Annotated in this window: 53 protein-coding genes; 31 read left to right on the top strand and 22 right to left on the bottom strand. The window is 60.5% G+C overall.

Translation table 11 applies throughout. From position 1 onward, the window contains the following. The first annotated feature begins 149 nt into the window (after window positions 1-149). On the top strand, window positions 150-1,037 hold the full coding sequence (locus ACFOZ5_RS02625; RefSeq protein WP_379885223.1) for an AEC family transporter: 888 nt from the start codon (window positions 150-152) through the stop codon (window positions 1,035-1,037). Between the two features lie 3 nt (window positions 1,038-1,040). Here ACFOZ5_RS02625 and ACFOZ5_RS02620 read toward each other — a convergent pair whose 3' ends face one another. Then, the gene (locus ACFOZ5_RS02620; RefSeq protein WP_379885221.1) at window positions 1,041-2,690 is read right to left on the bottom strand and encodes a methyl-accepting chemotaxis protein; all 1,650 of its coding nucleotides are present in this window, start codon (window positions 2,688-2,690) and stop codon (window positions 1,041-1,043) included. 136 nt (window positions 2,691-2,826) lie between these two features. Then, entirely contained in the window at window positions 2,827-4,707 is a 1,881-nt protein-coding gene (gene ftsH / locus ACFOZ5_RS02615) for an ATP-dependent zinc metalloprotease FtsH (protein ID WP_379885219.1), read from the bottom strand. Between the two features lie 199 nt (window positions 4,708-4,906). Between ftsH and ACFOZ5_RS02610 the strand changes: the two genes are divergently transcribed. Then, window positions 4,907-7,429 (top strand): acyl-CoA dehydrogenase, encoded by a 2,523-nt coding sequence (locus tag ACFOZ5_RS02610; protein WP_379885217.1) that lies wholly within the window; start codon window positions 4,907-4,909, stop codon window positions 7,427-7,429. A gap of 28 nt (window positions 7,430-7,457) precedes the next feature. On the opposite strand, the gene ACFOZ5_RS02605 is transcribed toward ACFOZ5_RS02610, so the two are convergent. From ACFOZ5_RS02605 to ACFOZ5_RS02595, 3 genes are all read right to left on the bottom strand, one after another. Continuing rightward, on the bottom strand, window positions 7,458-8,132 hold the full coding sequence (locus ACFOZ5_RS02605; protein WP_379885215.1) for a histidine phosphatase family protein: 675 nt from the start codon (window positions 8,130-8,132) through the stop codon (window positions 7,458-7,460). A gap of 83 nt (window positions 8,133-8,215) precedes the next feature. After that, window positions 8,216-8,842 (bottom strand): exopolysaccharide biosynthesis protein, encoded by a 627-nt coding sequence (locus ACFOZ5_RS02600; RefSeq protein WP_379885213.1) that lies wholly within the window; start codon window positions 8,840-8,842, stop codon window positions 8,216-8,218. Continuing rightward, complete coding sequence (locus ACFOZ5_RS02595) at window positions 8,839-9,783, bottom strand: LysR substrate-binding domain-containing protein (RefSeq protein WP_379885211.1); 945 nt, start codon at window positions 9,781-9,783, stop codon at window positions 8,839-8,841. Before ACFOZ5_RS02595 ends, ACFOZ5_RS02600 begins: the two co-directional genes overlap by 4 nt. 101 nt (window positions 9,784-9,884) lie before the next feature. On the opposite strand from ACFOZ5_RS02595, the gene ACFOZ5_RS02590 reads away from it, so the two are divergent. After that, window positions 9,885-10,772: a DMT family transporter gene (locus ACFOZ5_RS02590; protein WP_379885209.1), complete on the top strand. Its 888-nt coding sequence runs from the start codon at window positions 9,885-9,887 to the stop codon at window positions 10,770-10,772. A 30-nt stretch (window positions 10,773-10,802) separates the two neighbouring features. Here the strand turns inward: ACFOZ5_RS02590 and ACFOZ5_RS02585 are convergent, their stop codons facing one another. Then, window positions 10,803-11,486, bottom strand: a complete 684-nt coding sequence (locus tag ACFOZ5_RS02585; protein ID WP_379885207.1) for a hypothetical protein — start codon at window positions 11,484-11,486, stop codon at window positions 10,803-10,805. Window positions 11,487-11,786: 300 nt separating this feature from the next. Here ACFOZ5_RS02585 and bamI point away from each other — a divergent pair, with 300 nt between their 5' ends. The 3 genes from bamI (at window position 11,787) to ACFOZ5_RS02570 (ending at window position 15,637) form a co-directional block, all read left to right on the top strand. Beyond that, complete coding sequence (gene bamI / locus ACFOZ5_RS02580; RefSeq protein ID WP_379885205.1) at window positions 11,787-12,527, top strand: biofilm-associated metzincin protease inhibitor BamI; 741 nt, start codon at window positions 11,787-11,789, stop codon at window positions 12,525-12,527. A gap of 113 nt (window positions 12,528-12,640) precedes the next feature. Continuing rightward, window positions 12,641-14,563 carry a biofilm-associated metzincin protease Mep72 gene (locus ACFOZ5_RS02575; RefSeq protein WP_379885203.1) on the top strand — a complete coding sequence of 641 codons (1,923 nt, stop codon included), beginning with the start codon at window positions 12,641-12,643 and terminating at the stop codon, window positions 14,561-14,563. 204 nt (window positions 14,564-14,767) lie between these two features. After that, window positions 14,768-15,637, top strand: a complete 870-nt coding sequence (locus tag ACFOZ5_RS02570) for an alpha/beta fold hydrolase (RefSeq protein WP_379885201.1) — start codon at window positions 14,768-14,770, stop codon at window positions 15,635-15,637. Here the strand turns inward: ACFOZ5_RS02570 and ACFOZ5_RS02565 are convergent. Further along, on the bottom strand, window positions 15,634-16,254 hold the full coding sequence (locus tag ACFOZ5_RS02565) for a TetR/AcrR family transcriptional regulator (RefSeq protein WP_379885199.1): 621 nt from the start codon (window positions 16,252-16,254) through the stop codon (window positions 15,634-15,636). The two genes, ACFOZ5_RS02570 and ACFOZ5_RS02565, sit on opposite strands and share 4 nt — an antisense overlap. A gap of 241 nt (window positions 16,255-16,495) precedes the next feature. On the opposite strand from ACFOZ5_RS02565, the gene ACFOZ5_RS02560 reads away from it, so the two are divergent. From ACFOZ5_RS02560 to ACFOZ5_RS02535, 6 genes are all read left to right on the top strand, one after another. Continuing rightward, window positions 16,496-18,589, top strand: coding sequence for a 3-hydroxyacyl-CoA dehydrogenase NAD-binding domain-containing protein (locus tag ACFOZ5_RS02560; protein WP_379885197.1), 2,094 nt, complete (start codon window positions 16,496-16,498; stop codon window positions 18,587-18,589). 71 nt (window positions 18,590-18,660) lie between these two features. Continuing rightward, window positions 18,661-19,839 (top strand): acetyl-CoA C-acyltransferase, encoded by a 1,179-nt coding sequence (locus tag ACFOZ5_RS02555; RefSeq protein WP_379885195.1) that lies wholly within the window; start codon window positions 18,661-18,663, stop codon window positions 19,837-19,839. Window positions 19,840-19,949: 110 nt separating this feature from the next. Next, entirely contained in the window at window positions 19,950-21,137 is a 1,188-nt protein-coding gene (locus tag ACFOZ5_RS02550; protein ID WP_379885193.1) for an acyl-CoA dehydrogenase family protein, read from the top strand. A 10-nt stretch (window positions 21,138-21,147) separates the two neighbouring features. Next, window positions 21,148-22,296 carry an acyl-CoA dehydrogenase family protein gene (locus tag ACFOZ5_RS02545; RefSeq protein ID WP_379885191.1) on the top strand — a complete coding sequence of 383 codons (1,149 nt, stop codon included), beginning with the start codon at window positions 21,148-21,150 and terminating at the stop codon, window positions 22,294-22,296. Between the two features lie 61 nt (window positions 22,297-22,357). Continuing rightward, a complete protein-coding gene (locus ACFOZ5_RS02540) occupies window positions 22,358-23,131 on the top strand; it encodes an SDR family oxidoreductase (protein ID WP_379885189.1) in 774 nt (257 codons plus the stop codon). A 332-nt stretch (window positions 23,132-23,463) separates the two neighbouring features. Continuing rightward, window positions 23,464-23,841: a hypothetical protein gene (locus ACFOZ5_RS02535; RefSeq protein WP_379885187.1), complete on the top strand. Its 378-nt coding sequence runs from the start codon at window positions 23,464-23,466 to the stop codon at window positions 23,839-23,841. 105 nt (window positions 23,842-23,946) lie between these two features. Here ACFOZ5_RS02535 and ACFOZ5_RS02530 read toward each other — a convergent pair whose 3' ends face one another. Together ACFOZ5_RS02530 and ACFOZ5_RS02525 are read right to left on the bottom strand one after the other, a co-directional pair. After that, window positions 23,947-24,918 carry a transposase gene (locus ACFOZ5_RS02530; RefSeq protein WP_379885185.1) on the bottom strand — a complete coding sequence of 324 codons (972 nt, stop codon included), beginning with the start codon at window positions 24,916-24,918 and terminating at the stop codon, window positions 23,947-23,949. 284 nt (window positions 24,919-25,202) lie between these two features. Next, window positions 25,203-26,330: a zinc-binding dehydrogenase gene (locus tag ACFOZ5_RS02525; protein ID WP_379885183.1), complete on the bottom strand. Its 1,128-nt coding sequence runs from the start codon at window positions 26,328-26,330 to the stop codon at window positions 25,203-25,205. A 260-nt stretch (window positions 26,331-26,590) separates the two neighbouring features. Here ACFOZ5_RS02525 and ACFOZ5_RS02520 point away from each other — a divergent pair, with 260 nt between their 5' ends. The 4 genes from ACFOZ5_RS02520 (at window position 26,591) to ACFOZ5_RS02505 (ending at window position 29,614) form a co-directional block, all read left to right on the top strand. Continuing rightward, window positions 26,591-27,331, top strand: a complete 741-nt coding sequence (locus ACFOZ5_RS02520) for a polar amino acid ABC transporter substrate-binding protein (RefSeq protein ID WP_379885181.1) — start codon at window positions 26,591-26,593, stop codon at window positions 27,329-27,331. Window positions 27,332-27,737: 406 nt separating this feature from the next. After that, window positions 27,738-28,127, top strand: coding sequence for a VOC family protein (locus ACFOZ5_RS02515; RefSeq protein WP_379885179.1), 390 nt, complete (start codon window positions 27,738-27,740; stop codon window positions 28,125-28,127). A gap of 123 nt (window positions 28,128-28,250) precedes the next feature. Continuing rightward, window positions 28,251-28,580 (top strand): DUF6624 domain-containing protein, encoded by a 330-nt coding sequence (locus ACFOZ5_RS02510; RefSeq protein ID WP_379885177.1) that lies wholly within the window; start codon window positions 28,251-28,253, stop codon window positions 28,578-28,580. A gap of 122 nt (window positions 28,581-28,702) precedes the next feature. After that, window positions 28,703-29,614 (top strand): haloalkane dehalogenase, encoded by a 912-nt coding sequence (locus tag ACFOZ5_RS02505; protein ID WP_379885175.1) that lies wholly within the window; start codon window positions 28,703-28,705, stop codon window positions 29,612-29,614. Here ACFOZ5_RS02505 and ACFOZ5_RS02500 read toward each other — a convergent pair. Continuing rightward, window positions 29,599-29,829, bottom strand: a complete 231-nt coding sequence (locus tag ACFOZ5_RS02500) for a hypothetical protein (protein WP_379885173.1) — start codon at window positions 29,827-29,829, stop codon at window positions 29,599-29,601. The genes ACFOZ5_RS02505 and ACFOZ5_RS02500 overlap by 16 nt on opposite strands. A gap of 35 nt (window positions 29,830-29,864) precedes the next feature. Then, on the bottom strand, window positions 29,865-30,311 hold the full coding sequence (locus ACFOZ5_RS02495) for a DUF4124 domain-containing protein (RefSeq protein ID WP_379885171.1): 447 nt from the start codon (window positions 30,309-30,311) through the stop codon (window positions 29,865-29,867). Between the two features lie 236 nt (window positions 30,312-30,547). Between ACFOZ5_RS02495 and ACFOZ5_RS02490 the strand changes: the two genes are divergently transcribed. Both ACFOZ5_RS02490 and ACFOZ5_RS02485 read left to right on the top strand, forming a co-directional pair. Further along, a complete protein-coding gene (locus ACFOZ5_RS02490) occupies window positions 30,548-31,801 on the top strand; it encodes an esterase/lipase family protein (RefSeq protein ID WP_379885169.1) in 1,254 nt (417 codons plus the stop codon). A gap of 38 nt (window positions 31,802-31,839) precedes the next feature. Next, window positions 31,840-32,205: an MmcQ/YjbR family DNA-binding protein gene (locus ACFOZ5_RS02485; protein WP_379885167.1), complete on the top strand. Its 366-nt coding sequence runs from the start codon at window positions 31,840-31,842 to the stop codon at window positions 32,203-32,205. Window positions 32,206-32,278: 73 nt separating this feature from the next. Here the strand turns inward: ACFOZ5_RS02485 and ACFOZ5_RS02480 are convergent, their stop codons facing one another. The 5 genes from ACFOZ5_RS02480 to ACFOZ5_RS02460 form a co-directional block, all read right to left on the bottom strand. Continuing rightward, complete coding sequence (locus tag ACFOZ5_RS02480; protein ID WP_379885165.1) at window positions 32,279-33,088, bottom strand: transglutaminase-like domain-containing protein; 810 nt, start codon at window positions 33,086-33,088, stop codon at window positions 32,279-32,281. A 168-nt stretch (window positions 33,089-33,256) separates the two neighbouring features. Further along, a complete protein-coding gene (locus ACFOZ5_RS02475; protein WP_379885163.1) occupies window positions 33,257-33,862 on the bottom strand; it encodes a sigma-70 family RNA polymerase sigma factor in 606 nt (201 codons plus the stop codon). Next, window positions 33,834-34,301, bottom strand: a complete 468-nt coding sequence (locus ACFOZ5_RS02470; RefSeq protein ID WP_379885161.1) for an ArsI/CadI family heavy metal resistance metalloenzyme — start codon at window positions 34,299-34,301, stop codon at window positions 33,834-33,836. The genes ACFOZ5_RS02475 and ACFOZ5_RS02470 overlap by 29 nt, the downstream gene beginning before the upstream one ends. Window positions 34,302-34,398: 97 nt before the next feature. Further along, a complete protein-coding gene (locus ACFOZ5_RS02465) occupies window positions 34,399-34,836 on the bottom strand; it encodes a nucleoside deaminase (RefSeq protein ID WP_379885159.1) in 438 nt (145 codons plus the stop codon). A 49-nt stretch (window positions 34,837-34,885) separates the two neighbouring features. Continuing rightward, a complete protein-coding gene (locus ACFOZ5_RS02460; protein ID WP_379885157.1) occupies window positions 34,886-36,559 on the bottom strand; it encodes a sensor domain-containing diguanylate cyclase in 1,674 nt (557 codons plus the stop codon). Window positions 36,560-36,791: 232 nt separating this feature from the next. Between ACFOZ5_RS02460 and ACFOZ5_RS02455 the strand changes: the two genes are divergently transcribed. Then, on the top strand, window positions 36,792-37,460 hold the full coding sequence (locus tag ACFOZ5_RS02455) for a DNA-3-methyladenine glycosylase I (RefSeq protein WP_379885156.1): 669 nt from the start codon (window positions 36,792-36,794) through the stop codon (window positions 37,458-37,460). A 36-nt stretch (window positions 37,461-37,496) separates the two neighbouring features. Here the strand turns inward: ACFOZ5_RS02455 and ACFOZ5_RS02450 are convergent, their stop codons facing one another. Next, complete coding sequence (locus ACFOZ5_RS02450; RefSeq protein WP_379885155.1) at window positions 37,497-37,832, bottom strand: hypothetical protein; 336 nt, start codon at window positions 37,830-37,832, stop codon at window positions 37,497-37,499. A gap of 181 nt (window positions 37,833-38,013) precedes the next feature. Between ACFOZ5_RS02450 and ACFOZ5_RS02445 the strand changes: the two genes are divergently transcribed. The 5 genes from ACFOZ5_RS02445 (at window position 38,014) to ACFOZ5_RS02425 (ending at window position 42,536) form a co-directional block, all read left to right on the top strand. Beyond that, window positions 38,014-38,652 (top strand): HD domain-containing protein, encoded by a 639-nt coding sequence (locus ACFOZ5_RS02445; RefSeq protein WP_379885154.1) that lies wholly within the window; start codon window positions 38,014-38,016, stop codon window positions 38,650-38,652. Window positions 38,653-38,793: 141 nt separating this feature from the next. Continuing rightward, a complete protein-coding gene (locus tag ACFOZ5_RS02440) occupies window positions 38,794-39,690 on the top strand; it encodes a phosphate/phosphite/phosphonate ABC transporter substrate-binding protein (protein WP_379885153.1) in 897 nt (298 codons plus the stop codon). A gap of 20 nt (window positions 39,691-39,710) precedes the next feature. After that, a complete protein-coding gene (locus ACFOZ5_RS02435; RefSeq protein ID WP_379885152.1) occupies window positions 39,711-40,511 on the top strand; it encodes a phosphonate ABC transporter ATP-binding protein in 801 nt (266 codons plus the stop codon). Continuing rightward, entirely contained in the window at window positions 40,504-41,319 is an 816-nt protein-coding gene (gene phnE, locus ACFOZ5_RS02430) for a phosphonate ABC transporter, permease protein PhnE (protein WP_379885151.1), read from the top strand. The genes ACFOZ5_RS02435 and phnE overlap by 8 nt, the downstream gene beginning before the upstream one ends. 35 nt (window positions 41,320-41,354) lie before the next feature. Continuing rightward, window positions 41,355-42,536, top strand: coding sequence for an alpha-D-ribose 1-methylphosphonate 5-triphosphate diphosphatase (locus tag ACFOZ5_RS02425; RefSeq protein WP_379885150.1), 1,182 nt, complete (start codon window positions 41,355-41,357; stop codon window positions 42,534-42,536). On the opposite strand, the gene ACFOZ5_RS02420 is transcribed toward ACFOZ5_RS02425, so the two are convergent. Further along, window positions 42,533-43,300 carry a helix-turn-helix domain-containing protein gene (locus ACFOZ5_RS02420; RefSeq protein ID WP_379885149.1) on the bottom strand — a complete coding sequence of 256 codons (768 nt, stop codon included), beginning with the start codon at window positions 43,298-43,300 and terminating at the stop codon, window positions 42,533-42,535. The two genes, ACFOZ5_RS02425 and ACFOZ5_RS02420, sit on opposite strands and share 4 nt — an antisense overlap. A 160-nt stretch (window positions 43,301-43,460) precedes the next feature. On the opposite strand from ACFOZ5_RS02420, the gene ACFOZ5_RS02415 reads away from it, so the two are divergent. Together ACFOZ5_RS02415 and ACFOZ5_RS02410 are read left to right on the top strand one after the other, a co-directional pair. Next, on the top strand, window positions 43,461-43,730 hold the full coding sequence (locus ACFOZ5_RS02415; protein WP_379885147.1) for a YiaA/YiaB family inner membrane protein: 270 nt from the start codon (window positions 43,461-43,463) through the stop codon (window positions 43,728-43,730). Window positions 43,731-43,734: 4 nt separating this feature from the next. Next, window positions 43,735-44,442 carry a PspA/IM30 family protein gene (locus tag ACFOZ5_RS02410; protein WP_379885145.1) on the top strand — a complete coding sequence of 236 codons (708 nt, stop codon included), beginning with the start codon at window positions 43,735-43,737 and terminating at the stop codon, window positions 44,440-44,442. 50 nt (window positions 44,443-44,492) lie between these two features. On the opposite strand, the gene ACFOZ5_RS02405 is transcribed toward ACFOZ5_RS02410, so the two are convergent. Next, window positions 44,493-44,774 (bottom strand): YebG family protein, encoded by a 282-nt coding sequence (locus ACFOZ5_RS02405; protein ID WP_379885144.1) that lies wholly within the window; start codon window positions 44,772-44,774, stop codon window positions 44,493-44,495. 208 nt (window positions 44,775-44,982) lie between these two features. Here ACFOZ5_RS02405 and ACFOZ5_RS02400 point away from each other — a divergent pair, with 208 nt between their 5' ends. The 4 genes from ACFOZ5_RS02400 (at window position 44,983) to ACFOZ5_RS02385 (ending at window position 49,096) form a co-directional block, all read left to right on the top strand. Continuing rightward, complete coding sequence (locus tag ACFOZ5_RS02400) at window positions 44,983-46,032, top strand: AraC family transcriptional regulator (protein WP_379885143.1); 1,050 nt, start codon at window positions 44,983-44,985, stop codon at window positions 46,030-46,032. Window positions 46,033-46,068: 36 nt separating this feature from the next. Further along, window positions 46,069-47,382, top strand: a complete 1,314-nt coding sequence (locus ACFOZ5_RS02395) for an amidohydrolase (RefSeq protein WP_379885141.1) — start codon at window positions 46,069-46,071, stop codon at window positions 47,380-47,382. 343 nt (window positions 47,383-47,725) lie between these two features. Beyond that, a complete protein-coding gene (locus tag ACFOZ5_RS02390; protein ID WP_379885140.1) occupies window positions 47,726-48,427 on the top strand; it encodes a hypothetical protein in 702 nt (233 codons plus the stop codon). 60 nt (window positions 48,428-48,487) lie between these two features. Continuing rightward, window positions 48,488-49,096, top strand: coding sequence for an MSMEG_1061 family FMN-dependent PPOX-type flavoprotein (locus ACFOZ5_RS02385; RefSeq protein WP_379885138.1), 609 nt, complete (start codon window positions 48,488-48,490; stop codon window positions 49,094-49,096). Between the two features lie 20 nt (window positions 49,097-49,116). Here the strand turns inward: ACFOZ5_RS02385 and ACFOZ5_RS02380 are convergent, their stop codons facing one another. Then, window positions 49,117-49,530, bottom strand: a complete 414-nt coding sequence (locus tag ACFOZ5_RS02380; RefSeq protein WP_379885136.1) for a GFA family protein — start codon at window positions 49,528-49,530, stop codon at window positions 49,117-49,119. 201 nt (window positions 49,531-49,731) lie between these two features. Here ACFOZ5_RS02380 and ACFOZ5_RS02375 point away from each other — a divergent pair, with 201 nt between their 5' ends. Further along, entirely contained in the window at window positions 49,732-51,441 is a 1,710-nt protein-coding gene (locus tag ACFOZ5_RS02375) for a methyl-accepting chemotaxis protein (protein ID WP_379885135.1), read from the top strand. 123 nt (window positions 51,442-51,564) lie between these two features. On the opposite strand, the gene ACFOZ5_RS02370 is transcribed toward ACFOZ5_RS02375, so the two are convergent. Both ACFOZ5_RS02370 and ACFOZ5_RS02365 read right to left on the bottom strand, forming a co-directional pair. Next, a complete protein-coding gene (locus ACFOZ5_RS02370) occupies window positions 51,565-52,557 on the bottom strand; it encodes a hypothetical protein (RefSeq protein ID WP_379885133.1) in 993 nt (330 codons plus the stop codon). Between the two features lie 3 nt (window positions 52,558-52,560). Further along, window positions 52,561-56,520: a hypothetical protein gene (locus ACFOZ5_RS02365; RefSeq protein ID WP_379885132.1), complete on the bottom strand. Its 3,960-nt coding sequence runs from the start codon at window positions 56,518-56,520 to the stop codon at window positions 52,561-52,563. Window positions 56,521-56,566 lie beyond the last annotated feature (46 nt).

Here is a 56,566-nt window from a genome sequence, read left to right as displayed (position 1 = left end):
TCTTGTCCCTGATGATACTGACGACATTGGATTTCAGACCTGTGGGAAGCCGGAACCCGGGGCGACCCGCCCGTGACCGCCCGGGGGCAAATGATTACACTTGCAGTCCTACCGTTTACCCTGCTTGCCAGTCAAGGCACGGAGTTTTCATGATAGGCCAGATCCTGTCGACATTATTACCGGTCTTCCTCATTGCCGGATGTGGCGCCCTGTATGGTCGCTACCGCTCGACCGACATCCAGAGCATGAACGCCGTCAACATGGAGCTGTTCGTGCCCATGCTGGTGTTCGCGGTACTGGCTGACCAGCAGGCCCCGCTGGGGGACTACGCCTGGCTGGCAACAGCGGCGGTGGTGATTGTGCTCGGCTCGGGCCTGCTGCTGTGGCCGGTGGCAAAGATTCTGGGGCTGAACCTGAAGACCTTCCTGCCGCCCATGATGTTCTGCAACTCCGGCAATATGGGTATTCCACTGATCGTGCTGGCCTTTGGCGAGGCGGCACTGCCCGCCGCCATCGTGCTGTTTATCGTGGAAATGCTGCTGCACTTTTCGATAGGCCTTTACATGCTGGACCCGCACACCTCGCTGCTGAAACGGCTGCGGGTGCCGGTGGTGCTGGCCACCATCGCCGGGCTGGCGGTCAATATCGGTGGGGTTGCGCTGCCCGGCTGGCTGATGGAAGCCCTCAACATGCTCGGTGGCATCTGTATCCCATTGATGCTGTTCACCCTGGGCATCCGCATGCTGGATGTGGACTTCAGTGACTGGAAGCTGGGCATGATCGGTGCGATTGCCTGTCCCGCCAGCGGTCTGCTCCTGGCCTGGCCGATGATCGCACTGATGGAACTGCCGGGGCTCCAGGTGGCCAGCCTGTGGGTGTTCGCCGCCCTGCCACCGGCGGTGCTCAATTACATGGTGGCGGAGCAGTACCGCCAGGAACCCCACAAGGTGGCCTCGCTGGTGCTGATCAGCAACCTGGCCAGCCTTGTGGTCATGCCGGTGGTGCTGGGCCTGGTGTTCAGCGCCGGCTATGTCTGAAAATCAGGCTCCCGAGCGGGTACGGAAGAACGACACCTCGCCCCGCAACTGATCCGCCAGGGTGTCCAGCTCCCGGCTGGAAGCAGCCACCTGCTCCGAACCGGCCGCGGTTTCCACGGTGGCATCGTGGATACGGCTGATATTGCGGTTAACCTCTTCCGCCACGGAACTCTGTTCTTCGGCCGCGCTGGCGATCTGGGCGTTCATGTCGTTGATGGCGCCCACTTCGTGACGGATCCGGGCCAGTGCATCGCGAGCCTCCCCGGTCTGCACAACCGTCTCCCGGGCCCGTTCACGGCTGGTTTCCATGGCCGTTACCGCCTGGCCAGCGCCAGTCTGCAGTTTGCCAATCATCTCCTGGATCTCACGGGTGGAATCCTGGGTACGGGTGGCCAGCGAGCGCACTTCGTCCGCCACCACCGCAAAGCCACGGCCATGGGTGCCGGCCCGGGCGGCCTCGATGGCGGCGTTCAGGGCCAGCAGGTTGGTCTGTTCGGCAATGCCATTGATCACTTCGATGATGGTTTCAATGTTGGCGCTGTCCTGGCTTACCTGCTTGACGGTGTCAGTGGCCCCTTCCAGGGTATCCGCCAGGTTGCCGATGGCGGTGGCGGTGTCGCCGACCACCCGGTTGCCATTCTCCACCTCTTCATCGGCGGTGCGGGTTGCTGAGGCGGCGTTGGCGGCAAAACCGGCCACCTCGTTGACCGTGGCCGCCATCTGGTTGACGGCAGCCGCCATCTGCTGGGCCTCCTCGGATTGAAGGCGGATCTGCTCACGGTTGTTATCCGCGGTGCCCAGCAGCTCCGAGGAAGCCTCCGCCAATTGCGTGGAGGCCTGCCGGACGCGGGTCATGGTGGCGCCCAGGCGCCCGGTGGTTTCCTTCAGAACCCCCATCACGCTGTTCGGATAACGGGTCTGTATATCCTGGTCCAGCTGGCCATCAGCCATGGCACGAATGGCCTCCGCCACGGTCTCAGGCTCCGCTCCCAGGGTCGATTTCAGGTTACGGATAATCAGCACGACCACCACAACACCAGCCAGAATGGCGAAACCGGTGACAAGAAAGATCAGGGTCTGGAAATTGGAGGCGGCATCCTGGACCCGGTCGATATCGGCAGACACGATGGCCTCCTGGTGATCAATAAAGGCATTCACTCGCTTGAGCCATTCCGTATAGGCCGGCGATACCTCTTCCAGCAGGAAGGTGCGGGCCGCTTCCGGGCCCTGATCGCGACGGAGGTCAATCAGTCGTTCGGTCAGCGCCAGGGTATCGCGCTCGATCTGCTGGATGTCCGCCAGCAGCCTGGCCTCACGATCCGTGGCGCCCAGCTCGTCGAACAGTCTGTCCATGGCCACGGCGGAATCCTGGTAGAAGGCGTCCAGGCGCTGCACATCCCGAAGGTGACCCTCCAGAGCCCTGTCGTTCCGAACCAGCACCGCATCCCGGATGGCAATGGCGCGATCGTGGACACTGCCACGAAAGTTGATGGCATGGCGCTGCTTGACCGCAGCCCCTTCCCGCACCTCGTGCAGGGTGCGATCCATGAACCCCACCCGGAAATTGCCCACCAGACTGATCAGTACCATGAGAGACAACAGAAACCCGAAACCGAGGCCAAGCTTCCCCGCAACCGTCAGCCGATGAAACATCCAAACACCCCACTACAACAAAGAATTGATCGAGTCCATGTGTTCTCATAAACACGCAAACCGGATCATTCTTAAGGCTGGGCAACAGGTTCTTTTTACAATCGTTTGCATTGTTACGTTTCAGGGGACAGCACCATCAGCTGTCCGACGAGTGCTCCTGTCCCAGAAGTTTCTGCAGCGCGTCACCACTGAGCACCTCTGCCGCCAGTAGCTGTACGGCGCCGCTCTCCAGTGTCTGGCGGTGGGATCTGAGTAGGTCAGTGGCCTCATTGAACGCCTGATCGATCAGCTCCCGTATGGCCTGATCGATGGCTTCAGCGGTGGCTTCGCTGTACTGGCGACTGGTGTCCAGCCACCGCTGCTGCAGATGGGTCTGAGCCGCTTTCTCGTAGGTAACCTGGCCCAGTGCCGGGACCATGCCGAAGCGGGTGACCATATCACGGGCGATATCGGTGGCCTTTTCCAGATCGTCGGCGGCGCCGGTGGAGGTGGCCCTGAACACCAGACACTCCGCCGCCCGGCCTCCGAGCAATACCGTCATGCGGTTGCGGAGCTCCTGTTCGGTCAGCAGGAACCGGTCTTCGGTGGGCCGTTGCAGGGTATAACCGAGGGCACTGATGCCCCGGGGGATGATGGAAACCTTCTGTACCGGATCCACCCCCTCCAGCGACATGGCCACCAGCGCATGGCCCAGTTCGTGGTAGGCCACGGTCCTGCGCTCCTTTTCACTGAGGATACGGTTCTTTTTTTCCAGCCCGGCAATGATGCGCTCAATGGCAGCATTGAAGTCCTCAAGGGTCACCACATCGGCATTGCGACGGGTGGCCAGCAGGGCGGCCTCGTTGACCAGGTTGGCCAGGTCGGCACCGGTGAATCCGGGCGTGAGCGCAGCAATGTGGTCCAGATCGGTGGCGGTATCCAGCTTGATCTTGCGGATATGGACTTTCAGGATCTGGGCACGGCCGGTACGGTCTGGGCGGTCCACCAGCACCTGCCGGTCAAAACGCCCGGCCCGCAACAGCGCCTGGTCCAGGATTTCCGGTCTGTTGGTGGCCGCCAGCAGGATCAGGCCGCTTGAGGGGTCAAAGCCATCCAGCTCAACCAGCAACTGGTTGAGGGTCTGCTCCTTCTCGTCATTGGCCATCATGGGGTTGGCCCCCCGCGCCCGGCCCAGGGCATCCAGTTCATCAATAAAGATGATCGCCGGCGCCATGCCACGGGCCTGGTTGAACAGGTCCCGCACCCGGGCGGCCCCCACGCCCACGAACATCTCCACGAACTCGGACCCGCTGATCGACAGGAACGGCACCCCGGCCTGACCTGCCACGGCCCTCGCCATCAGTGTCTTGCCGGTACCCGGCGGCCCCACCAGCAGCACGCCCTTGGGGATATGGGCGCCAAGGCGGCTGTATTTGTCCGGGTCCCTGAGGAAGTCGACGACCTCCTGCAACTCACCCTTGGCCTCGTCCACGCCGGCCACATCGTCAAAGGTCACCCTGGTGTCCTTTTCCATGTACACCTTGGCCTTGCTCTTGCCAATGGACATCATGCTGCCGCTGCCGCCGCCCATGCCACCCATGCGTCGCAGCAGGAAGCTCCAGAGCAGCACCAGCAGGGCCAGCGGCAACAGCCAGGACATCAGCGAGGTGAACCAGGTGTTTTCCTGCACCCCGGTGAAGTCTACGCCGGCCTCTTCCAGCACCTGCACCAGGTCCGGGTCCTCCACCCGCACGGCCCGGACAGGAACGCGGTCGCCCTCGGAGGTGCGCAACCGGCTCAGCTCCTCCGATGACAGATAGGGCGCCAGTTGATCCCGCCGCACCGATGCCCTGACCTGTTCTGTGGCCACGGTGACATCCTGTAGCTCCCCCGCCAGGGCCAGCGCCCGGAACTCGCTGTAACGGATGGTCTGCGGCTGGGAGGAAAGCCAGTCCGGGAGCAGGAACAGAAGCAGCAGCACGGCCACGAAATACCAGATGGAAAACTGGGTACGTTTATCGGGAGCGGGGGTTGGCATTGATCAGGTATCCTTTGACGACGGGTCCTTTGGAAAGCGATGCCAGTATAGCCCCTGAACCGAAAGCCACCGGCTGATGTGGATCAAGATGACCGGCCGAGGCCCGGATCCTGCCGCTGCCACACTTGCAACCACACGCTCTTTGGCCGATGGTAAACGAAGTTATCCCCGATTCCATTCCCGATATGGAGGTCTACCCATGAGTGTTCTGCTTCTTGTGATCAGTGCCCTGGTGCTGGTCTACCTGGGACTTGGCGGCACCGTTGCCACGGTGGTGCTGGTGGCGGCGACCCTGGCGGGCATGGCCCAGGACAACTGGCACATCCTCAGCATCCTGTTCGGGGGCGGCCTGCTGGCCCTCGCACTGATCATCCTCCACGCCCGGGACCTGCGCCGGGACAAGCTGAGCAAACCCCTGCTTGGCTGGGTGCGGGGCCAGTTGCCAACACTCTCGGATACTGAGCAGGAAGCGCTCAAATCCGGATCGGTAGACTGGGACGGTGAACTGTTTTCCGGCCAGCCGGAATGGTCAAAACTGCTGGATGCCCGGCCCGCCCACCTGTCCAGTGAGGAACAGGCGTTCCTGGACGGCCCGGTGGAAAAGCTCTGCGCCATGCTGGATGACTGGAAGATCACCCACGAAGACTACGACCTGCCCAACAAGGTGTGGAAGTTCATCCGCGAGAACGGCTTCTTCGGCCTGATGATTCCGAAGGACCAGGGCGGCAAGGGCTTCTCCCACACGGCCCACTCGGAGATCGTGATGAAGATCTCCACCCGCAGTGTGTCAGCCGCCGTCACCGTCATGGTACCCAATTCCCTGGGCCCGGGCGAGTTGCTCATGGAATACGGCACCGACGACCAGAAGCAGCACTACCTGCCCAGGCTTGCCAGTGGCGAGGAAATCCCCTGCTTTGCGCTGACCTCACCGGTGGCCGGTTCCGACGCCGGCGCGATACCGGACAAGGGTATCGTCTGCAAGGGTCAGTGGAATGGCAAGGAAGTGCTGGGTCTGAAGGTGACCTGGAACAAGCGCTACATCACCCTGGCACCGGTGGCCACACTGATCGGCCTGGCCATCAAGGTCTACGACCCCGACAAGCTGCTCGGCGGCAATGACAATGTGGGGGTCACCTGCGTCATGATCCCCCGGGACACCGAAGGCGTTCATGCCGGCGCCCGCCACCTGCCCATGAATACGGTGTTCATGAACGGTCCCACCTGGGGCAACGATGTCTTCATCCCCATGGAGCAGGTCATTGGCGGCCAGGACATGCTCGGCAAGGGCTGGACCATGCTGCTGGAATGCCTGTCCATCGGCAGGTCCATCTCGCTGCCCGCCCTGGGCACCGGCGCTGGCAAGCTGGCCGCCCTCGCCACCGGCTCCTACTCGCTGGTGCGGGAACAGTTCGGCCGGTCCATCAGCCAGTTCGAGGGGGTTCAGGAAGCCCTCGAACCCATTGCCGGCTACACCTACATGATGGATGCGACCCGCCTGCTGACCGCGGGCATGCTGGACCGTGGCGTACGGCCCGCTGTGCCATCCGCCGTGCTCAAGTACCGCAACACCGACCTGATGCGGGAAGTGATCAACAATGCCATGGACGTGGTCGCCGGCCGTGGTGTCATTACCGGGCCCCGCAACTTCCTGGCCCGGGCGTACCAGGCCGTGCCCATCGGCATCACTGTCGAAGGCGCCAATATACTTACCCGCAGCCTGATGGTCTTCGGACAGGGCGCCATCCGTTGTCACCCGTTCATCGTGGACGAGATCGAGGCCGCGGGCATGGAGGACGAGCGTGAGGCCGTGCGCAAGTTTGATGGCATCTTCTATCGTCACATTGCCCATACCACCCGCAACGCCCTGCGGTCGATGGTACTGGGCCTCACCTGGGGGGTGGCCGAGCCGGTACCCAGGGAGGGCAACATCCAGAAGCACTACCGGCAACTGGCCCGCTTCTCCTCGGCCTTCGCCCTGCTGACAGACGTTACCCTGCTGACCGTCGGCGGCGGTCTCAAGGCCCGCCAGCGGCTTTCCGGCCGCATGGCGGACTGTCTGGTGCACCTGTACTACGCCAGCGCGGTGATCAAGCAATGGCATGAGGAGGGCTATCCGGACGACCAGCGCCCGATGGTGGAGTGGGCCCTGCAAACCTCCCTGCGGGACCTGCAGGCGTCCATGCGTGAGGCGATTATCAACTTCCCGGTGCCGCTGCTGCGCTGGCCGCTGCGGATACTGGTGTTCCCGCTGGGCGCTACCGGCCTGAACGGCCCCGACGACCGGCTGGGCACGGAAGTGGCCGCCAGCATCGTGAAGGACACGCCACTGCGCAAACGCATCAGCCGCGGCTGCTACGTGAACGACAAGCCGGACGACGCCCTGGGCCGGGTGATCAACGCCTACCAGCTGGCCAACGAGACCCACGATGCGCGCGCCCGCCTGCATGAGGCGCTGCGTAACCGGGATCCGGAAGAGCTCGGTGGTATCGACATGCTGCTGGGCCACCAGCGCAAGGAGTTGGTGGACTGGGCCCTGGAGCAGGGCGTGGTGCAGAAGGAGGAATCCGACAAACTGCTGGAGGCGCTGACCGCCCAATACGATGTTATCCGGGTGGATGCCTTCGACGCCGAGGGGCTGAAGGCGCTATCCCGTTGCGCCAAGGGCAAACGCAAGGTGGTGGAGCGCCCGCCCCGGGACGAGCAACCGGACTCACAGGAGTGAGTCCGGGAGCCCCTGCTCCCACTTACCGCTAAACGTGGGTCAGGGCGTGGCGACGCCCCGGCCTTTCCAGGTGCGGGGCGTTGTTGAAGTTCAGCACCCGGCGGGCACTGCGGCCCACGATGACTTCGCAGAATGCGGTGTTACGGAACTGGAAGTTGAAGTGGATGGCACCCCGCTGGGGGCCTTCGATCAGCTTGGTAAGGGCCGAGCCGATAACCCCGCCAGAGGTCACCACCAGTACGGCATCGTCCCGGCCGGCACCCTCGCAGGCGTGATTGATGGCGTCGTCGATACGATTGCCGAAATCACCCCAGGTCTCGGTGACATCCGTCAGGCGATCATCGATCCAGGCTTCATAGGCGGAACGGAAGGTGCGCCAGTAGTCCTTGAAGTCCCGTTTCTGGTGCAGGTGCTGATCTCCGTGACCAGTGAAGGCGCGGTACATCATCTCACCATCGTATTCATTCAGCCCGGGGTGCGTAGAGACTTCCGCGCCGGCACTGGCCATGCCTTCCAGCACGCCTTTGGCGGTATCCTGCTGACGTTGCAGGTTGCCAGCCACTACCCGGTGGAAATCCAGCTCCCGTTCGGCGAAATATTCCCCCAGCCAACGGGCCTGCTGCCAGCCAAGCTCGGAAAGTTTGTCGTAATTTGCCTCGCCAAAAGAGGCCTGCCCATGTCGGACGATAAAGAGTTTTGCCATGGAATACTTACTACCTGTCTGTGACTGCAAAAGCCACATCCTGCCTCAGCCACCGCCGGTTGGCCAGTCACGAGTGTCCCGTCTCAGAAATTACTGGCCAGCTGCCAGCCGATAAATCCCAGGGTCCCCCCGCTGAACACCAGTGCCAGCACGGCCACCACGCCGTCCCGGGCGATCATGGCCAGGCCGAAGGTCATCAGCGCCAGGCCGCCGCCATTGGCGCTGAAGGGCACGAACTCCATCAGCGGCAGGGCCAGGGCGACCACCAGGCACGCCAGCGCCAGCAGCAGGTTGCCGCCCCCGGTCATCAGCCAGGTCAGCCGGGGCGCGGTAAAGCGGTCCAGAAAGCGGGCCGGTTTACGCAACAACGCCAGCCCCTTATGCAGTTTATCCCGCGGCACCTGGCGCTGGCTCAGCCAGCCAGGCAGCCAGATATAGTTCCGGCGGAACAACCGCTGGCCGACGGTGAGAATGACCAGCATACCCATGAGGGTGGGCACACCCGGCAGGTCACCGACCAGAGGCGCCAGCACGACCAGCCCGGCCAGCACCGCCACCGGGCCGAAACTGCGTGTGCCCGCCGCGTCAAGAATCTCTCGCACCGTTACCTGGCGGCCATCACCATCGGTTTTCCTGATCCGCTCCAGCAGGCCCTCCAGGCTGTCATGGTTCTGCCTGTCAGCGGTCTCGGATGGCGTTGATCGGCTCATTCAGGCTCCTTTCGATGGCTGGTGTTACCGGCTTCGTCATCCAGCAGGCCACTATCAATGGCCCGGGCCAGCAACCAGTTGCGCAGCGATCGCAACCCGGGCTCATGGCGACGGCTGGTCTTGCTGGCGAAATAGAAGTTGTCGCCGGTCACCACACTGTGCAGTGGCAGGCGAACAAAGTCCCCGGCATCGTCCCGGTTGCTGAGCATGTAGTCATTGGTCAGGGCAATGCCCTGATGGTAACGGGCGGCCTCCAGTGCCAACAGCATATGGCTGAAATGCTGCACCTGTGTGGCAGGCGGCACCTGACGGCCGACTTCGGCAAACCAGGCTTCCCAGTCACCACAGGTACGATTATAGATGCTGAAAGTGGACAGCAAGGGGTGGTGGGTTACGTCTTCGTGAGTGAGATCACCCGCCGCCATCTCCTGCCAGTACTGACGGCTGCAGACCGGAAACAGCCGCTCCCGGTACAGGAGGTCGTAACTGAACGCCGGCGAATCCGTATTGATGGTAATAAAGCTGTCCGCCACCCGTCCCGACAGGACCGGGTGTTCGCCGGTCATTTCCAGCACCAGCTGAATCTCGGGATGCTGCCGGTGCAGGTCAGGCAGCCGGGGCACCAGCCAGCGCACCGCAAAGGAGCTGAACACCGCCAGTCGCAGGCTACTGTCCTGTCGTCCCAACAACTGTCCGGTGGCCCGGTCAATCTGGAACAGGGCTGAGGAGATGCCCTCCAGATAGTCCTGCCCTTCCCGCGTCAGCGCCAGGGTCCGGCCCTGGCGCTGGAACAGGGGCTCTCCCAGGAAGGTTTCCAGTTGCTTGATCTGGTGGCTCACCGCGCTCTGGCTGACATTCAACTCGTCAGCCGCGCGGGAGAAGCTGTTGAGACGGGCGACCGCCTCGAAAACCGGCAGAGACTTCAACGGGGGCAGTTTCATTATCGAATAATCTCATATCACGACAACAAATATCATTTTATCGGATACTCACAGCTTCCTATACTCCCGGCTCCAGTCATCGGCTCAGAGGGGGCGCAATCATGTCAGGCAAAACCGTCAACAGCGCCATCCTGCTGCTGGTCATTGGCAACGCCATGGCCCTTGTGTCCGATGTCTTCATCAAGCTGATGGAACCTCAGGCGCCGGTGTTCCAGTTTGCCTTCCTGCGCAGCCTGATTACCGTTGCCCTGCTGATGCCCCTGCTGAAAAGAGCCGAATTCCGCCGCCTGTTTGAAGGGGTGGTGGTACACGCGGTCCGGTCCCATGTGCTGCTGGCGGGCCTGCTGTGCATGGTGGTGGCGCTGACCACCCTGCCACTGGCAACCGCCAACGCCGTATTCTATGCCGCACCGGTGCTGGTGATGGTGCTGTCGGTCGTACTGTTTGGGGAGCGGCTCTCGCCGCTGAGTATACTGGCGGTAATCAGCGGGTTTGCCGGGGTACTGGTCATCCTGCGGCCGGTCGCCCTCGACCTGTCGTCGCTGTCGGCGCTGGGCACGGCATTCTGCCTGGCCGTAGCGGCCCTGATGGTGCGCAAGCTGCCCAAACGGCAGTCCACGCTGCACAAGCTGTTCCTCAACTCATTGCTGGTACTTCCGGCCAGCCTGGCCCTGGCCATCTGGGAGGGGGCACCCTGGCGCTGGGAAATTGTCGGCAGCGCGGTGGGGTCGGCGGTGTTCATCCTGGGCTACAACGCCAGCGTACTGAAGGCCTACCACCACGTGGACGCCAACCAGGTCACCAGCGCCGAGTACACCGGGCTTATCTGGGCCATCGGCATCGGCTGGCTGATGTTCGGTGAGGTGCCGGACCTGTGGTTTGTCACCGGCAGCCTGATGATTGTGGTACCCCTGGTGCTGATCGGCCTGAACCAGCGCCGCAAATATCGGTTGCTGCGCCGGGCCCCGCCAGTCCGGGGAGCGGGGTAACCCGCTCACTTAGCCGGGGGGCACGGGCGATCAATGATAGGCGTCCTGCATTTCCTTCCAGTCCTTGACCACCAGGGTGTCACCCGCCAGCTGGAAATGCTCGTCGGGCAGGTCATCGCCCTGCTCCAGCTCAGCCAGGGTATAGAGCTGCCCCCGCAGGATGCCCGGGGCCCCGAGTGACTTCGCCAGGGCGAGTTCCGATGCCAGGGGCTGGGCGGCCATCGCCTGGCCGGACATCTGCGCCATGCGGATTTCGGCCCCGTACACCGCCTCGGTGACGGTCGCAATGGTTTCATCGTCCGTCAGCACCAGCTCCCAGCTGTTATTACCAACCTCCACCTGATAGACCTGACCGGTAATACCCTTGACCGTCTCTTCCCGGCCGGTATTGGTGGCGGTTAACGCCTCCAGATCAGCCTCCGCCGCGGGGGGCGCATCGTCCCGGGCCAGAAATTCGTCCATATTCATGGCAAAACGTTTCTTTCCATCCGGCGACTTCATGATCACAAAGCGGCTGCCGCCGGTGGTCAGATACCAGTTGGGCTGGGCGTCAGTACCAATGCGCAGGTGATCGGCATCGCGGTATGTCACCGGCTGCTGCCCGGAACCATTCCGGTCAAGGGTGATTCGGGTATCCGCCAGCAATGGCGCTGCCAGCATGGCAGTGAGCAGGCCGGCAACGGCCTTGTGTAACAGGGGGTAGGATACGGTCATGACGGGACTCCTTTCGTCTCGCTGTTCCCTTTGGGAGTGCGGCCGGGTCGGCGCACGTGGTCCGGCTGGCTGTCGAACACCCCCATTGGCGGGAGGACACCAGAGACAGAACCGCAATCTGACCGGGGCAGTCTAAAAAAACACCACCCAATTGCAAACGACTGAATTATCTACAGATCGGTAACTTTGAACGGGGTCCCACTTTCGGACATTTAACAGTTTTTCACTTATTAACGCCGAAACTTTACCGGCACTATAGGACGTCCAGAAGGAACAAATCCACTCGCAGGAGGCGTCCCCATGTCCAGGGCCCTGGCCTTTGTAACAGGTATCGCAGTCATCATTGTGGTGTTGCTGCTCCTGTTTTATCCCGACTCCGACCCGCAAACCGGAACAACCCCAGACTCAGGCACTGAAACCGGCTCATCCGCCGGCGACCGTGAACGTTCTGCCCCCACGGGTGGCGACGCTGCCGATACCAGCCAGAATCCGCAGGCAAGAGACGACAACCCGGCGGACCAGGTGTCCCGCTGGCCAGACTCCGATGCTACCTCGGCCCTGCCCGCCAGGCCGAGCAACCCGGCCCGCAATGCCCGCCCGGTTGTGTCCCTGTGGCAAGCCGGCAGTAACCCCACCAAGACCGAAGTGGATGGCTTCCCCGCCACGCGCCTCAAGGCCGATCCGGACGACCTGGCCAGCCTGCACGTGGGCCAGCAGCTGGCCCTGGAGGTGCCGGACCTGGGCCGCACATTAAACGCACGGCTCACCACGACCAGCAACCAGCTCAACAATATCCAGGTATTCCGCGGGCCGGTCACCGGGGGTCATGAGAAAGACAATGTCATCGTCACCCGGGGCGAAACCTCCACCTACGTGGTCATGAGCACCACCGAAGGGGTCTTTTCAGCGGTCATCAACAACCGCACCGGCGACACCGTGCTGACCAGTGAAAAAGACGTTCAGGACAACCTGGCGGGAGAACAGGATGCCATCCCGGTACCGGGCATCGACCAGACTCCGCCTGGCACTCCATCCGGTTAACGATTCAGCAGTAAGGCAGCCGTATACCAGAGCTGCCGGCAGTACCCAAATAGACATACCGGCGACCAAGGAGTACCCGCCGAAAAATTCACCCTAAATCAGGGACTGACGTTATGAAACAATCCATTCAATGGCTCGCCGGGCTTTCCCTTGCCATGGGAAGCACCGTGAGTCTGGCGGCCAATCAGGTTGATGTACTGGTCTATTACAACGATGAAGCGGCCGGCACCAGCTCCGGTGAAGATATCAATGCCCGCATTGTTTCCTTTGTGGAGCACGCCAACCAGGCCTACCGCAACAGTGATATTGATATCCAGCTCCGGCTGGTGGGCACCGAACGGGTGCAGGGCAATTACGGCGGCGTCGATGGCAACGTTCTTGGCCAATTCCGGTCCGATAGCACCGTGGCCCGTCAGCGCCGTGAGTACGGCGCCGATCTGGTTGCCCTGATCAGCACATCGCAACGCACTGCCGGTGGCTATATTTGCGGTGTTGGCTACCAGCCCGGTGGATCCGAAAACGCCGGAACCTTCTATTCCAACGCCTCCGCCTATGGTTACAGCATGTCTGGCGTGAACTGTGGCTACAACACCTTTGTGCACGAGCTCGGCCACAACATGTCGCTGGGCCATTCCGACGCCCAGAATTCATTCGGTTCCGTATTTCCGTGGGGCCGGGGGCACGGGGTATCCGGCCTGTTCAGCACCATCATGGCCTACCCCCAGTCCTATGGCACCCGCAATCACCTGGCACAGTTCGCCAGCCCGAATCAGATTCGCTGCGAGGGCCAGCCCTGCGGTGTTGATGCCAACCGCAGCAACGGCGCGGATGCGGTTACCGCCGTCAATCGTCTCGCCGCCCAGGTAGCGGACTTCATGCCCACCGCCGTCATCGATGACGGCGACCCTGACGAAGAAGATCCGGACAACGGCGGCAACCCCGACGACGGTGGCAATCCGGACGATGGCGGTGATTCCGGCGGCGACAATGGCTCCGGTGACGGCGGCGGATCCGATGGTGGCTCCGGCGACGGTGACGATGGCGGCACCGACCCGGACCTGCCGGTATGCGACAAGCCGGAGCTGGCCGAAAACAATCTGATCAACAGCCCGGACTTCAACGACCTGTCGCCCTGGAGCAGCTTCAACAATGCGGCCACGTTGACCACCGCAAGCATTACCACCAGCTGTGGCCGCGACAACCTGCTGCTGGCGACCGAGCGCACGGAATACTACGGTGGGCCGGTACAGACCATCGAAGGTGGCCTTGAAGCCGGTGCCCAGTACCGGGTAACCGCCAAGGTGGCCCTGGCCGGAACCGACGGCCGCGATGCGGTACGCGCCAGCCTCGAGCTGACCGACAGCGAAGGCACGCGCTACCAGAACCTGCCGGAGCTGTCCGTTACCGCCAATGAGCTGAGCGACTACGACGAGACCTTTACCGTATCCAGCGAAGGCAACATCAGCCAGGCCCGCCTGGTGATCGCAGGCCCTGCCGAAGGCGTGGACTTCGTGGCCGACGAGATCCGCCTGATGAAGGTTTCCGATGCACCTGACGATGGTGGCGATGGTGACACCGACAATGGCGGCAACACCATCGTACTGGAGGAAGGCTTCGAAGAGGGCGGTACCGGCTGGTCCGGTTTCATGGGCAGCTGGGTCTTCCGTACCCGCACCGCCAGCGAAGGCAACTTTGGCCTGGCCTCCCTGTTCCGCATGAGCACCTATTCAGGCCCCATGATGGAAGCCACCGGCCTGATCGAAGCCGGCAAGACCTACAACGCTTCTGTCGACATCATGCTGAGCAATCGCCGCATGGCTACCGACAGCGCCCAGCTCTGGGCCTGGTATGTGGATGATGAGGGTGCGCACTGGCAACAGCTGAGCGAAGGCCAGATGGCGACCAATAGCTGGTCTTCCATCCAGAGCCAGTTCAGCATTCAGCCCTCCGGCGCCATCAGCCAGTTGAGGCTGCATATCATGGGTGCGGATACATCCAGCCGCATCGTTATCGACAACTTCAAACTCGGTCTGTAACCGGTCTCGGTGTCCCGCGTAAACGGGACACCACTCAGTGACCTCTTGAGCACCCGCCGCCCCTCCGGCCGGGTGCTCTTTTTTTCTATCCTGCACCACCTTCTTTTTCAACGAACTGACTGGACAAGCGATGGCGCACCTGCCTAGGATCGAGTTTCGTTATGCAACCTGATTCCCCAAAACCAACAACGAGGCAGGAGCCCCATGTTTCTCAGCGACCCCAAAACCTTGTCCACCCCACGCGGCACGTTTACCTGGCGGGAAGGCGGAAGCGCCAGCGGCGCCCCGGTGGTCATGATCCACGGCTGGCCTGAAAGCTCCTACTGCTGGGAGCACGTGGGTCGTCACCTGAAGGACGGTCTGCGTGTTATTGCCCCCGACCTGCGGGGCCTGGGCGACAGCGAACGCACAGAGGGCCAGAACCACTATGCCAAGCAGGCGCTGGCACAGGATGTGATCAGCATGCTGGATGAACTTGGCATCAACGAATTCCAGCTGATTGGCCATGACTGGGGCGGCATTGTGGCCCAGGAAGTGGCGCTGGCGGTGCCGGACCGGGTCAGCCGCATGATCATCATGAACATCGCCATCATCAACAATCTGAAAGGCAACATGGAGGTGATCCAGAAGGTGCGTTCCGAGAGTACCAAATCCTACTGGTACCAGCACTTCCAGCAGGAACCGGGCCTGGCAGAAGGCATGATCCCGGGCAAGGAAGACGTCTGGATAGGTTACTTCGTGACCGGGGCCGTAAACCCGATCCCCGAGGACTCGGTTGCCGAATATGTCCGCATGTACTCGATCCCCGGCACCCCGGCGGCCGGCGCCAACTACTATCGTGCGTTCTCGGACGATGCCAAACGCTGGGCAGGACTGGCCGGCCACAAGTGGACCATGCCGTCGCTGTACATATACGGCAACAAGGACAAGGTGATCCTGCCGGAATACCTGAACTATATTGAAGACTGCTTTGATTCCATCAGGGTGGAACAGGTGGATGCGGGGCATTTCCTGCAGGAAGAGAAACCTGAGGAAGTGGCCGGGCATATGAACGAATTCCTGAAAACGGCCTAGTCCGGCCGCTGCCCCAAAGCCACCCGGGCAACAAGCTGCTCAATACGCTCCACCGCCGCTTCGTTGCCCTTGCGTCCGGCCTGCACCACCTGGGAGCCGACCGTGGCCATGTACATCAGCGTGGCCAGGTCTTCCACCTGGTCTTCCGTAACCCCCAGGTTGCGGAACAGCAGCTTGTTCTGCTCCACCCTCGCCTGGTCCACCTCGTCGACGATCCGGGCGGCATGCTCATTGCGGCGGGCATAGTCCCGCACCGCCAGTTCCACCTGCAGCCGACGGATGTTACGGGCCGCGTCGGTCAGCAGCAGCTGCAGGATCTGGTGCAACTCCTGCTCGGGGTTCTCGCCCTTCGGGCGCATGTAGTCCAGCTCGACAAAGCGACGGTCCCGCCAGCGGTCAAGAAAGCTGACCACCAGGTCCTCGTGGTCCCGGAAGTGCCAGTAGAAGCTGCCCCGGGTCACCCCCAGGCGCTTGGCCAGAGTGAGCACCCGCAGGTTGCTGAAGCCACCAGCTGCCACTTCACCGGCAGCCGCATCCAGCCAGTCATCCCGGGTCAGCTGGGCTTTCGCGGTGGCGGCTTTTGACGGGCTCGGGGCGTTACCGGACGTTTTCGGCATAGATCGGAGTCAGACCTCAGAAACGATTCAAGATAGAACAAACACAGTGAAATCAACGCATCAGAAAGATGAAAACCTACCTGTAACCACAGGATCGTTGACCTTCACAGCGCACATACATTACTGTACGGAACTCCCAGACACCAGTGTATGGACCAGATTCGCGCGTTTCATCACGTGCACCGGCGGCCCCCACGCCTTACCCCCGGGCTGCCACAGAGCGACCCACAAAGGAGCCAGCATGAGCACAGCACACTACGACAGCAACGGTAACGTCGCCGTTATCCGCCTGGACAACCCGCCGGTGAACGGCCTCAGCCTGGAACTGCGCCAGGGTATTGTCGAAGGTATCAAGAAGGCCGAGCAGGACGATGCCATCGAAGCCATCGTCATTACCGGGTCTGACAGGGCCTTCTCCGGCGGTGCCGACATTACCGAATTCGGTACCCCGAAGGTCATGCAGGAGCCGATCCTCACCACCGCCATCCACTATGTGGAAACCGCCAAGAAACCGGTTATCGCCGCCATCAGCGGTAACTGCATGGGCGGCGGCCTGGAGCTGGCGCTGGGCTGTCACTACCGTGTGTCTACGCCGGACGCCCAGATGGCACTGCCGGAAGTCAAACTGGGCATCCTGCCCGGCGCCGGCGGCACCCAGCGCCTGCCCCGGGTGATCGGTGTCGAGCATGCCCTGAACATGATTGTTTCCGGCACCCCGGTACCGGCCAAGCAGTTCCAGGGCACGCCGCTGCTGGACGAGGTGGTGGACGGTGACCTGATGGAAGCCGCCCTAGCCTTCGCCCGCAAGGTGGTGGCCGACAAGATGCCGCTGAAGAAGGTTCGCGACCTGAAGGTGAAGCACCCGAACCCGGAAGGCTTCTTCATGTTCGCCCGCAACACCATCGGCGCCATGGCCAAGAACTACCCGGCCCCGCTGAAGTGCCTGGAAGCCGTGGAAGCCTCCGTCAAGAAGCCCTTCGACGAGGGCATGAAGGTCGAGCGCGACGGCATCAAGCAGCTGATGCAGACCCCCGAGTCCGCCGCGCTGCGCCACGCTTTCTTCGCCGAGCGCAAGACCAGCAAGATCTCCGACGTACCGTCTGACACCCCCACCCGCGACATCAATAAAGTGGGCGTGATCGGTGCCGGCACCATGGGTACCGGTATCTCCATCAACTTCCTCAACGCCGGCATCCCGGTGACCATCGTCGAGATGAAGCAGGAAGGTCTGGACCGTGGCGTGGAAGCGGTTCGCAAGGTCTATGAAGGCCAGGTCAAGAAAGGCCGCATGACCGAAGAAAAGGCCAAGGCGAAGATGGACCTGCTGACCCCGTCCCTGAGCTATGACGACCTGAAGGACGTGGACCTGGTGATCGAGGCCGTGTTCGAGGAAATGGGCGTCAAGGAGCAAGTGTTCACCAAACTGGACGAGATCTGCAAGCCCGGTGCCATCCTGGCGTCCAACACCTCCACCCTGGACGTAAACAAGATCGCCGGCTTTACCAAGCGCCCGGAAGACGTCATCGGACTGCACTTCTTCAGCCCCGCCAACATCATGAAGCTGCTGGAAGTGATCCGTGGCGACAAGACCGCCAAGGACGTCCTGGCCACCGCCATGAAGCTGGCCAAGACCATCCGCAAGACCGCCGTGGTCTCCGGCGTGTGCGATGGCTTCATCGGCAACCGCATGATCAACCAGTACTCCCGCGAGGCCCTGACCATGCTGGAGGAAGGCGCCAGTGTGCAGCAGATCGACAAGGCCATCGAGAAGTTCGGCTTTGCCATGGGTCCGCTGCGCATGGCTGACCTGGCCGGCGGCGACATCGGCTGGGCCATCCGCAAGCGCCTGTACGCGGAAAACCCGGGCATGAAGAAGAACCTGATCGCCGACCGCCTGTGTGAAATGGGTCGCTTCGGTCAGAAGACCGGTGCCGGCTTCTACAAGTACGAGCCAGGCAACCGCAAGGCCCTGCACGATCCTGAAGTGGACAAGGTCGTGGACGAGTGCCGTGCCGAGATGGGCATCACCCCGCGTAAGATCAGCAACGACGAAATCGTCAAACGCTGCGTTTATGCCCTGGTCAACGAGGGTGCCCGCATTCTCGAGGAAGGCATCGCCCAGCGCGCCTCCGACATCGACATGGTGTACCTGACCGGCTACGGCTTCCCGGTCTTCCGTGGCGGCCCCATGCACTACGCCGAGCAGGTGGGCCTGGCCAACGTGGTACGCGACATGGAGGCCTTCGACGCCAACCCCAATACCCAGAAAGGCTTCTGGGAACCGGCCGACCTGCTGGCCAAGCGCGCCGCAGAAGGCAAAGGGTTTGACCAGTAACGCGAGCGTCCCAGGTACCAACGAATTGATCGCCGGGGCCCGCGAGGACCTCGGCACACAGGAGAAAGATTATGAATGATGTTGTCATCGTATCCACCGCCCGCACCCCGCTGGCCAAGTCCTGGCGCGGCGGCCTGAACATGACCCACGGCGCCACCCTGGCTGGCCACGCCATCCAGCATGCCGTTGAGCGCTCCAAGGTCGACCCGGCCGAGATCGAAGACGTGCTGATGGGCTGTGCCCTGCCGGAAGGCTCCACCGGTAACGACGTGGCCCGCATGGGTGCCATCCGCGCCGGCCTGCCGGTCTCCGTCGGCGGCGCCACTATCAACCGGTTCTGCTCCTCCGGCCTGCAGGCCATTGCCATGGCAGCCCAGCACATTGCTGTTGACCGGGTGCCGGTGATGGTTGCCGGCGGTGTCGAGTCCATCTCCACCGTGCAGGCCACCGTCAACCAGAACTACTTTGCCGAGCCCTGGCTGATGCAGAACAAGCCAGAGTTGTACTGGTCCATGCTGCAGACCGCCGAGACCGTGGCCCAGCGCTACAACATCAAGAAAGAGGACATGGACGAGTACGGCGTGCGCAGCCAGACCCTGGCCGCCAAGGGCCGTGAGGAAGGCAAGTTCGACGACGAGATCGTGCCCATCACCACCACCGCCGGCGTGGCAGACAAGGCCACCGGCCAGCTGATGAGCAAGGAAGTCACCGTGTCCCAGGACGAAGGCATCCGCCCGGACACCAACCTGGAAGGCGTCAGCAAGATCAGCTCCGCCATGCCTGGCGGCGTGGTCACCGCCGGCAACGCCAGCCAGTTCTCCGACGGCGCCTCTGCCTGCGTCCTGATGGACGGCAAGCTGGCCGAACAGCGTGGCGTACAGCCCCTGGGCATCTTCCGCGGCTTCGCGGTCGCTGGCTGTGAGCCGGACGAAATGGGCATCGGCCCGGTCTACGCCGTACCCAAGCTGCTCAAGCGCGCCGGCCTGACCGTGGACGACATCGGCCTGTGGGAACTCAACGAAGCGTTCGCCGTCCAGGTACTTTACTGCCAGCGCGAACTGGGCATTCCCCTGGACCGTCTGAACGTCAACGGCGGCGCCATCGCCGTGGGTCACCCCTACGGCACCACCGGCTCACGTCTGGTGGGTCATGCCCTGATCGAAGGCAAGCGTCGTGGCGTAAAATACGTGGTCGTCACCATGTGTGTCGGCACCGGCATGGGTGCGGCAGGCCTGTTTGAAGTAGCCTGATCCACGCATCCGTATAGACGATTACGATTCCGAACCCGGACCCCCGAACAGAGTTCAGGGGCCCGTTCGTAACTCTTGTTTTACGAAAACAGCGAAAGCGAGAACAAGCCATGGACCTGAATTACACCCCGGAACAGGAAGCCTTCCGCCAGGAAGTGCGCCAGTTCCTGAAAGACAAGCTGCCCGCCGATATCCAGGAGCGGGTACAGAAACGACTGCGGCCGACCAAGGACATGGTCCAGCGCTGGCAGCAGATCCTCCACGCCCAGGGCTGGGGCGGTTCCACCTGGCCGAAGGAATTCGGCGGCCCGGGCTGGAACGAAGTGGAGCAACTGATTTTCGAGGAAGAATGCGCCCTCGCCGGTGCCCCGCGCCAGCTGGACTTTGGCCTGCGCATGGTGGCCCCGGTGATCATGAAGTTCGGCAACCAGGAACAGAAAGACCGCCACCTGCCGGGTATCCTCGACGGCTCCGTCTGGTGGTCCCAGGGCTATTCCGAGCCCGGCGCCGGTTCCGACCTGGCCTCCCTGCGCACCACCGCCGAGCGTGATGGCGACTACTACATCGTCAACGGCCAGAAGACCTGGACCACCCTGGGTCAGCACGGCGACTGGATCTTCTGCCTGGTACGCACCAACAAGGAAGTGAAGTCCCAGGAGGGCATCTCCTTCCTGCTGATCGACATGAAGAGCCCGGGCATCGACGTCAAGCCGATCATTATGCTGGACGGCGAGCACGAGATTAACGATGTCTTCTTTGACAACGTCAAGGTGCCGGTGGAGAACCGCATCGGCGAGGAAGACAAGGGCTGGACCTACGCCAAGTACCTGCTCGGCCACGAGCGCACCGGCCTGGCCAACGTCGGCCAGTGGAAAGCCATGATGCGCCGCATGAAGGAAATCGCCCGCCAGGAACAGGACGACGGCAAGCCGATCATCGAGAACGCCCGCTTCCGCGACCGCCTGGCCCAGTTGGACGCCGAGCTGCGCGCCCTGGAAATCACCGTACTGCGGACCCTGACCAACGCCTCCGGCCCCGGCGCCGAGGCCTCCACCCTGAAGATCCGTGGCACCGAAATCGGCCAGCGGATGTTCGAGCTGGCCATGGAAGCCACCGGTCAGGACGCCATCACCCACATCCCCGAGGCCCTGGAGCCGGACTACACCGGCCCTCTGGTAGGCAGCCTGAACGCCGTACCGGGTGCCGGTGACTACTTCAACATGCGCAAACTGTCCATCTTCGGTGGATCCAACGAGATCCAGCGCAACATCATTTCCAAACTGGTGCTGGGGCTTTAAGGAGCGGATCATGAATTTTGAACTGACAGAAGAGCAGCAAATGCTGCAGGACTCGCTGCGCCGCTTCCTGGCCAACGAGTACACCTTTGACAAGCGCCGCGATATCCTCGCGTCCGGCAAAGGCACCAACGAAACCATCTGGAGCGCGCTGGCGGAAATGGGCCTGCTGGCCTTCACCTTCCCCGAGGATTATGACGGCCTGGGCGGCAACGGCATCGACACCATGATCGTGATGGAGTCCTTCGGCCGCGCCCTGGTGACCGAGCCCTACCTGGCCACCGTGGTACTGGCCGGTGGCCTGGTACGCGACGCGGGTTCCGACGCCCAGAAGCAGGCCATCCTGCCGGCGATTGCCAGCGGCGAGAAGCTGATGGCCCTGGCCGCCTACGAGAACGGCGCCCGCTATAACCTGGCCAACGTCAAAACCAAAGCAGAGGCCAGCGGCAGCGACTACCTGCTCAACGGTGCCAAGACCGCCGTCATCCACGGTGGCCAGGCCAAGCAGCTGATCGTCTCCGCCCGCACCAGCGGTGATACCCGTGATGAAAACGGCATCACCCTGTTCCTGGTGGGCGCGGACGCCAGCGGCGTGACCATCAACGACTTCGCCACCCACGACGGTTTCCGTACCGCCGAAGTGAGCCTGAAGGACGTGAAGGTCTCCGCCGACGCCATCGTGGGCGAGCTGGACAAGGGCTTCCCGGCCCTGGAGAAAGCCATCGACCAGGGCACGGCCGCCGTCTGCGCGGAAGCCGTGGGCACCATGGATGCCATGGTAGAGACCACCCTGGAGTACACCCAGACCCGCAAGCAGTTCGGTGTGCCCATCGCCAAGTTCCAGGTGCTGCAGCACAAGATGGCCGACATGTTCATCCACGCCCAGCAGGGCCGTTCCATGGCCATCCTGGCGTCAGACCAGGCCGACTCCGACGACCGTGACGCCCGCCGCGAGGCCATCTCCCAGGCCAAGCTGCTGATCGGCCAGGGTGCCCGGGAAGTGGGCCAGATCGGTGTCCAGCTGCACGGCGGCATGGGTGTGACCGACGAAATGTGGGCGGCCCACCTGTTCAAGCGGCTGACCCTGATCAACCTGCTGTTCGGTGATGCGGACTATCACCTGGGCCAGGTCAGCGACAACCTGCTCGACAAGACAGCGTAAAACCCATAACGGTGCCCGGCCTATATGCAGGCCGGGCAACCAATAACAAAAGGATCCCCCAATGAGCGTTAAGCAACTCTTCGATCTGACCGGCAAGGTCGCCCTCGTTACCGGCGGCTCCCGTGGTCTGGGCCTGCAGATGGCCGAGTCCCTGGGCGAGCTGGGCGCCAAAGTCATCATCAGCGCCCGCAAGCAGCACGAACTGGACGAAGCGGAAAAGCACCTGAAAGGCATGGGCATCGAGGTGAAAACCATCACCGCCGACATGTCCAACCGTGAAGCCATCTCCTCTTTCGTGGATGAGGCTGTCGCGGCTTTCGGTGATATCGACATCCTGATCAACAACGCCGGCGCCACCTGGGGTGCCCCGGCGGAAGACTACCCCGACGAAGCCTGGGACAAGGTGATGAACCTGAACGTCGACGCCATGTTCTTCCTCACCCGGGAAGTGGGCAAGCGCTGCATGATCCCCCGCAAGTCCGGCAAGGTCATCAACATCGCCTCCATCGCCGGCCTGTCCGGCAACCCGGAGGACATGAAGACCATCGCCTACAACACCTCCAAGGGCGCCAACGTCAACTTCACCCGCGCCCTGGCAGCGGAATGGGGCCACTACAACATCAACGTGAACTCCATCTGCCCCGGCTTCTTCCCCTCCAAGATGTCCCAGGGCCTGCTGGACGCCATGGGCGAGAAGATGCTTGAGCGCATCCCCCTGAACCGCTTCGGCGGCGAGGAAGACATGAAAGGCCTGGCTGCGCTGCTGGCCAGTGAAGCCGGTCGTCATATTACTGGGCAGAATATTGCTGTGGATGGGGGTACTACCGCCTCGTAAGAAAACCCCTTCTCGGTTGCACTGGGCACCAGTGCTAGTCCTTGGCCCGGCTGCCTTTGGTGGTTCGGGCTTTTTTGTATCTGCACTGCTGGTTCGCCGGGATTGTACAGGGCGGAGTTCAGCGAACGCACTCGCAAAGTCCGGCGGTATTCTGCCTTCGCCGGCTGAGCCTTTTTAATCGTCAAGTCATAAATACGTCAACTTTTTTTACAGATTCGGATGCGCGTTTCGTTTGCTTGGTTAACAATCAATTAGTTGTCAAAGGTGGCATGAAAAGTGATTTACTCCCGTCCGTAAAACTGTCAGGTCGATTCTGGTAGGGAGGATTCACTATGGGCATTTTGAAAGAGAAAGGGTTTGATCTTGAGATCGTCAAAGGCGATGTGGTCAGTAGTTCTCTCAGGGTTGAGACCAATGTGTCAGGAAAGATTCATGTTAGCGGGTCTGACAGTACCCAGGTTAACGGAACAACTTATGGTGTCGGAACGACCTCAGGGGGTGGCGAAATTAAAACCGAACATGTGCGGATACAAGACCTGTATCTGAAAATTGGTGAGAATAAAGAGCGTTGGCGAAGACTGGGAAGAGCGTTGGCGAAGACTGGGACGGCGAAGACTGGGACAGACACCCTCAAAAGAAGCCTGGTAATTCTGGCGCTGTACCAGGCACCAGCGGCTCTAAAGAGGTCCATCGGCGGCGCTTACCGGTAGTCAGTAACGATTTCCTATAATTTTGGGGTATTTTGGCAAAATCTGACCGAGCAGAGTCCCCGGGGCAAGGTCCGTACGTTAGTGATTAGAGTGTTCTGGGGAGGGTCAGGCCGCCGATCGTCGTCGGTCCAGGTGAGCTCTGCGGTTGTCCTGATAGCGGGCTTCGAATTCCGTGGCTTCCGCAAGCCATTCGTCGACGGACAACTCTAGCCGGCTGAGGATTGGTGGCAGGTGTTCGGGGATACTGCCCCGCTTACCCGGCTTTACGATGCGTCCGGTGTAGTCCACCAGTTCCAGGTAGTCGTTGAGGCTGAACAGTATGCCCCGTTGCGGCTCGTTCCTGACGGCTTCCTCGAAGTTGAGCAACGGTTTCAGTGGCACAGGAAACTGCCTCAGGAACAGCTGCTCGGTCTGCGCCTGGATGGCCTCGGACAGATTGAAGATCGGAGCAAGCCGCTCCTTGATGCTGGTGTGATCGGAGGTTTCCGGTGTGTCAGCCATGTCGGCCCGCAGGGGGTTGAGATCCACGTAGGCCATGCAACTCAGTACGGCCTGCTCTGACAGCAAGGCCTGTGATTTGAAACGGGACTCCCAGAAATGGCCGGTACAGTCGTCTTCGCGGTTGGCCTCTTTGGCAATAGACTCGTTCAGGCATTTCATGAACCAGCTCAGATCCGCCAGCCTGTTGCGATAGACCGCCACCGTTCGATCTACATACCGGTGCTCTGCCTCATGCAGCGCTTCACCAGCAAGAAACCGTTGCACGATGGGCGGCCCCTTGAAGAGGCTGGTCCAGCGTGCCAATACTTCCCTATCGCTCCACTGTTTCGCCTGCTCTGGACAGAGCTTCACCACCAGGTGGTAGTGGTTGGACATGACGGCGTAGGCGCAAAGGTCGATCGCAAACAGCGAGGACAGTAACCGAATTCGTTCCTCGATCCACTGGCGCCGATGCTCGTAGCTTACGCCGGTATCAGAGTCGAACCCGCACAGGTAGGTGCGCCGCACGCAGCGGGAAACGACGTGGTAGTAGGGTGTGTCATCAACAGAGATAAGTTGTTCCCTGGGGCGAGTCATGCCAGTCCTTCAGCGAGTCGCGGATATAGATATGGCTGTATAAAACCACAGCAAACGGAGCCCCACAAGCGTCGATTTTAGCTGCACGTAGCGAACGTCTCTGAATGGTGATGCCGAGACAAAAAATCAGGACGATTGGAGGAGTGGCTGACTGATGAAGTGACTGAAGTGGTGAGGTGACTGTCCTCAAGTCCTTCAAGTCCTCTCAAGTCGCTCTTTATCCAGGCGCTGGAGTCAATCCGACTCCAGCGCCCCAGGATGGCCTTGCGGCCAGACGCTAAACGTTAGCTCTGTGGCTTGATCAGGTACTTCTCTCCGGTCGCCATTTTGCCGTAAGCCGAGATGGCATCCAGTTGTAACGCGCCGGCCAGGGATACGTCATGCGTGTAGTGACTGGCGAACGTGGTTTTGATCTCGGCGGCTACACGTTTGCGCATGGCGATGTTGGTTTCCGTACCCAGTTTTCCCAACGCATTGAACAACAGAAAGCCGTTCACACCCCAGGCAAAACCAAAATTGCGGTTCAGTGTGATGGGGCCGCGATCAAGACCGCCATAGATATAAACCTGCTTGTAGATGTCAGATCCATACACGCTGTACTCAGTCATGTTGCGGGAAACGGCGGCTTCCATGCAGGTGAGGATATTACTCGCAAGGCGACCGCCCCCGATGGGGTCGAAAGCAATGGTGGCGCCGGTGTCGATCAGTGCCTGGGTCAGGTCTGACATAAAGCTGTCTTTACTGGAGTTGACCACGTACTTGGCACCCTGGTCACGCAGCAGTGCTTCCTGTTCCTGCTTGCGGACGATATTGACCAGGTCGATGCCATCGGCGATGCAGATGCGGTTGAGCATTTGCCCGAGGTTAGAGGCGGCGGCAGCGTGAACGATCGCCTTGTGGCCCTCAGCGCGCATGGTTTCCACCATGGCCAATGCCGTCAGCGGATTCACAAAGCTTGAAGCACCTTCCACGGCCGTCGTGCCCGGTTCCAGTTCCAGGCAGCTTTGAGCATTGGCACAGAGGTATTTGCGGTAGCTACCGCCGCCAATGAACGCCACGGTTTTGCCCATCAGGCTTTGCGCTGCGTCGGATGACCCAGCAGCAACAACGGTACCGGCGCCTTCATTGCCCACGGGTATGGGCTTGCCAACACGCTTTTTAACGGCGCCCATGAACTTGGCAGGAACATCGGCGCTGATGACCGGGCGATCGGCGCTACCGGTTTGGCTGGCCGTCGTCATATCAGCGGCGCTGAACATCACCCCCAGATCAGACGGGTTGATCGGGGCGGCTTCGACGCGGATGACCACCTGGTTCTCGCCCGGCTGCGGGATCTCAATCTCGCGCAGGGCAAGTTCCAGTTTGTTGTCTTCGCTAATGGTGGAAGTCAGTTCGATGTTGTTATCTGACACTTTTTTCTCCTGCAAAGGTTAAGGGGTATGGTATGTCGCTATCGCAGCGATCAAGGGGTTAGAGTAGCTGACTTATTCGATCAGTTCCCCCAAGAACTGCCACCTATCGTGCGCGAAAGTGATGAGATGACTGTCCCAAGTCGCTATGCTGTTCCCTCAAACGGTTCACACAGACTTGTTTACAGGCTCTTTGTTAACTGGCCAAAGCAACGTCGGCCAAGCGACGGCTTACCCCGATCGATCACTGGGAGGAGCACCCAATGAGAGTAGGCTTGCTGATCGTCGCAGCATTCTGGTTCCTTCCAGTGTCGTCCCAAACGCTTCAGATTATGGGGTCAGACGAGGGTTTTCTGCCATTTTATTATGGCGACAATCTTAACAAGGGCATTCTGGTCGAGGTGATCAATGAGTTCACCGTCGAGGCCGGTATCGTAGCCGGTTTCAGCCCGATGCCGCGCAAACGCCAGGCCTGGGCCCTGGAAGAAGGACGCGCCAACGCGGTTTTTGCCAACCCGCTATGGATGCCGCTACCAGACCGGATGCACGCTATCGGACCGGTGTTAACCTGGCGTGACCGCGTGTTCGCGCAACCTGGGCAACAAGCGGACTCCTTCGATGATCTTGAGGGCAGCATCTGTCTGCGTAAATGGTTTGTCTACAGTGATCGACTTGAGCGACGGATTGGTACCAACCTGGTCCGCCTTGATGCTTACAATGCCCAACAGATGCTGGGCATGTTTCTGCACAAACGGTGCGATTACACCGTGATGAACGAAATGGAGTTCCGGTTTCTGGCCAATCTGGCGGACGTCGATCCGGATGGTTACAGCACAGAACTGATCGACGCCGAATGGCCGGTCTATCTTGGTATCCTCAAAACCGAGACGGCTCTGATTAAAGCGGCGGAAGCTTTTTTCGCTACCCACACGGTTGACGTGGAGGCCATGCTACCCAAACTGCCGCCGCCAGACCGGCGCATCTCGATTCAGCCGGACCAGTAGGCCAGCCGGTCCCCAAGTTCACTCCCAAGTCACACCCCTCAACATACCTCGAATATCCCTCCAACGGAGGGTTGATTAACCGTCGCCATGATCGACTATATACACACGACATCGAAGCGTTAAATTCTTTGATTCACTGTACTTGAGCTACCTTCAACCAAGGAGGCCATCGCCAGGGCTGTACGTTTCGCGAAAGCGTGTCGCTGTAATCAGGAGCTTCGGGTATTCGGATTTGATCCGGTGTCTTGAGGTCGGAGTGTTGCTGTACATCCCCCCCAACTAACACCCAAAATGCCTAATAATGCCAGCCAGAGAGAAGGGGACGTCACCTGCAGCTTCGCTCTGGGGTTGCCTTCCTGCTGGCGGCGTTCGGAGTCAAGAACTGATCAAACCAGGCGGGAGAACTATGACTGAAGGTATCGCCGTTACGAGGCTGCTTCCAAACATCTGCACTGACAAGATGGAAGAGACCCGCGACTTCTACAAGGAGCTGCTGGGGCTGGTCGTTGGATTCGAGCACGAAGGCTGGTATATCCAGATGGCATCGCCCGAAAGGCCGGAATTACAGATCGGTATCATGCGCCTCGACCATGAGTTCACACCCCGGCGTTTCCAGCACCCCGCGCAGGGCGTCATCCTATCGGTACAGGTCGAAGATATTGAGACGACATACACTGCAGTAAAGGCCAGCGGTTTCGAGTTAGCACTCGACTTATGCGATGAGGAATTCGGGATGAGGCGATTTATGGTAGCGGACCCGAACGGGTTACTTGTCAATTTGTTTTCGTTTCCCTGAATGCGCGCCCAACACAGCGCTGCATCCGACCCCGGCCTTAAGGCAGTCCACCAGGCGCGGCTACGTGGCATCCCGGCACAACGCAAAGCCAAGGCATAGACTCGTTAAACGGGAAGGAGCCCTATGAATCAAAACCTGGCGGATGAACTGGTCACGATGATGGCAGAAGACCAGCGGTTGCTGCAGCAACTGTTCGGTTCGGGAGAGCTGCCGTGGGAGTCTTATCATCCACGGATGAAAGCCCTGCATGAACACAATGCATCCCGCCTGAAAGAGATCACTGGCCGTTGCGGCTGGCCCGGCATTTCGTTGGTTGGGGAGGATGCAGCCAAAGCGGCATGGCTGATCGCCCAGCATTCGGTATCAGAGCCCGGGTTCATGGCTGAGTGTATCAGGCTGATAGAAGAGGCCGTTGCGAGAGAGGATGTGGCCGGCTGGCGTATCGCTTGCTAACTGGTATATTGGAAGCATGCAACCAGGTATGAAGCTGGCGACCTTTCAAGTGGATCCATAATCCGGACTCTGCATAACGGTGGCGCCCCTCTATTTCAAACGACAACAACGAGTGCGATTCAATGAAAGCCCTGCGAACCCCCGACAGCTGTTTCCAGAACCTGGCCGGTTTCGATTACCAACCCCACTACCTGACCGTGGACGACTTCGAGGGCGGCGAGCTGCGCATGCATTACCTGGACGAAGGTCCGCAGGATGGGCCGGTTGTCCTGCTGATGCATGGCGAACCCTCCTGGTGTTATCTGTATCGCAAGATGATTCCGATCATCACCGCCGCCGGCTACCGGGCCGTTGCGCCGGACCTGATCGGTTTTGGCCGGTCCGACAAGCCGGCCGATCGTAAGGACTATACCTATGCTCGCCATATGGGCTGGATGCAGTCGTTTCTGGATCAGCTCGGGCTGCAGGCTATCAACCTTGTATGTCAGGACTGGGGCGGGCTTCTGGGCCTGCGTCTGGTGGCAGAGAACCCGGATCGCTTTGCGTCTGTGGTGGCCGCCAACACCTTCATGCCCACCGGTGACACGGACCCTGGCCCGGCTTTCGAGAAATGGCGCCGTTTCTCCCAGGAGACGCCGGAGTTTCACATCGCCGGCGTGATCAAGGGAGGCACCGTGACCCCACTGTCACAGGAGGTCATCGACGCCTACAACGCCCCATTCCCGGATGAAAGCTACAAGGAAGGCGCCCGCCAGTTCCCCATGCTGGTACCGGCCACCCCCGACGACCCCGCAACGGAAGCCAACCGCAAGGCCTGGAAGGTACTGGGCCAGTGGCAGAAGCCTTTCCTGACCGCCTTCAGTGATTCAGACCCCGTGACCCGGGGCGCGGACCGGTACTTCCAGAAAGTCATCCCCGGTGCCCAGGGACAGGACCATGTGACTATCGAGAATGGCGGTCACTTTTTACAGGAAGATCAGGGGGGGACTCTGGCAAATGTGGTGGTGCGGTTTCTGACTCACGTCAAATCATAGAACACGGACTCATTCATCAGGGTGGCCTGAGCCAGGTAGTGAAGATCTCCCTCGGGCACCCCTGAATCCGAAAACACCTGTTTCCAGTTATCGCGGACGATGGCCGTCATTTCAGCAATCAGGGCCTTCGCTTCATCGCCGCTCAGGCCAAATCGCTCGCACGCACTCACGGCGTTCTGAAGGTTGGACTGACGCCCCCAGTTCCCCATCATCATGGCCGGGTTATGGACGTAACGCTTTACTAGCCAAATCAGCTATTGCACTCTTCCCGGACCCTGGCCCGAAACTCCCGGCGAATTCGTTCGTTTTCCTCCTCATCGACGTATACGCGCTCGCCTTCATTGTTGATGCGGTAGATTCGAGACACACTGTCCAGGTATTTCAGGCGTCCCCGTAACGCCTCGCAACGGGCCTCGCGCTTTTCGGCCATGGCTTCTTCCCTGGCCTTTGCTTCGTTACGTTCGGCGCGTTCTTTCTCGCTCTGCTCAAGGAAGTCATTCATTCGCTGCTGACGCTCGCGGGCAGCGGCGTCCGATCCGGCGGGGGTGGGATCCAGGTTTACTTCATCAGAAGCTGCGTCTGCCGGTGGCCTGTCACCAAAGTGAGTCTGGCCGTTCTCGTCGACCCAGCGGTAGGTGCCAGCCAGGGTCATCGGGGTAACAAGAAGACAAACAAGAAGTACTGCGAGGCCTTTCATCGGTGATCTGTCCCTGAAATTTCCAATCCGTAGGTATCAATGCTATCGCGGTCTGTCGTTAACTGGCAAGCAACGGAACCTTTGGGAATGGCCATACCGGGGCCATCAACAGGAATTGAGGCCTGGTTGCATTCTCTGCCGCCAGGCAAAGGTTCGCTCAACAGTTGCCAGGGACGCCCCATGCCGTATATTGGAAATACATCCACCGCCTGGCTCCACACACAAGAGGCATTACCATGAACGCAAGCCGGGAAAGGGAAAAGCCGCCTGCCCACGACAGTGCACCGGGAAAACGCCCTGCCTTACAACCATCCGGGTCTGCGGACCTGATCGGCACCAGCCGGCTGATTCTTGATGGTTTTAACGGTGTTACCGATGTTGTGGAAAGCATGCACCGCAATATTGCCGGGTTGGCGCCGATTGTGGGTGAACCGCGCCCGGGTCCGACCCGGGGTATCAGCGGCCTGGTCTATCGCAATATCCGGCGGGTTTCTTCGTTTGTGGGACTGAGCCTTGATGTCTCGCTGCAGCACCTGTCGCCACTACTGCCTGACCAGAGCACCTCCCAGGGCCGGGAAATGGCACTATCAGTGCTCAACGGGGTACTGGGCGACTATCTGGTGGCGTCGGACAATCCGTTGGCCATACCCACCCAGCTCCGGTCCGACGGCGTGCCGTTGGCCCTGATGCGCGAGGCACTGGGAGACACCTTCCCGCAACCGACAAACCGCGTGGTGGTTCTGGTCCATGGCCTCTGCAGGAATGACCTGCACTGGCAACGGAATGAGCATGACTACGGCGAGGCACTGGCACGTGACCTCGGCTATACGCCCCTATATCTGCGCTACAACAGTGGGCGCCCGGTAACGGACAACGGCCGCGACTTTGCCGCTGTACTGGAAAAGCTGGTCAGCGAGTGGCCGGTTCCGCTCGATGAACTGGTCCTTGTCGGGCACAGCATGGGCGGGCTGGTATCTCGCAGTGCCTGTCGCTGGGGGCAGGAGGCCGGGCACCAATGGCCAGGCCGCCTGCGGAAAATGGTATTCCTGGGCACCCCCCATCACGGCTCGGCGCTGGAACGCCTGGGTAACCGTTTTGAGTCGTTCCTGGGCATCAGCCCCTACAGCGCCCCCATCGGCCGTATCGGCAAGATCCGCAGTGCCGGCATCAAGGATCTTCGCGAGGGTAATATTGGCGGTGAGGCGCAGCAGGCCACCGGGCAAAGAGTTCAGCCGGTGCCCTTACCCCGCGACATCCGATGCTATGCCATCGCAGCGTCCACCGGGTCGGCCCTGGCCAGGTTACCCGCCCTCGAGCAGGGCGATGGTCTGGTGCGGGTCACCAGCGCCCTCGGCCAGCACGAGGATGGCACTCGCGCCCTGGGCATCCCGTCGTCCCGTCAGGCGGTTTTCCACGGTCTGAACCACTTCGACCTGCTGGGCCATCAACAGGTCTACGACCGCCTGCTCCTGTGGCTGGATGAGCACTGACTGCGAGCTTCAGGTTCACGCTCAGGGAGAGAAGTGCCATGACCTACGACGAATTCAACGACTATTGCCGCTCATTGCCAGCAACCTCCCATGTCAGGCAATGGGGCGGCTCCCATGTCTGGAAGGTGGGCGATAAGGTGTTCGCCATTGGCGGCTGGGGCAAGTCCGGTCAACCGGCGTTCACCTTCAAGACCTGCAACCTGGATTTTGAAATCCTGAAAGACCAGCCTGGCTTTCGCCCTGCCCCGTATATGGCATCCCGGGGTATGAAATGGATCCAGCAGTACGAGGCATCTGACGGTGGCGATGACGACCTTCAGTACTACCTGCGGGAATCCCATCGCCTGGTGTCCCTGAAACTCACAAAAACCAGGCAGCGGGAGCTGGGGCTCAACCAGGGATAGGCGGGTTCTCTACGAAGCCTGTGCTCGAGCACTCGCTGGCACTCCGAAACCATCATTTCAGGAGCAAGCACGCTCACGACTCATGAATACGGGCCACCAGCTCACTGTCTTCAACGGTGCCGCCTGGTAACAGCCAGACAGGCTCTGAGAAATGACTGATGGCAACCTCTCCGTGGCTGGCCGCAAACCTGAGCCCCCGGCCAACCGTCATCGCAACACGACGCCCGCCGGCCGGGTTCCGACCCGGCTGGCGCTCCTCAACACCCCATTTCAGATGATGGGCCAGGTCCCAGCAGATGGTCTCCTCACCAGCCCTGAACATCAGCCAGCAGTGCATGTCATAGGTGACGGTCTTTTGAGGATGGAACCAGTAGCCCGCCACATACTGCACCGGGATGTCGAGCGCTCCCGCAGCGGCAAGGAGCCAGGTATTGATGTCAACGCAGGACCCCCGGGTGGTTCCGCACACCGTCGGAACGGTCTCTTCACCGTCATTGAAACGACCGTCACCATGGCCGTAGCTGAAATGGGTTTCGGCCCGGTCGATCAGTTGGCGAATCTGCTCGTGAACCGGCAAAGCGGTATCTATTGTTTCCCGGACTTCACCCACCAGGGCATCAGACGCTTGTGTGTACCGGTTACGCCGCGGTTGCCAGACCTGGTCTGACAGCACCGCAGACGATGGCTCGAAGCGGTAGCGGATGGTCACCGGCTCGTCATGCCGGTCCGGCCAGACTTCCAGCGCCGTTTGCCCGAGGAAATCGGCCCTCCGTTCCACACGGCTGGCGCCATTCTCAAGCTCCAGGGCACAGGGCCGTTCATGGCCATCGTCAAAGCCGGTGGGCGCCAGTAGCGTGGCGTCCGGGTTCGATGACGGCTGCACGGTTACCGTGATGGTTTTGATGGTGCTGTTCTCCTTGAGGGCGGCGCGGCATGCCCGGAAACCCGGGCGGCAGGTATTACCCTGCCTGGTGGGTCGCCTGCACGGGAATGGATTTCAAGGGACAATTCTGCAACCTGAGTGTTTAGCTTTTGTTGCAGATTAGGCTGGCTACGGCCTCCGGTAGTACTCCAGCACCTCGCCGGACCGGGCCGCTTCCACGTGGCAACAGTCCAGTACCTTTTCCCGCAGCATGGCACGGCCACGACTGACCCGGCTCTTGGCGGCGGAAGCCGACAGCCCGGTGTCGCGGGCCCATTCGGCAACGCTGCGGCCTTCGATAGCGGTGGCCAGCAGAGCCTCTTTGTACTTCACGGGCAACTGGTTGATAAACGGAATCAGGCACAGCGCCAGGGTCTGCTCCGCAGGCAGTGAGAAGGGCTCCCCGGTCTCGAGGTCGTCAGGGACTTCCTCGACCGGGCGCTGACGACGGTAGTGGTCGATCAGGGTGTTGCGGGCCACCCGGTACAACCAGGCGGAGAGGTTGTCGGGCTGCTCCCCCTGATCCAGGGCACGGGTGGCCTTGATGAACACCTCGTGCAACAGGTCCTCTGCCAGCGACCGGTCATGGACGTTGGCGCGCAGGAACCCCAGCAGTCCGCTGCGAAAGGCGCGGTACGCATCTTCTATGTCCGTGACGGGGCGGCTGACTGCAGCAGCTGACTCGTCACGGGTCATTACGAATTGACTACCCACAGCAGGCTTTACTCGTTCCATTCCCTGACGACCCTTCCTGTGCATGCAATGTTTCCGGTTTTGCCGTCTCCGGGAGGGCTGGTTCTGTGCCGAAGTGTCGTATATCCCCCATGGTCACAAAGTGCTCCCAGGGCAGGCCCTGCGGGTCCATGAGCCAGTGCTTGTTGCTGCTGGCGTAGCAGCACTGGGTGGCACCCTCGTCCAGGATGGCGGTATTCGCGCAACGGGCACGCTCCCGCAGCTGATCCAGTTCTTCGTTATCATCCATCTGGAAGCCGAAATGGTCCAGCCCCGAGGAAGCGCTGCGGGTGGAAATCGCAAAATTGATGCGCGGGTCATCCAGCATCCATTTGGCGTAATCGGCCTCCTGCCGGCTGGGCTCATGGCCGAACAGGGTGGAGTAGAACCGGATATTGGGTTCCAGGTCCTGGACCGAAAGATGAACGTGAAAGCGTTTCATCAGGAATCTCCGTCTCTGGTGGTGATTTGTTGTATTGCTATACCTGAGACGCAGGCACCCCGGAATGGTCGCAAACTTTTTCAGAGGCAAGGTGGTATCACACCCCGATATCCTCGTTCCATAACTCGGGCTTTTCCCGGATAAACCCTTCCATCATGTCGATACATGAAGGGTCGTTGAGCACCTCCAGCTCCACACCACGGCTCCGCAGCAGGTCTTCCTCGCCCTGGAAGGTCTTGTTCTCGCCGATGACGACACGGGGTATGCCATACAACAGGATGGCGCCGGAACACATGGCGCAGGGCGACAGGGTGGTATACAGGGTCGAGCGGGCATAGACATCGGCGGAATGGCGGCCGGCGTTTTCCAGGGCGTCCATCTCACCATGGCGGATGGCGCTGCCCTGCTGCACCCGCTGGTTACGCCCGGAGCCCAACACCTTGCCATCGCATACCAGTACAGAGCCAATGGGAATGCCCCCTTCAGCCAGCCCTTTTTCGGCCTCGGCCATTGCCAGTTCCATAAACCGATCCATGCTGCCTCCGTAGCGGGTGGGGATTTAAAAGAAGATAGCACAGGTGAGGTCAGGAGCCCGAGGTCTCCACCCGGTTTCGGCCAAGCTCCTTGGCACGGTAGAGTGCCCGGTCCGCCCGCCGGGTGAACTGCTTCCGCGACTCCCGGGGGCGACGTTCCACTACGCCAATACTGATTGTGACCGGCCCCAGGGGCGATTCCACTTCGCTGGCAACGGCCTGCCTCAGTCGCTCGGCCAGTTCCATGGCTTCCTCGAGATCCGTTTCCGGTGCCAGCACGGCAAACTCCTCGCCACCCCACCGACAGACCGTGTCACTCTCCCGGGCCAGCTGCATCAGCAGACGTGCGACCTTCTGCAATATCTGGTCACCGACGTCGTGACCACACTGGTCGTTGACCGGCTTGAAAAGGTCAATGTCCAGGAACAATAGTGACAGCGGACGCGCGTATCGCCTGGCGGTGGCAAACGCCGTCGCCATGCGCCGGTCAAATCCGCGCCGGTTGTATGCCTTGGTCAGGTGGTCACGCTCTGCGCTCTTGCGCTCACTGATATCCCGAACAAGGGCGTAGAACCCCAGCACATGGCCCTCACCATCCTGCAGCGGGATATACTCCGCCTCCACCGGTCGGGTGCCACCGCGGGCATAGGGCACGGTCGTTTCGAACCGGACCTGGTCTCCGGCCATCGCAGCCGCCATGTACCCGTGAATACGATCGAATGCCTCCCGGCCCAGCACGTCAGCGACCTTCTTACCCAGCATCTGGCCTGGCTCAATGCCAAACCACCGGGTGTAGGCGGCGTTGATCTCCCGATAACGGTAATCATCGTCGACAAAGGAAATGAGCATTGGCAGGGAATCCACCAGCAGTGTGCGGCGTTCCTGTTCACGCTTGAATCGACGAGCATCATTGAGTGAGGCGGCCAGTACCTGGCTGGCCATCTCCAGCAGTTCCAGTTGCTCACGCCGGAAGGCATGGGGCAGGCCTGAATAGACTTTCAGGGCACCAAAGCAAAGCCCCTCGTGCAGCAAGGGCACAAGCAGGCCGGAACGGAACCCGATCTCTTCAGCTCTGGCCCGGGCGACCCGTGAGTCCTGGTGCGTATCCGGACAAAAAATAGGTACCTGCTCCCGGTAGCAGACACCAGAAAGGCTGGCATCCAGAGGAAGTCTCAGCCCAGCGACCGCCCGCGCCGTGCCCGCAACAGCGGTGTAGACGATCTCATCCCCCATGGCTTCTTCGATGGCAGCCCCCTCCGCACCCGTCGCTTCCAGGGCGACATCCACCACCTTCTGCCTGAGCATCTGCAGATCCAGACCGGCGGTGCTGACCAGCTGCTGCATCTGGGTAAGAACCTGAAGCTGCAAATGTTGTCGCTCCAGGTTCCTTAACTCGGTCACATCCCGTTGCACGGCCATCAGATACCTGCCAGCAGGGCAGGCAGTAACGGACCACTCCAGCTGCAACGGCGTGCCATCCCGGTGGTAATTGGTAATCTCGATGGGGGGAGAGCCCGCAACGGAAGCGGGTTGCCGGAAAATATCCAGCCAGTTCGCCGCCGTGTCCCTGCCCTGAAGCAGCGCAGGCGTTTTGCCGATGACTTCCGACTGGGTATAGCCGGTCAGGCGGTAAAATGCAGCATTGGCAAAAGTAATGGTGGTGCTCGGACAGGGCTCCGTGATCAGAACCGCATCTCTGATGATGTCGAGGGTAGCTTCGAGCACCCTCGTATCCGGTACCTCGGGACTCACAGTTTCATCACCATCGCAGCCAGCTCGGGTCAGATCAGACCTTAACACCTGATTAGTATATACACACAATTCACGGTAGCACACCTGCTGATCGCAACCGCCTGCCTGGGAGGGTTTCACCAACAACTCCGGCTGGATCGCCGCCCTCTTTACTGTCCCCCGTCTTTCCGGCTAGTGTCCACAGATCCGATTAAAGGGGGAAACCATGAGCTTCGCTGCCATTCACGAACGCGCTGCTATTCGCAAGGGTGGGCCTGCTGGCCTGGAGTCCCTGCTGCCACGGGTGGCCACACCAGACGAGCTGACCAGCCTGGGTGACGACCGCTACCTGGCGGAACTCACCCGGTGTGTGTTCCGCGCCGGCTTCGTATGGCGCGTCATCGACAACAAGTGGCCGGGGTTCGAGGCGGCCTTTGACGGTTTTGTGCCCCTGTACTGGCAGCAGGTGCCGCCGGAAGTGCTGGAAGAGCTGGCGGGGGATGAGCGTATCGTCCGCAACCTGCAGAAGATCCGCACGGTGCCGGAGAACGCCCGGATGATCGTCGAGGCGGCCCGGGAGTATGGCAGCTTTGGCATCATGCTGGCGCAGTGGCCATCGGACGACCAGGCCGGCCTGCTGCTTTGGCTGAAGCGCCATGGTGCCCGCCTGGGTGGCAATACTGCCCAGTACTTCCTGCGGATGGTGGGCTGGGACGGCTTTATCCTGTCACAGGATGTGATTGCCGTGTTGCGCCTGGAAGGACTGCTGGATGCCACGCCCGGAAGCAAGAAGGCCCTGCTTCAGGCACAGGCCGCCTTTAACGACTGGCACCGGGAAACGGGGTTGCCCTTCAGCCACCTGTCGAAGATCGTGTCCTGCAGCATTGAACGCTGAAACCAGGCCGGCGGCCGGTAAATGTGGCCTGCCCTTTTAACGGAGGGCGTATCCAGGCGCCGCACTCTCGGTATAGGCAAACAGCCGGCCCTGGTGGATGGCATCGGCCAGGTCGTTCACCACAAGATGCAGGTTGGGCGGACGGGTCCAGGGTTTCTCGTAGACCAGTTGCCAGGCATCATACAACGCGTAGTTGAATGGATCCTGACGACTATTGCGGGCAATGCGACGCAGTGTTTCAACGGCGTAGGCACGGTCGTGCGGGAAAGCCTCAGCGCCAATACCGGTCGCTGCGCCATGGCGGGGCCAGCGGGTAAGCTCGTAAACCTGATTAAAGATATCGTGGACCAGAACCGGATCCTTCCTGATCATCCCTGTCTCCTGATTGTGCCTGGTTCGGTGTGGGTAGGCGTGGCCGCTTCCTGGGCCATCTGGCGCTATTCGATCATGGCACTGGTGCTATTTCAAGTACCTGGCGGTGCAAACCGGACGCAGTTCGCGCTAGGATTGCAGACGGGACACCAGGCGCCACCAACCCATGGAGGAATACACCTTGGCAGGACCCGCTCAGTCATGGCAGCCCGAACAACGCTGGCACGCCCTGTTCCCGGACCAGCCCACCCCTACGGTGCAGGCCAGCTACCAGCGTTTGCGGGAGAAATACGGCGAGTCCCATCGCGCCTATCATACCTTCGAACATATCGAAGCCTGCCTGAACCACCTGGACCGGCACCGAGACCAGCTTGAGGATGCCCGGGCCGTGGAGCTGGCGCTGTGGTATCACGATGTGATCTACAACCCCCGCGCCAGCGACAATGAGGCCCAGAGTGCCGTGTATGCCGCAGAAGACCTGGCCCACCTGGGCGAGCCGCCGGCCACCATCGACCGGGTAAAACGCCTGATCGAGGTCACCGAACACCCGTCCGTGCCCCGTGACAATGACGAGTCCCTGTTGCTGGATATCGACCTGGCGATCCTCGGCGCCCCGCCGGAGGTCTACCAGCGCTACGAACAGCAGGTACGCCAGGAATATCGCTGGGTGCCCGGCTTCCTGTTCCGGCGGGGGCGGCGAAAACTGCTGGCTTCCTTCCTTGAGGCACCGGTCCTCTACCACTCCGACTCGTTCCGGGCTGAACGGGAGCAACAGGCCAGGACCAACCTGGACCGGGCCATTGATCAGCTAACCGTCTGACCAACCTCAGTTATGCCCTGCCTGGATACAGATCCTGTCTTTAAAACGTCACGCCCTGTACACGTAATGATCACCTGACTGTCAAACAGCATAGCCACACTGGGTCCATCATCGCTGTCTAGACAACCTGAGGACCCAGACATGACTATATGGAAAAACCTGTTACGCAACACCACCTTCGCCCTGATCACCCTGCTGTCACTGGCCACCACGGCCCAGGCCGAGACCGTCCGCCTGGCCGTCACCGACCTGGTGGGCCTGGAGGAACTCCAGCGTGAGTTCGGCACCTTTCGGGATACCCTGGAGAAGGCCACCGGTTACGAGATCGAATTCCTGCCCGTCACCAACCGCACCGCCGCGGTAGAGGCCCTGCGGTTCGAGAAGGTGGACTTCGTGCTCACCGGGCCGGCCGAATACGTGGTCATGCAAAAACGGGCTGACGCCAGGGTGGTGGTTGGCTTCTCCCGCCCCGATTACTTTGCGGTGGTGATAACCCTGGCCGACAGCCCCTACACCTCGGTAGCGGATCTGAACGGCCAGAAGGTGGGCCTGGGCAGTGTCGGCTCCACCTCCAAGCACCTGGGCCCGATCCAGACCCTGGCGGATGCCGGCGCCAATCCGCTGGAAGACATGGATATCATCCACACCAAGGTGCCGGTGATGTGGGAAGGCCTCAAGCGAGGCGACCTGGCCGCCATCGGCATGAATCACATCAACTTCCTCAACCTGCGTGACCAGGAACTGAAAGCCGGCGGAATGCAGCCCGGTGCGTTCCGGGTCATCGCCCGCGGGCCCGACCTGCCCAACGATGTACTGATGGCCGGCGCCCATGTGGACCAGGCGGTGATCGACCAGATGCGTGACGCCATCACCACCAACTCCGATGAACTGGTGGACGCCATCCTGAAAGGCGAGGACAACCAGAAGTACTCCGGCATGCGCTTCATCGCGAATATCGAGGACAGCCACTACGACTATGTCCGCGCCATGTATGCCACCGCCGGCTTCCCGGAATATTCCGACTTCATCGGCGACTAATGCATCGGCAGGAGCTGTCCATGACTACCCTGGCCCATCCAATACACCCAACAGGGGGCACGCTGGCACAGGCGCCCCTGTCATCCCTGCAGGTCAACGGGCTCACCAAGCGGTTCAGCGGCAGTACCACGCCGGTCTTCCGCGACGTGGGCTTCGAGGTTCTGCCGGGGCAATCCGTCGCCCTCATCGGTGCCAACGGGGCCGGCAAAAGCACCCTGCTACGTTGCTGTGTGCGCCTGATTGAACCGGACGAAGGGGAAATCGTGCTGGCCGGCGAACGGCTGTCCGGCATGCGGGGCCGGGCGCTGCGCCGTTCCCGCCAGCGTGTGGGCTTCGTGTTCCAGAAGCACTGCCTGGTACCCCGCCTGTCAGTACTGAGCAACGTCATGCATGGCAACCTGGCCCACGCCTGTGGCCCACGCAACTGGTTGCAGGGCCTGTCGCGGAATGGAGACCGGCAACGGGCCATGGACTGCCTGGAGCAGGTCGGGCTGGCGGACCTGGCGGACAAACGCTGCGACCAGCTGTCCGGCGGCCAGTCGCAACGGGTAGCCATTGCCCGCGCGCTGATGCAGAACCCGACCATGCTGTTCGCCGACGAGCCCACCGCCAGCCTCGACCCGCAATCTGGTGAGGCGGTGATGGAGCTGTTCGGTCGCCTGTGCCGGAACCATCGGCTGACGCTGTTCTTTGTTTCCCATCAGATCGAGCATGCCCTGCACTACGCCGACCGCGTGCTGGGCCTGCGCGACAGAACCCTGGCCCTGGACAGCACCAGTGGTGACCAGACACTGGCTACCCTGAGGGACTTCTATGTCTGAGCCAGTCAGCAACCATTCAGCGCTGCCCCGGCGGCTGGAACCGCCGTCCTGGATCAACACCTGCCTGTTCGCGCTATTCCTGGGCTTCTTTCTTTGGTCCATGCAGGGGGCCGGGATGTCGCTGCCCGAGCTGATCAGCGGGCTGCCCAATATGGCTCAGGTGGCGGGCGAGATGGTGCCCCCCGCGACGGATCGGCTGGTGCCGGTGGCCGGGTCCATACTGGTGACCTTCCAGATGGCCCTGGTGGGTACCGTGATCGGCGTGCTGCTGAGCATCCCCATGGCCCTGCTGGCCGCCCGTAACACCTCGCCCCATCCCATTGTCCGGCATGTCGTGCGCTCCATCGTGAGCTTCATGCGCACCGTGCCGGACCTGGCCTGGGCGCTGTTCTTCGTGGTCTCCGTGGGGCTGGGCACCTTCGCCGGCACCCTGACCATCATCGTCGACACCATCGGTTTCTGCGCCCGCTTCTTTGCCGAAGCCATGGAAGAAGTCGACCCCGGCCCCTCGGAAGCCCTCGCCTCAATCGGCGCCAACCCCATCGACCGCATGGCGGTGGTGCTACTGCCCGGCGCCATGCCCAGCATGATCAATACCAGCCTGTTCTCACTGGAAAAAGCCGTGCGCTCCTCGGTAATCCTGGGGCTGGTGGGGGCCGGAGGCATCGGCGCCGAGCTCGCCGTGTCCATGGAAATGTTCCGCTATGACCAGGCCGCCACCATCATTCTGCTGATCTTTATCCTGGTGTTTTCCGTCGAGCAGGTTTCCACACGGTTGCGCTCCCGGCTGATGGACCGCCCCCAGTGATTTTTTCGAACGTTGCACAGACACAGGAATAACCCATGACCGTCGCCACTGAACCAACAATCCAGACCATACCCGACCTGCTGATCGACAACGTCAATGTACTGGCCGGAGACGACTGGCTGGAGAACACCCGGGTACAACTGTCCGAAGGCCGCATCCTTGCCATCGGCGCCGATGTGGACACACACTGCGAGCAACGCATTGACGGCCACGGCGGCTACCTGCTGCCCGGAATGATCGACCTGCACGGCGATGCCTTCGAACGCCACATCACGCCCCGCACCGGTACGCTGTTCCCCCTCGACCTTGCACTGGCCGCCAACGATGCCAGCCTGGTCACCAACGGCATTACCACCTTTTTCTACAGCATTACCGACGGTTTCGAGCCGGGTCCGAGAAGCCGGCAGACGGTTCGGGGATTGCTGGAAACACTGGAATCCCTTGCCCCGCGTTTCCGCTGCCAGGCTCGGGTTCACATCCGCCATGAGCAGGTGAACACCGACGACCATGACGAGCTGGTAAGCTGGCTGGAAAGCGGCCGCGTGCACCTGCTGTCACTCAATGACCACCTGCCCCTGATGGACAACGAGCGTAGCATCGAGCGCTACCTGGATGGCCTGCGCCGACGGGTGTCGATGACGGAGGAGGAAACCAGTCACTTTCTGAACAGCCTGCAGGAACGGCGGCAACCCGGCGCCGAACAGGTAGTCGAGCTAGCCCGGATCGCCCACCAGGCGGGCGTGAGCCTGGCCTCCCATGATGACAAGGGTCCAGAGGACGTTGTCCTGAACCGTGAGCTGGGGACCGCCATCGCGGAGTTTCCCATGGATGCGGAGACCGCCAGGGCCAGCCGAGAGGCAGGAATTTCCGTATTGATGGGCGCACCCAACCTGGTCCGGGGCGGCTCCCATGTGGGTGCCATCAGCGTACGGGAGGCCATCGAACAAGGTCTCGTGGATATCCTGTGCAGTGACTACCACTACCCCAGCCTGTTTCGCGCCCCATTCCTGGCCGCAGAGCAGGGCCTGATGTCGTTGCCGCAGGCCTGGAAAATGGTCAGCGAGAACCCCGCAAAGGCCGCGGGTATGGGCAACCACAAGGGCACCATCGCCCCCGGCTACGATGCGGATCTGCTGCTGGTGAGTGAGCTGGACGGACTTCCCGTGTCCATCCAGACGACCATCGTGGGCGGGGTGCCTGTTTCGCGACGGGGTTAGCGACGGGCCTGGCCGGGATAGGGCTTCCGTGATTCCGGCCGGCGGTACTTGGCGAACACCGCCATTTCCCAGGGCCGTATGGCCACCATCAGGCTGACACCAAAGCGCTTGCCCAGGGGCAGGGCCTGGTCTTCCTGGTGGCAGTGGAGGAACTCCTGGGCCAGCCGGCGCATTTTCTGGTGGATGGTTTCACTGGAATGGGTGGACACCATACCGTTGAGGAACAGCCTGAGTTCCCCGGGCCCGGTGAAGTTGCAGTTAAAGAAGTCCGGCTGCACCTCCGTCTCGATAAAGCGCTGGATCGGGCCGTTCCTCAGCCAGGTGAAATCATGCCCCACCAGGGGTTTGACGCGGTTGCCCGGCAGCAGCTCCACCAGCCCCATACGGTCCAGCCGCGCCAGGTAACCGATGACCTCGGTTTCGGAGAAATAGTAGTTGGCGTGGATCTCCGCCAGCTGCCAGCGATTCAGCCCACAGATAGCCACCAGCAGCAGGCGCGGGTCGGACACCAGTTCCTGTTCCTGCTCCAGGGTGAGCTGCTGGATCCTGGTTTCCGGCTTGAGTTCCCGCACCAGGTCACTGATCTCCAGCCCCATCAGGGCACAGACCTGGTCCAGACGCCGCAGCGAAAACTGTCGCTCGGAAAACAGCCGCTTCACGCTGGCTTCGGACAACTCCAGGGCCGTTGCCACCTGGGCGTAAGTCAGCCCCTGTTCCCTCAATCGTCGTTTCAGCACGTCCACAATGGCCGCCGTTTGTGCCATCTGATAATCCCCCAGGGTTGCTAATCGCCAGAACGTATCACTATTTAATACTTTCAGGCCAGTGGGACGCGACTTTTTCGATTGTTCTCGCCCACCCTGCAACACCCCGGCACAGTGCTCTCACCGAAAGGCATTAACAACAAGACATGAGGTAAGGACGATGGAAAACGAACTGAAGAGCAATTCCGCTTCCTGGGTATTTTTCGTCAAGGTTTCATTCGCGATTGCGGTGCTGGCGGCTGGCGCAGGCGTGGTACTTGCGCCCGTGGACATCGTGCTCAAGGGCTACATGGCCATCAGCGCCCTGTTCCTGATCAGCACCACCATCACGCTGTCCAAGACCATGCGGGATGAACACGAGGGCCAGCGCATCGTAAACCGCATCTCCGAAGCCCGTACCAATCAGCTGCTGAAAGAATATGCGGAGTGATGCCATGAGCGTTTGGACCAAACTCAACACCCTGTTACGGGCCTCGGCCCAGGAACCGGCCGAGGCCCTGGTGGACGCCAATGCCATCCGCATCTTCGAGCAGGAACTGCGTGACGCGGAGCAGGCCTTCGGCCGCTCAAAACGCCAACTGGCCTGCCTGATGGCAGAGAAGAAGTTCCTGGAACGGGACAATGCGTCCCTGAGGGAGTCCATAGAAAATCGTGAAGCCCAGGCCGCTCAGGCTCTGGAGGACGGGCACGAGGGGCTGGCCATGGAACTGGCCACCGCCATTGCCGAGGACGAAAACCTGCTGACCCGGCAACAACAGCACCTGGAGCGTATCCAGCAACAGGAAGCCCGGTTGCGAAGCCAGCTAAGGGAAACCGCCCGCAACCTGCGCCACTACCAGTCGGAACTGCGCCTGGCCCGGACCAACCAGTCGGCAGGGCGTGTTAACGTGCAACTGAACGGATACCGGCAGGGTATCACCGGTCACTTCGAGGAAATGGATCAGTCCCTTGCCCGAATCCAGTCACGCCAGGCACGTGCACATGATATGGATGAAGCCCTGAACGAGCTTGACCAGGACCTGGGCAACCGGTCGCTGGACGAGCGCCTTCGCGCCGCCGGTATCGATACCGGTGACCAGAGGGCGGAAAAGGTTCTTTACAGAATCCGGGCCCGGCAGCAGGGTGCGGCCGATGGAAAGTGATGGCTAAGGGGGCGGTGGACTGATCCACTGCCCCCTCACCGCTTTATCCCTCAGTCGCTGGCCTCAGCTTCCTCGTTAAGCAATTGAGGTTTCTTCAGGGCCTTCTGGAACAGGTCCCGGTTCTCGGCAATGGCCAAGGCGCAACGGTCTGCCGTTTCCTCATCCAGCCCCTCCACCATGCGGGTCAGGAAGTCGCGGATCTCCTCGGACAGCTCCAGCACCTTGTCACGGGCATCCGCCTCGGACTTGTTGGTGAACAGCAGGGTTTCCGGGTGCTTCAACGCCATGTCCAGCCCATCCTTATCGGAGAAGTAGACTGCTTGTACCGCCATGGTAGTGCCTCGCAGTATTGATTGGTGAATGCTGTATGAATTTACAGTAATCACCACCACCTCTCAACCCCTGTCGCCGAAAGGTCAGCCCGCCGCCGTTTATCCACTCCTGTATTTGGCACCAATTGCACTTGCCGGTGACAAGGCCGTGACTGTAATTTCAATGGCAAGGGTCTCAGGTCAAGGGTTCACCTGAGGCAGTCGTCCGATGCCCGATCCAAACGATAGATATAGCGCCATGCGGGAAGCCAACTCTGTTGCCTCTGTTTCCAGTGAACACTACCTGACCAGCCTCAAGGGTCTGGGCCATATCGTTGAGCCCGACGTCCTGAAGCGGGCACAGGGCCAGGTGCCGCCGCTGCCCATGTGTGCAAGCTCCGTGCGTGTTCCCCTGGAATGCCTGCAGGAACTACAGGGCGGGTTGATGGATCGCTACGCTGATCCGTTGCTGATGATACGGGCCTACAGCCACCTTAATTATGAGCCGGGGTTCATGGCGCGCACTTTTCTGGCCGGCGCCCTGAGCCTGGGCGACGCCATTTCGCTGCTCTGTCGCTACATGACCGTGAGCTCCGACCTGTGCCGCATCAGGCTACGGGAAGCCTCCGGCATTGCCAGCCTGCAGATCGAGCCCAACCCGGGCTACGTCGACGCATGGGAGCTGGTCGATGCCACCGTGTACAGCCTGACCAGAATCCTTCTGGGGCTGGGTGTGCCGCAGATCGACGTCATCCGCCTGAACCATGTTCCGACCATGACGATACAACAGCAGTATCGTGCCCTGTTACCGGCGCGGGTGGCGTTCGGGAACCATCAAACGGCCATTGATTTTCCGGTCGGAGCCCTTTCCCGACCTCTTCACTGGCACCCGATTTCCCCGGAAAAACTGGCGAAGCGGGAACGGCGACTCAACCGTTTGCAGCCACAGCCCAGATGGCAGGAATCCGTCGATGTACTGCTGCCGCTGCTGTCCCGCCTGGGTGAGGCCAATATCGACCGCTGCGCCCACCTGCTGGCCGTCAGCCGTCGCTCACTGCAACGCCACATCCGTGCCGAGGGTTACACCTTCCGTGACCTGGTAGACCGGAACCACCGACAGCTATCCGCCAATTACCTTGCGCGGGGCTATTCCAACGACCAGACCGCCTCGTTACTGGGTTACCGGCAGCCGGCCCAGTTCTACCGTGCGTTCCGCGGCTGGTACGGCTGTTCACCCTCGGAGTATCGACAGCGATCCCCCATCCATCCGTGCCATTAACCGGCACAAGCCAACAACCACAAAAAGGAGAACACCATGCGTCATGCATTGCTGGGCGTAACCCTCGCCTGTACCTCAATCACCGCCCCCCAGGTGATGGCAAACAATACCCTGACGGAGCAGGTCATTGAGGGTGCCGCCAGCGTTCACGAGAAGGCCATCGAGTGGCGGCACGATATTCACCAGCACCCGGAACTCGGCAACCAGGAGCACCGCACGGCTGAACTGATCGCCGCCCACCTGCGTGACCTGGGCATGGAGGTCCAGACCGATGTGGGAACCACCGGCGTAGTAGGCATACTCAAGGGTGGCCAGCCCGGCCCGGTTGTGGGCCTGCGTGCGGATATGGATGCGCTACCGGTGAAAGAAGCGACCGGCCTGCCCTATGCCTCCAACGTGATCCAGGAGTATCAGGGCAAGGAAACACCGGTCATGCACGCCTGCGGGCACGATGCCCACGTGGCCATCCTGATGGCAGTGGCGGAGAACCTGGCCAGCGTGCAGGACCAGCTTCCCGGCACCGTAAAGTTCATCTTCCAGCCGGCGGAGGAAGGCCCCAGTGACTATGTCTATCAGGGCGAACGTCATTTCGGTGGCCGCCTGCTGGTGGAAGAAGGCGTCCTGAAGAACCCGGACGTGGACGCCATCTTCGGGCTTCACGTGACCTCAAAGGCACCCACCGGCATCATCAGTTACCGCAGCGGGCCCACCATGGCCAGCAGCTCCGACCTGTACATCACCGTTAACGGCGAGCAGACCCACGGCGCCCAGCCGTGGGACGGGGTCGACCCCATCGTGGCCAGTGCCCAGATCATCAACGGCCTGCAGACCGTGGTCAGCCGCAGGACCAACATCATGCCGGCGCCCGCCGTGGTCACCATCGGCACCATCGAGGGCGGCTCGCGCCACAACATCATTCCCGGCTCCGTGGAAATGACCGGCACCATCCGTACCTTCGATGACGATGTTCAGAAGCACGTCAACGAGCAGGTGACCACGACCGCTGAACACATTGCCCACGCTTCCGGTGCTGAGGCGGAGGTCAATATCGTCAATAACTACGCCACCACGGTAAACGACCCAGCCCTTACCGAGCAGATGCTGCCAACCCTGAAGCGGGTGGCTCCCAACCGCGTCTTCGAAGCCCCGCTGGTCACCGGCTCCGAGGACTTCTCCTATTATGCGAAGGAAGTTCCGGGGCTGTTCTTCTTCCTGGGCGTGACACCCATGGAAAAGATGAAAGGCGCCGCCCCCAACCATTCACCAGAATTCCTGGTGGATGACAGGGCGCTGGCAACCGGTATCCAGGCGCTGTCCGCCCTGGCGACCGACTACCTGAGCAGCCAGTAAGCAAGACCACCCCGGGGTCCTGACCGATAGGGAACCCGGGGAATCTCCCACCCCCGGCTTCCGTTCTGACGGCCGTTTTCGGGAACCACGCCGACAAAACGAATCCCCCACTCTTGGCCTCGCCATGACAGGGTGATAATGTTTACGCCACTTGCAGGAAGCAACCCCAGGAGTCTGTGCAACAGTCATCATGCAGGCTCCCAGGACTGGCCAGAACGGATTCCGGCCCGGAACAACCGCCGACCTCCTTATCGACCCGCCACTGCTTTCCGCAAGCCCGATACAATGAAGTAGGGTTTCGTCCCCACGACGAACCCAGGGACCGAAACAAAAGGACAACCTGATGACCAAACTGTTGCTATCCATCGCCCTCGTAATGCTGGCAGGCAGCCACGCCCTGGCGGCTGAACGTAAACCCCTGGAAGACGTTCCCACCGATGACCTGACACAGGATATCCAGTTCACCCCCAAGGGCGCGGGCGATGACCATGCCTCACTGGTGTGGTGGATCCCCACGGAATTCTGGGAGTCCGTCATGTCCCGGGACACGGTCTCCAGCGCTGCGGACAAGCAGGCCGCCATTGATGCCCTGAGCGGCGTATCCATCCTGGGTATCGTGCAGGCAGACATCACCCAGTTGGGTGCCTTCAGGTTCTATCCGAAACAGGAAATCGGGGACACCATGCGGGTTACCTACACGCCGGAAGGCGGTGACCCGATCACCCTCACCCCCATGACCGAGCTGGATTCCGACCTGCAAATCATGCTGGGCACCTTCCGTCCGATCCTGGCCAACGCCATCGGCAACATGGGCAGCAACCTGCATTTCTACGTCTATGACGATGAGCAGGCGGGTTCCGACCGGCTACTGGACCCATACAAGCCCGGCGAACTGAAAGTCGAGCTCACCAAACGCAACGGCGACTCGATCCACGGCTCGGTGGAAATGCCCCTGAACTCCCTGTTCGTGCCCCGCAAATGCCCGAACGGCAAGGATGCGCATATTTCCTGGGAGTATTGTCCCTGGTCGGGGGAGAAGCTCTAGTCCATCGCAAACGGGGCCGCACTACCGGATAAGCGGCCCCCACCTTGAGAGGCCCTGGTCATGGATATCACCAACATCGAACACATCCGCAACATCCTGGGCGAACCTAGCCCCAGGACGACCGGGAAGATCTACGACCACCTGAATGCTCGGATGGTGAATTTTATCCGCCATTCGCCCCTGGTCATGGTAACCACCGTTGATAGCGAAGGCTTCCCCTCGATATCTCCCAAAGGGGATGATCCCGGCTTTGTGCATGTGGAAGACGCCGGCCACCTGCTGATTCCCGAGCGCAAGGGCAACAAGCTGGCCTTTTCCTTTCAGAACATTCTGGAGGGATCAAAGGTGGGTCTGCTGTTCATGGTCCCCGGAACCACCGAAGTGCTACGGGTGCATGGCACCCCGACCCTCGTACATGACGACAAGCTGAACCAGAAGCTGATGTCCAAAAGCCAGCAGGCGTTGCTGGTAACCCGTTTAGCGGTCGCCAACGCCTACTTCCATTGCGGCAAAGCGCTGATCCGCAGCGGCATCTGGAATCCGGAAACACCCAGACCGCAGGTAAAGGTCTCGTTTGGGCAGGAAATTGCGGAGAACCGGAGCTTGTCGTCGTCCGAGGCGGACGCCATTGATGAAGGCGTGGAGGAGCGGTATCGGACGGATATCTGATACCGATCCCGGACCGCCACCTATTTGGTCGGCTGACGCCCGGCCTCCATCTGCGGCAGATCATCGTTAATGGGCCACCAGTTGGCCTTGGAGCCCACATAGGCGTGGTCCAGCAGCGTCAATGGTGGCTCGCCATCCAGCGTCCCGGCACGGATGCGGACGACACCGGGCAGGCTGTGCAAACGGCTGATCACAGGCGACCCGCAACGGCCGCAAAATACCCGCTCCTTGCCCGGGGAAGATTCGTAGCTGGTCAGCAAGTCCTCTCCCTTCGTCATCGAGAACTGCTCAGTGGACACAGGGATGTTGGTCACCAGTGCGGAGCCCTGGGCTTTGCGGCATTGCTGACAATGGCAGATCTGCACCGGCGCCAGTTCGCCCCGGATTTCGTACTGAATGCCACCGCAGAGGCAGCTGCCTGTATACACGCTCATTGTGATTAATCTCCATGCGTTCAATAACTGAAAGCAAACGGGCAGGATATGACGTTCCATGAACGCCGTTCAAAAACAATCCTATCAGGTTACACATGGAAACGGATAAAGACACCGGGCAAGGCTAGACTCACTATTTCACTTCAAGAATAAAAATGTCGCCTTGTAGGCGGCCGGTATCCCCTAACAAGGTAATGCGCCATGTCGACCGAGCCGACCATCACTTCCTCAGCACCCGTTGCTTCGAAAGATACCAGCGGAGCGGGCCTGAACCTCGGTTGGGACCACCTGACCTGGGCTGGCCTGCAGGTACTTACCGCAATTGTATTGTTCACCCAGGCAGAGGGCTGGCTGCGCTGGCTCGCCGTGGCCCTGGGGGTGGCCGGGATTGCCATGCTTCTGGTCCAGCGCCGCCGGGGTGCCGGCGGCGGACGCCAGGCCCTGATCAATGCGCTGAAGGGCATCAACGAGAACCAGGGCGACCTGTCCCGCGAGGTACCCGTCGATCGGTACACCGATGAAACCGCCGAGCAGTTCAACCAGTTTGTCGAACGCCTGCGCCACACCCTGGAGGACCTTCGTACCCAGACCATCAAGGTGACCCTGGCCGCCGCGCACAGCCGCAAACTGACGGAAGAGACGGCGAAGGATGCCACCCGGCAGGAATCCTATTCCGAGACCATCTTCAGTTCCAGTGAGGAGTCCTCCACCGCCATTGACGATCTGGCACGGCGCACCAACACCATCGCCGAAACCAACTCCCGCAACCTGGAGACCGGGCGCGAGTCAGCCACCGAACTGGATGAAGCCGCCCGGCTGATTACCCAGGTGAGCGAGATGATGGCCGAATTCCAGGATACCGTAGGCGAACTGCAGGGCACGTCCAAGAGCATCCAGACCATTCTGCGCACGGTGCAGGAATTCTCCGAACAGACCAATATGCTCGCCCTCAATGCCGCCATCGAAGCCGCCCGTGCGGGTGAACAGGGCCGGGGCTTCGCGGTGGTGGCCGACGAAGTCCGTACCCTGGCCGTCAAGGTCGGCGGCGCCGCGAACCAGATCAACGACCTGGTCGCCAAGATGGGCAAGGTGGTCGAGCGCACCTCCAGCGAAACCGGGGCCATGATGGAGCAGGCCGATCGCGTAAGGCATTCAGTCGGGTCCTCCTCCGCGCAATTCCAGACCATGATTGGCGACTTCGAAAGCTCCCACAGCGACCTGCTGCAGATCAGCTCGGCGGTGGAACAGCTTTCGGTGGTTAACCGGGAAGTACACGGCCGCAGCACCGAAATCCGCGAGCTGGGCCAGCGCATCCGCGAAAGCATGCAGCATTCCGATGACCGTACCACCGAGCTGGTGGACGCGGCGGATGAAACCCTCCACAGTCTATGTCAGTTCCGCATCGGCCGCGGCAGGCTGGAGGAGACCCTGGAGAAAGTGGAAGCCCGACGCGACCTGATCCAGGCGGAGATCGCAAAACTGATCGCCAATGGCGTCAACATGTTCGACCGTAACCACCAGCCCATTCCCAACACCAACCCGCAGAAATTCGACGTCAGCTATGCACGGGCGTTCCAGAAAGCCTGTCAGCACCTGATCGACGAATGGGCCCGGGAGAAAGACGGGGCACTGTATTGCCTGCCCCTGGACAACAAGGGCTACGTGGCCATCCACCGCAGCGAACTGTCCCACGCGCCCACCGGCGACCCGGACGTGGACCTGCAGAAGAGCCGGCACATGCGGTTTTTCCAGAGCCGGGAGATAACCCACATGGGGCGCTTCAAGCTACAAAGCTACATCCGCGATACCGGGGAAGTGATGTTCAACCTGTCGGTACCCATCGAGCCGGACGGGCGCTTCTGGGGCGGGCTGTTTATCGGTTTGCCGGCTTCCGTGCTTGGTATTGAGTGAAGGTGGGGGCATTAAGGAACGAGGGGTAGTGACCACATTGAGTGCCATTGCCTGCCCTTGCTCCCAGAAGGGCGGAAGACTCTAATCAGCAGTGCCATTAGAACAGGGAGGTTTACACTACCCTCACAACGAACGAATAGACCTTACTCTGCCTTCCATTTCCTCCGCCCTCTGCTCGAAGGTGGCCATGTCCATATCACGCCAGTAATCGGCCGGGCGCCCCACCTTCTCATCGTGCTCGGCGGTCACCGGGTCTTTATGGCGATGCGGTTCCAGGAAAGGTACATCCGGTAACGGTCGGCTCACGTCCATGTAGTTCTGCAGGAAGTCCCAAAGGGCGTAGCATTGCTCGAGGTTTCGCTGGGGACCGATGACCGTGCCAGCTTTGACATACTCACCACTAATGCGGTGCCTCAGGATGAAGTGGTACCAAGGGCCATACTGGTCCGCGGCGGCACTGACCGCGGCCTCGTAATCCGTGAATGGGTGCTCAGTAATGTCGGGCTTGCGATGGCGGGACAGACGGCGTGGGTAGTGCCAGACTCGAACCATGCCAGTTCGACGGTTAAGTTCCCATTCTGGGCCTTGGCCTTTTTTACCTAGCCATCTGGGAGAAACTGCGAGGATGAGTAGGGGGATCGTCCACATCAGAAGCGGTAGTCCGGAAACTATAAAAAATACTAGCCATACTTCTCGCAGCGTCGTGAAGATCGCTTCCCAGCTAATTTCCTCATAGATAAAAAAATCTAGACCGAATACTAAAAATGCTAGAGGGGTCATAAGATAGAACAAAATTCGACCAGCACTCTCCGACACCATCAACGCCCATATACGAAAGGGATAGGGAGCATGCAGAATACATTCGTGGTCTTCACGGCTTTCGTTTTGTATCTGACGATCCAGATCGGTTTCCTGATGGGGATTTTTAAGATCTTCTGGCGTCTTGTGGCGCAGTAGAACCGAGGGAATGACGTCCTTGGTGCCTCCCCAGCGAAGTGCCATACTTCTGGATTCATCAAACCTGCTCTTTTTAAAGGCGCGTTCTCGGTTAACTTTCTCGCCATCCCTGTCGGAATGGTAGGCCGCCGGTGAATAGTACTGTGCGTCCAAAAACATCCCTTAGGCCCCCTGGGGAAATGTCAGCCGAGCGTGATGCCAGAAATGCTGGTCTTTATCGGAAAAATCCGGAAGTTCATGCTTGTTGTTTTTCTTATCATAGGGCAGGTTATCTTCCGGATCGGGAGCCGGAACGACTACAAAGTCACCGCTCTGGTAATGTAACTTGAGCTGGGCGCTGACATGCCAGACGTACTCCTTTATATGGTACTCATAGTCCAGGTATTCCTTCTCCGTGTTCAGCGACACAGGCACTTTATATTCCAGCTTAGGTGGATGGTCGATATAGAATACCAAGCCGTCGTTGCTTCTTTCTTCCCAAAGGATAACAAGGTCATTCACAAAGTGGTCCGGCACTGGATTCTTTTTCGACGCCGACCACCGGCTCTGATCTACTTTGTCAATATCTCCCGCATAGATTCTCTTTAACTCCTCAACCAGGCCCAGCTTTACTGAGAGGTCATCTTTTACGATACTGCTCTGCAACCCGATCGCCGGACTATTCACGATCACCCGTGCGTTACTCTTAGATATGGCCGTCAGTCTTTCTCTTTCAGTGTCGTCAATCAGATCATGGTCCCGGGTCTCTTTGCCGGCATCGAATGGCTCCAGCCTTGCGCGGATTCCCATACAGACACTGAGCAAGCTTTGGTAGGCCTCCTTGCTAGTTTTGAGGGTAGCAACACCGTCCTCTGGTCCGAATGGGCCGTTTCGCAGCCACGTCTGGATGGGCTTGTCGCTGTAGGCAAACAGCAACCAGACACCAGCTACAATGGCCGCAACGCCAACAGCCAGCCATCCTGCCGGCCCCATCATCAGGAGCACGCCACCCTCCGCCATCAGACCAAATACCGTCAGGGAGACAACACCGGTTGCGAGTAGTCCGTTGGCGGCGGCCACAGCCGGGTTGCCCAGGTCTAGCGCGTAGGCGGCATCCATACTGAGGGAAATTGCCGTTAGCGCGGCGCCCGCTATCCCCAAGAGCCCACCCAACAGCAACCTCTTCCCCAGAAGTCGAGCGATCTTGTCCCCAACTTTGTTCGTTAAAATATCTCGGTGAAGAAACTGAGTTTTTCTGGCTATCAATGAACCATTGCTAGCGAGTCTGTTACCGAGAGTTACCGACAAAAGAGCCACATCCCATCCAGCGGAAATCGCCTTCAAACCAGCACGCTTCTTGGATATACGTCTTTCACGATTCCAAGTTGAATAAAGAGCGTAAACATTAAGTCCTTCCAGTAACAAAACCCCAATTGGAACTATCGGATGGCTTAATGCCCGATAAACCTTGCTTGATGCTTTCTCTGCAACTGTATCAGCCACTGATGCCGAGTCATTGGCGGCCTTATGCGCACTCCTGGTCAAATCGGACAATCGTTGACCGGAGGCCTCCGATTTCGCCTCAATCCTATCCAAATTAATACGCCGGTTTAACTTGGTCCTGGCCAGCTCGGTTCGCTGTTCTACCGTGCTCTCCAGCTCTATCTGCCGAATCGCTGTGGGCCGGGTGAACAGTGTGTCGTTGGCAAGCTTCCTGGCTTCGTCCAATTCGTTTCTGAGCTGCACGTACTCCGTTTCCGCTTCGGACAACTGGCGCAGGGTCTTTGCCGTCTCTTCGTTTTCCGGCATGGTCAGGACCTTCACGTCTGCGTGGTATTCCTGATAGATCCCTTTCCCTTGCGCGTGCAATGCTTTGACGGCCACTTCTTTGTCAGGCTTACCCTCCAGGGCGGCTTTGTAGAGCCTGTCGTAGTCCCTGGCGACCATCGCTGCTGGCACGCCCATGACAAAACTTTGTTGAACAAGGGCCTCGGAGTAACTGGTCAGCTTCAGGTTTGCAAAGCTGCCGGGCATACTACCCCGCAGATAATGGGCGAGTCGTATGGTGTATTCGGACCTGAATGCCAGCATCCTGGCGCCCAGTTCGTCGATGGCCTGCGCCCGGCTGGCAATCCCGGCATCCAGTTCCTGCATGCGTCTGGCCAGTTTTGGAAGCTGCCGCCTGTTATCGCTCAACCTTCGGAGTCGGTCCTCTTTGTCCATCAGATGCCGGAGTTGATCGTTCTCGGCTTTTTCCAGCCGTCCGATCTCTCCTCTGAGCTGATCAGCCTCGTTTTTTATCTGTACTTTCTTTGCCTGTTCCTCACTTTGGAGTCTTACCAGTTTCTGGCGCTCCTGCCTGGCCTCCAACGCCTTCTTATTCGCGTTCTCCAGCGCACTGATCAGGTTGCCCTGAAGGGTCATCATTAGACCAGCCATTGGCCTCAGGGCGGCCAGGGCGACGGACAGTGTGATGCCCTGTTCGGCGGCCTGCAGGACAGACAGACCGTCCAGGGTTTTCAGGCTGTTCGCATCCGGCAGTTCCGCATTCTCCAGTGCCGAGAGTTTCGTCGCCTGATAGATGCCGCGGCTTGATCGGTACGAGGCCCGGTCTTCATCCTTTTCCTCTTCCGTGGGCCCCCGGTACGATTGATTGATATCGTCCTTCTCCATGTCGGGGAACAGGGCGAGGTATAACCCGCCTATATGACCTTCTGCGACACTGTTCGCCCAGCGCTTCCCACGATAAGCGCGGACGTCTTCGACCAGTCCGTGAAGTGCATCGCATTCGAAAGGCTCTCGGGTGACGGTCTGAAGCACTTCGGTCACGAAGCTGAAGGCCCCCAGATAATCGCAGCCATAGTGGGTAAACAACTCTACGATCTCATTTTGGGTGCGGGAGTCATTCAGGCGCTCTATCAGTTGGTTCTGCACGTCTTCAAGGTAAGCCACGGCCATAGCACGCTCGTGCTCAGCCAGAGAGAAGGACAGCAACCGCTTGCCTTTTTCGTCCATCTCATCCTTGTGCTGGTTGAACGGATTTGGTTTGCCACCAATCCCTTCCGGAATCACTACGGTATTGACCAGCGAGGCCGAATCGAAGAACTCCCGTTCTTTGGCCCTGCGGACGGCCGCATCGGCGAACCAGGCCCCGGCTTGATGACGTTTCAGCAGATACCGGACACGGTACAGGTGGTCGTCCAGGCGAATAACGCCGATTTTCCGCTGCTTGATCTGGTCAATGGGCGCATACTTGACCGAAGTCCTTTCCCATTCCGGAAGGTTGGTGTCTACACCCTCGATGTCCAGTTCCCTCATGGTGCCAGCCAGGACATTGCATAATGCATTCATCTCGGGGCGTTTGCCTTCCGGCACTGGTGCGTAGGAAGTGCTGTTCTCGTGCTGGCTATGTACATCCAGGGCCTTGGATGTTTCATCATTCTCATAAAGGCCGGATTTCGTCAGCAGATACTCCTCTGGACGATCATAGTTCCACTCGATGGCGGGAGCTCGCGGTCGCTGTAATTCAAGAACACGCGCAGGCAGTACATGGTGGCGGTAGGGTTCGGTGTACTGATCTGCACCATTGGCGATGTCCTGTTCGCCCATTTCCATATCGATGAGCGTACAGCGGGCATCCCGTTGGCCCGTATAGTTCTCGAACAGGTTTATCCGCTCACCGGTCCACTGGGACTCGGAGAAGGCGACCTGCACGGTTTGCCAGAAGTTCAGGACACGTGATGGGAGCCAGATCTCCTCGAGCGCCACCCCGGTCACGTCCCGGTAACGCGGTTCAAATTTACCGGAGTCTTTCTTGCGATAAACATCCAGTGGGACGTCCCGATACTGAGGCGTACCGTCCTCGGTAATGGTCACTTCCACTTCCCGCCAGAGCTTGCTCCCGTAGAAGAAATAGAGAAAACCGGAACGGCACAGTACGTGGTGGTGCGGGTTCGTCTCTTTCGGCGGCTTGCCGGATACCGCTTCTGTCTTCGTCAGGCCCGAGATCAGCGTGGATGCCACCACGGGAACCACCACGTGCTTCTGACGCTCGTCCTGTTCTTTGTTCTGGTACTCCACGTCTCTTGCCTGATGCAGGAAGGGGACCCGGATGGGATCACCGCTCTCAGTGGCAATTTCCATGAATAACCGCCGTTCCGGCTCGCCATTCCAATCCCATCGATAGAGG

It is taken from the genome of Marinobacter lacisalsi (assembly GCF_042651045.1).
Lineage (GTDB): Bacteria > Pseudomonadota > Gammaproteobacteria > Pseudomonadales > Oleiphilaceae > Marinobacter > Marinobacter lacisalsi.
This window is presented reverse-complemented; position numbering and strand designations above follow the sequence as displayed.

Coding starts and splice junctions, on each gene's coding strand:
- ACFOZ5_RS02625 (WP_379885223.1), top strand. CDS start 150: ATGATAGGCCAGATCCTGTCGACATTATTACCGGTCTTCCTCATTGCC.
- ACFOZ5_RS02620 (WP_379885221.1), bottom strand. CDS start 2,690: ATGTTTCATCGGCTGACGGTTGCGGGGAAGCTTGGCCTCGGTTTCGGG.
- ftsH (WP_379885219.1), bottom strand. CDS start 4,707: ATGCCAACCCCCGCTCCCGATAAACGTACCCAGTTTTCCATCTGGTAT.
- ACFOZ5_RS02610 (WP_379885217.1), top strand. CDS start 4,907: ATGAGTGTTCTGCTTCTTGTGATCAGTGCCCTGGTGCTGGTCTACCTG.
- ACFOZ5_RS02605 (WP_379885215.1), bottom strand. CDS start 8,132: ATGGCAAAACTCTTTATCGTCCGACATGGGCAGGCCTCTTTTGGCGAG.
- ACFOZ5_RS02600 (WP_379885213.1), bottom strand. CDS start 8,842: ATGAGCCGATCAACGCCATCCGAGACCGCTGACAGGCAGAACCATGAC.
- ACFOZ5_RS02595 (WP_379885211.1), bottom strand. CDS start 9,783: ATGAAACTGCCCCCGTTGAAGTCTCTGCCGGTTTTCGAGGCGGTCGCC.
- ACFOZ5_RS02590 (WP_379885209.1), top strand. CDS start 9,885: ATGTCAGGCAAAACCGTCAACAGCGCCATCCTGCTGCTGGTCATTGGC.
- ACFOZ5_RS02585 (WP_379885207.1), bottom strand. CDS start 11,486: ATGACCGTATCCTACCCCCTGTTACACAAGGCCGTTGCCGGCCTGCTC.
- bamI (WP_379885205.1), top strand. CDS start 11,787: ATGTCCAGGGCCCTGGCCTTTGTAACAGGTATCGCAGTCATCATTGTG.
- ACFOZ5_RS02575 (WP_379885203.1), top strand. CDS start 12,641: ATGAAACAATCCATTCAATGGCTCGCCGGGCTTTCCCTTGCCATGGGA.
- ACFOZ5_RS02570 (WP_379885201.1), top strand. CDS start 14,768: ATGTTTCTCAGCGACCCCAAAACCTTGTCCACCCCACGCGGCACGTTT.
- ACFOZ5_RS02565 (WP_379885199.1), bottom strand. CDS start 16,254: ATGCCGAAAACGTCCGGTAACGCCCCGAGCCCGTCAAAAGCCGCCACC.
- ACFOZ5_RS02560 (WP_379885197.1), top strand. CDS start 16,496: ATGAGCACAGCACACTACGACAGCAACGGTAACGTCGCCGTTATCCGC.
- ACFOZ5_RS02555 (WP_379885195.1), top strand. CDS start 18,661: ATGAATGATGTTGTCATCGTATCCACCGCCCGCACCCCGCTGGCCAAG.
- ACFOZ5_RS02550 (WP_379885193.1), top strand. CDS start 19,950: ATGGACCTGAATTACACCCCGGAACAGGAAGCCTTCCGCCAGGAAGTG.
- ACFOZ5_RS02545 (WP_379885191.1), top strand. CDS start 21,148: ATGAATTTTGAACTGACAGAAGAGCAGCAAATGCTGCAGGACTCGCTG.
- ACFOZ5_RS02540 (WP_379885189.1), top strand. CDS start 22,358: ATGAGCGTTAAGCAACTCTTCGATCTGACCGGCAAGGTCGCCCTCGTT.
- ACFOZ5_RS02535 (WP_379885187.1), top strand. CDS start 23,464: ATGGGCATTTTGAAAGAGAAAGGGTTTGATCTTGAGATCGTCAAAGGC.
- ACFOZ5_RS02530 (WP_379885185.1), bottom strand. CDS start 24,918: ATGACTCGCCCCAGGGAACAACTTATCTCTGTTGATGACACACCCTAC.
- ACFOZ5_RS02520 (WP_379885181.1), top strand. CDS start 26,591: ATGAGAGTAGGCTTGCTGATCGTCGCAGCATTCTGGTTCCTTCCAGTG.
- ACFOZ5_RS02515 (WP_379885179.1), top strand. CDS start 27,738: ATGACTGAAGGTATCGCCGTTACGAGGCTGCTTCCAAACATCTGCACT.
- ACFOZ5_RS02510 (WP_379885177.1), top strand. CDS start 28,251: ATGAATCAAAACCTGGCGGATGAACTGGTCACGATGATGGCAGAAGAC.
- ACFOZ5_RS02505 (WP_379885175.1), top strand. CDS start 28,703: ATGAAAGCCCTGCGAACCCCCGACAGCTGTTTCCAGAACCTGGCCGGT.
- ACFOZ5_RS02500 (WP_379885173.1), bottom strand. CDS start 29,829: ATGATGATGGGGAACTGGGGGCGTCAGTCCAACCTTCAGAACGCCGTG.
- ACFOZ5_RS02495 (WP_379885171.1), bottom strand. CDS start 30,311: ATGAAAGGCCTCGCAGTACTTCTTGTTTGTCTTCTTGTTACCCCGATG.
- ACFOZ5_RS02490 (WP_379885169.1), top strand. CDS start 30,548: ATGAACGCAAGCCGGGAAAGGGAAAAGCCGCCTGCCCACGACAGTGCA.
- ACFOZ5_RS02485 (WP_379885167.1), top strand. CDS start 31,840: ATGACCTACGACGAATTCAACGACTATTGCCGCTCATTGCCAGCAACC.
- ACFOZ5_RS02475 (WP_379885163.1), bottom strand. CDS start 33,862: ATGGAACGAGTAAAGCCTGCTGTGGGTAGTCAATTCGTAATGACCCGT.
- ACFOZ5_RS02470 (WP_379885161.1), bottom strand. CDS start 34,301: ATGAAACGCTTTCACGTTCATCTTTCGGTCCAGGACCTGGAACCCAAT.
- ACFOZ5_RS02465 (WP_379885159.1), bottom strand. CDS start 34,836: ATGGATCGGTTTATGGAACTGGCAATGGCCGAGGCCGAAAAAGGGCTG.
- ACFOZ5_RS02455 (WP_379885156.1), top strand. CDS start 36,792: ATGAGCTTCGCTGCCATTCACGAACGCGCTGCTATTCGCAAGGGTGGG.
- ACFOZ5_RS02450 (WP_379885155.1), bottom strand. CDS start 37,832: ATGATCAGGAAGGATCCGGTTCTGGTCCACGATATCTTTAATCAGGTT.
- ACFOZ5_RS02440 (WP_379885153.1), top strand. CDS start 38,794: ATGACTATATGGAAAAACCTGTTACGCAACACCACCTTCGCCCTGATC.
- ACFOZ5_RS02435 (WP_379885152.1), top strand. CDS start 39,711: ATGACTACCCTGGCCCATCCAATACACCCAACAGGGGGCACGCTGGCA.
- phnE (WP_379885151.1), top strand. CDS start 40,504: ATGTCTGAGCCAGTCAGCAACCATTCAGCGCTGCCCCGGCGGCTGGAA.
- ACFOZ5_RS02425 (WP_379885150.1), top strand. CDS start 41,355: ATGACCGTCGCCACTGAACCAACAATCCAGACCATACCCGACCTGCTG.
- ACFOZ5_RS02420 (WP_379885149.1), bottom strand. CDS start 43,300: ATGGCACAAACGGCGGCCATTGTGGACGTGCTGAAACGACGATTGAGG.
- ACFOZ5_RS02415 (WP_379885147.1), top strand. CDS start 43,461: ATGGAAAACGAACTGAAGAGCAATTCCGCTTCCTGGGTATTTTTCGTC.
- ACFOZ5_RS02410 (WP_379885145.1), top strand. CDS start 43,735: ATGAGCGTTTGGACCAAACTCAACACCCTGTTACGGGCCTCGGCCCAG.
- ACFOZ5_RS02405 (WP_379885144.1), bottom strand. CDS start 44,774: ATGGCGGTACAAGCAGTCTACTTCTCCGATAAGGATGGGCTGGACATG.
- ACFOZ5_RS02400 (WP_379885143.1), top strand. CDS start 44,983: ATGCCCGATCCAAACGATAGATATAGCGCCATGCGGGAAGCCAACTCT.
- ACFOZ5_RS02395 (WP_379885141.1), top strand. CDS start 46,069: ATGCGTCATGCATTGCTGGGCGTAACCCTCGCCTGTACCTCAATCACC.
- ACFOZ5_RS02390 (WP_379885140.1), top strand. CDS start 47,726: ATGACCAAACTGTTGCTATCCATCGCCCTCGTAATGCTGGCAGGCAGC.
- ACFOZ5_RS02385 (WP_379885138.1), top strand. CDS start 48,488: ATGGATATCACCAACATCGAACACATCCGCAACATCCTGGGCGAACCT.
- ACFOZ5_RS02380 (WP_379885136.1), bottom strand. CDS start 49,530: ATGAGCGTGTATACAGGCAGCTGCCTCTGCGGTGGCATTCAGTACGAA.
- ACFOZ5_RS02375 (WP_379885135.1), top strand. CDS start 49,732: ATGTCGACCGAGCCGACCATCACTTCCTCAGCACCCGTTGCTTCGAAA.
- ACFOZ5_RS02370 (WP_379885133.1), bottom strand. CDS start 52,557: ATGTTTTTGGACGCACAGTACTATTCACCGGCGGCCTACCATTCCGAC.
- ACFOZ5_RS02365 (WP_379885132.1), bottom strand. CDS start 56,520: ATGGAAATTGCCACTGAGAGCGGTGATCCCATCCGGGTCCCCTTCCTG.